Raw genomic sequence first — 41,607 nt, forward strand, 5'->3', positions numbered from 1 at the left:
CGACCTGCCGTTCGTGCCGCTCGCGAAGCGCGTTTGAGGGTGCCTTTTATCGAAGTCGGGCGCGTGAACGCGTAGCCGCGCGAATGCAAGCGTTTCTCCTCCATTGCGTCTTAAGAGCGCGGCGCAATGAAGTTGGGCCTTGGCTCGCTGAAACCCCGGGCCGAGGCCGTTTTTTGCGGCGCATTCACGTGGCCGCGCGCAAACCCGACCAGCACGCCGCCGCAAGCTAAACTACACGTACTGCCTGACTGGCCCGCCAGGGAGACGCGATTAAAAAAGGGGCCGCCGACGTGATCGGCCGCCGCCATCGTCCCCGGATCATTACTGTTTTGTCCCCTACGCCATGAATACTGCAAACCGCAAACGCCTTCCCGGCACCCAGCTCGATTTCTTCGACACGCGCGCCGCGGTCGACGCGATCCAGCCCGGCGCTTACGACAAGCTGCCGTACACGTCGCGCGTGCTGGCCGAAAACCTAGTGCGCCGTTGCGATCCGGTCACGTTGAACGCGTCGCTCAGGCAGATCATCGAACGAAAGCGCGAACTGGATTTTCCGTGGTTCCCGGCGCGCGTGGTGTGTCATGACATTCTCGGCCAGACCGCTCTGGTCGACCTTGCCGGCCTGCGCGACGCGATTGCCGCGCAAGGCGGCGATCCGGCGATGGTCAATCCGGTGGTGCCGACACAACTCGTGGTGGACCATTCGCTCGCCGTCGAGTGCGGTGGTTTCGATCCGGACGCGTTTGCGAAGAACCGCGCGATCGAAGACCGCCGTAACGAAGACCGCTTCGACTTCATCAACTGGACCAAGCGCGCGTTCAAGAACGTCGACGTGATTCCGCCGGGCAACGGCATCCTGCACCAGATCAACCTGGAGCGCATGAGCCCGGTCGTGCAGGTGAAAGACGGCGTCGCGTTTCCCGATACGCTGGTCGGCACCGACTCGCATACGCCGATGGTGGACGCGCTCGGCGTGATCGCGATCGGCGTGGGCGGGCTCGAAGCGGAAAGCGTGATGCTGGGCCGCGCGTCGTATATGCGCCTGCCGGATATCGTCGGCGTGGAACTGACGGGCAAGCCGGCTGAAGGCATCACGGCGACCGACGTCGTGCTCTCGCTGACCGAATTCCTGCGCAAGGAAAAAGTGGTCGGCGCGTACCTCGAGTTTTTCGGCGCGGGCACGGCCAAGCTGACGCTCGGCGACCGCGCGACCATCGCCAACATGGCGCCCGAATTCGGCGCCACGGCCGCGATGTTCTACATCGACGAACAGACCATCAAGTATCTGAAGCTCACCGGCCGCGACGACGAACTCGTCAAGCTGGTGGAAACCTACGCGAAGGAAACCGGCCTGTGGGCCGACAGCCTTGCGCAGGCCGAATACGAACGCGTGCTGAAGTTCGATCTGTCGACAGTGGTGCGCACGCTCGCCGGCCCGTCGAACCCGCATCGCCGGTTGCCGGTGTCGGAACTGGCGGCGCGCGGCATCAGCGGCAAGGTGGAGAACGAGCCGGGCCTGATGCCGGATGGCGCGGTGATCATCGCCGCGATCACGAGCTGCACGAACACCAACAATCCGCGCAATATGATCGCTGCGGGTTTGCTCGCGCGTAATGCGAACCGGCGCGGACTGACTCGCAAGCCGTGGGCGAAGACCTCGCTCGCGCCGGGCTCGAAGGCGGTCACGTTGTATCTGGAAGAAGCCGGGTTGCTGCCCGAGCTGGAGCAACTGGGCTTCGGCGTGGTCGCGTATGCGTGCACGTCGTGTAACGGCATGTCCGGTGCGCTGGATCCGGTGCTCCAGAAAGAGATCGTCGAGCGTGATCTGTATGCGACCGCCGTGCTGTCGGGCAATCGCAACTTCGACGGCCGTATCCATCCGTACGCGAAGCAGGCTTTCCTCGCGTCGCCGCCGCTGGTGGTGGCGTATGCGATTGCGGGCACGATCCGTTTCGACATCGAGAAGGACGTGCTCGGTATCGATGCCGACGGCCATGCGGTCACGCTGAAGGACATCTGGCCATCGGATGCGGAGATCGATGCGATCGTCGCGTCGAGCGTGAAGCCGGAGCAATTCCGCAAGGTGTACGAGCCGATGTTCGCCGTTTCCGTCGACACGGGCGAGAAAGCCAATCCGCTCTACGACTGGCGCCCGATGAGCACGTACATTCGCCGTCCGCCGTATTGGGAAGGTGCGCTCGCGGGCGAGCGCTCGCTCAAGGGCATGCGTCCGCTCGCCGTGCTCGGCGACAACATCACGACCGATCACCTGTCGCCGTCCAACGCGATTCTGGCGGACAGCGCCTCGGGCGAATATCTGGCGAAGATGGGCTTGCCGGAAGAGGACTTCAATTCCTACGCGACGCACCGTGGCGATCACCTGACAGCGCAGCGCGCCACCTTCGCGAACCCGACTCTGAAGAACGAGATGGTGCTCGAAGACGGCAAGGTGAAGGCGGGTTCGCTGGCGCGTATCGAGCCCGAAGGCAAGGTCACGCGCATGTGGGAAGCCATCGAAACCTACATGGAGCGCAAGCAGCCGCTGATCGTGATTGCCGGCGCCGACTATGGGCAGGGTTCGTCGCGTGATTGGGCGGCGAAGGGCGTGCGTCTTGCCGGCGCGGAAGCGATCGTCGCCGAAGGGTTCGAGCGGATTCACCGCACGAATCTGGTGGGCATGGGCGTGCTGCCGCTGGAGTTCAAGCCGGGTGTGAACCGGCTCACGCTGGCAATCGACGGCACGGAAACCTTCGACGTGGTCGGCGAGCGCAAGCCGCGCGCGGACCTCACACTGGTGATCCAGCGCAAGAACGGCGAGCGGGTCGAGGTGCCGGTGACGTGCCGGCTCGATACCGCCGAAGAGGTTTCCATCTACGAAGCCGGCGGTGTGCTGCAACGCTTTGCGCAGGACTTTCTCGAGTCGTCGAAGAAGGCGGCTTGAGGCTGGCTGGTTTTTAGATCGCTTCGCTCGATGCGACGAACGTTTCAACGCGGGACGGGTGATATGGCGCGATAGGCCATGACACCCGCTCTCATCAGGACAGGACTTTCATGGCCCACCAACCCCAGATCAAGATTCCGGCCACCTACATGCGTGGCGGCACCAGTAAAGGCGTGTTCTTCCGCCTGCAAGACTTGCCCGAAGCGGCCCAGGTGCCAGGCGCCGCACGCGACGCGCTGCTGATGCGCGTGATCGGCAGCCCCGATCCGTACGGCAAGCAGATCGACGGTATGGGCGGCGCGACGTCGAGCACCAGCAAGACGGTGATCATCGCCAAAAGCAGCCGGCCCGATCACGATGTGGACTATCTGTTCGGCCAGGTGTCGATCGATAAGGCCTTCGTCGACTGGACCGGCAATTGCGGCAATCTCTCCGCCGCTGTGGGGCCGTTCGCGATCAGCGCGGGTCTCGTCGATCCGAGCCGGATTCCGCGTGACGGCGTGGCGACCGTGCGCATCTGGCAGGCGAACATCGGCAAGACGATCATCGGACACGTGCCGATGACCGATGGCGCCGTGCAGGAAACCGGCGACTTCGAACTCGACGGCGTGACGTTCCCGGCGGCGGAAGTGCAGCTCGAATTCATGGACCCCGCAGCGGAAGAAGAGGGCGCGGGCGGCTCGATGTTCCCGACCGGCAACCTGGTGGACGATCTGGAAGTGCCCGGCGTCGGCACGCTGAAGGCGACGATGATCAACGCGGGCATTCCGACCATCTTCGTCGACGCCGAGTCGATTGGCTACAAGGGCACGGAGTTGCAGGACGCGATCAATAGCGACGACAAGGCGCTCGCGATGTTCGAGACGATCCGCGCGCACGGCGCGCTGCGCATGGGGCTGATCAAGCATCTCGACGAGATCGCGACGCGCCAGCATACGCCGAAGGTCGCGTTCGTCGCGAAGCCGGCTGACTACGTGGCGTCGAGCGGCAAGCGCATCGGCACGGGCGACGTCGATCTGCTGGTGCGGGCGATGTCGATGGGCAAGCTGCATCACGCGATGATGGGCACGGCGGCGGTCGCGATCGGCACGGCGGCGGCGATTTCGGGGACCCTCGTGAATCTCGCGGCGGGCGGCGGCGCGAAGGAGTCGGTGCGCTTCGGACATCCTTCGGGAACGCTGCGGGTCGGCGCCGAGGCGAGCGAAAGCGGCGGCGAGTGGACGGTCATCAAGGCGATCATGAGCCGCAGCGCGCGGGTGCTGATGGAAGGCTGGGTACGGGTACCGCAGGAAAGATGAGGCGGCCGGCGCGAACGCGCCGATTCGCTTGTTAGTTTGTCGAAGGCCCGCTCGCCGCCGGTGGAGGTGACGCTCTCAGCGTATCGATATGCGTCAACTCCGTCCGTCCGCCCTTGCTGGCAAAGGTGAAGACAGGGAAGTTGCGGCCGTGAAATTCCGGTCCCGCTTTTGAGAGCATCTCTTCGAACTTCGGCTTGCTGTTCTGCCACGTCGTCCTGCCTGCCTGCCCCGACATGGGATCGAACATCAAGGCGGCGATACTGCCCGGCGCGATGCCGACCGTCTGAATCTCCGAATTTTCCAGCGAGCCGTGCTGCGCCTGATTGGATTTCAGCGTGCCGAGAAGGCCGCCTATCTGCTTCTTCCTGTCGTCCGGCGTGAGGGGTTTCATCGTATCTGTGATGCCGCCCGAGGAATGGTCTTTGTCATACACGCCGACCACGTGATTGCCGACCAGGTCGGGCATCGCGAGAACCGCACACGGACGGGCCATGGTGGACACGTTAGCGCCCATCTTGTAGTACTGCGGCTCGAGTTCCGCGTGGGCCAATGACCATTTGCGCAGGCCGCCGTGTCCGCCCGTTTTTGCCTGTTCGCGGGCAGCGTCGATCGAGACGTTGCAGTTGTGGAACTCGTGGTGCGCGTTCTTCATTTGCAGCGTACGGATCAACAGGCCGCTTGTCTTGAAGGCGTGCTGTATTTCCGCGGGCGTCCGGTCGTCGTGGTGAGCGGAGGCGACGTTTGCGGCCGCGCCGACGTTGCTCGTGGCCGAGGTCGGTCCAATCGCGTGCGTGGGCGCGACGCTGGAGACCTCGCTAGGCGCTGAGGTGCTCGAACTGGACGTCGAGGCGGATTGCGCGTTTGCAGTAGATGTTTTGGCCAGGCGGAAAGAGGCCGGCGGGTCGTTGCGATTCGACACGGAGCGACCGCTCACCGTCGCGTTCGATTCTTCTTCGTTGCGCGCCGGCGCCTCGCCCTCGTTCTTGCTGGATGTTCGAGCATTGCCGGAGTGGCCGGCCAGACTCGATGTCTTCACGGTCAGTCCCTGCGGCTTCGGTTTGATTGGCGGCGGCCCGGCCTTCGCACCCGTGGTCGTGCTCGCGCTCGTGGCCGTGGATTGTCCCAGCGGCTGTTTGTTGCTCGCGCCGGACGTGAGCGCGAAGCTGGCCGATGGCGTGTGCGGCGTGACGGCTGCCGGCGAGCGCGTCGGCGGCTGCTTCAGTGCTTCGAACGCCGCGATCTTCGACGACACCGAGGGCTGCGCAGCACTCTCTTTTTTTTCCTCTTCGGGGGTGGTGGCCTGATTGCTCGTGCCGGCGAGGTTCGTTGTCGACTGCGTTTCGTGTGTGCGCGTGAACATGTGGTTCTCCCATCTATCCGGGAGCTATCATGCGCGCAACGTCACGGGTGCTTTGTCGCGCTTGCGCAGGCGTGTCCAGTAAGACGAAGCGGGCCGTTCACGTCATGAGCCGGGGTAACGCATCGACCAATGCGTCGACCGCCAGACGCACCTTGCGCGGCAAGTGAGGTGTTTGCAGCCAGAGCGCGTACGCGTCGTAGAGAAACGCCGGCTGATCCGGCAGCACCTGCACGAGCTCGCCCGCCTGAATGCGCTCGCGCACCAGCCAGGAGGGGAGCCACGCCAGACCCATGCCCGTGATCGCGGCGTCGGCGATTGCGTCGAGGTCGTCGAGCCGCAACCGGTTCGGTGGCGTGATCGCTATCGGCGGGTGGCCGGTTTGCGGAAACAGCCACGGGCGAATCCGGCCGGAGCGCCGGTAGATGATCGCCTGATGTCCGCCGAGTTCCTCTATCCCCCGTGGCTCGCCATGCATCTCCAGATACGACGGCGACGCGCACACGATCATGCGTTGACGCGCGATGCGCCGCGCTATCACCCCCGCCTTGTCCTCCAGTTCGCCGGTCCGGATGGCGAGATCGTAGTCGTCCTCGGCGAGGTCCGTGAAGCGGTCGTTGAACGACAGATCCAGTTCCAGCGCCGGATTATGTCGTGCGAACGCCAGCAGGACGGGCGCGACGCAGCGTCTGCCGAAGTGCACCGGCATCGTGACACGCAGCTTGCCGCGTGGCTCGGCAAGCTGGTCGGCGGCGAGCGCATCGGCCGCGTCGGCTTCGGCGAGCACGACGCGGCAGCGCTCATAGTAGGCGCGGCCGAACTCCGTCAGGCTCTGGCGGCGCGTTGTTCGCGTGATGAGCCGCACGCCCAGGCGCTCCTCCAGAAACCGCACGTGCTTGCCGACCATTGGTCCCGACAGGGCCAGCGCGTCCGCCGCGGCCGCGAACGAGCCCAGATCGACGGCTTTGACGAACACGGCCATGCTCATGAGGCGATCCATATTCGGAAGCTCCGGTTTCGACTGTTCTAGTTATTGCGTCATTTATCCCGCTGATGCGGGCTGTCATAGTGTATTCGGTTCAATTGATTCCGAGTGGAGGCTATATGGCGCGCGCGATCCGTTTTGATCGGCATGGTGGGCCCGACGTGCTGCGTATCGAAGACGTGGAGGTTCCACGGCCCGCAGCGGGCGAAGTTCAGATTCGTGTGAAGGCGTTGGGCCTGAACCGCGCCGAGGCGTTGCTGCGCGCGGGCACCTACATCGAGACACCGGCGTTGCCGTCCGGTCTCGGGCTCGAGGCGGCGGGCGTGGTCGCAGCGGTCGGTGCGGGTGTGGGGGATTTCGCGTCCGGCGATGCCGTCAGCATCGTGCCGCCGGTATCGATGGTACGCTGGCCGGCTGATGCCGAGCTGATCAATGTGCCGGCGGGGCGTGTGGTCAAGCACCCGTCGTCGCTCGGTTGGGAGGTAGCCGCGGCCCTTTGGATGCCCTACCTGACTGCCTACGGCGCGTTGATCGACATTGCCGGACTGAGGCGGGGCGAGTGGGTTGCTGTGACTGCGGCATCGAGCAGCGTCGGTCTGGCCGCGATCCAGATCGCCAACATGGTCGGCGCGAACCCGATTGCCGTGACGCGGACGTCTGCCAAGAAGGCGGCTTTGCTCGAGCAGGGCGCGGCTCATGTGATCGCTTCGGCTGAGGAAGATTTGGCTGCCAGATTGAGAGACGTTGCCGGGCCGGACGGCGTGAGGGTGGTGTTGGATCCGATCGGCGGTCCGATATTCGAGCCGCTCACGGCGGCGATGTCTCGCGGCGGCATGCTCATCGAATTCGGCGGCCTGAGCGCCGAGCCGACGCCGTTCCCGTTGTTCACCGTGCTGAGCAAGTCACTCACGCTGCGCGGCTACCTCGTGCACGAGATCCTGAGCGATCCGGCGCGCCTGGCGGCCGCCAAGGCGTTCATTCTCGATGGACTCGCGGCGGGGTCACTGAAGCCGGTCATTGCCGCCACATTTCCGTTCGAGCGCATCGTCGACGCGCATCGCTTTCTGGAGTCGAACGAACAATTGGGCAAGATCGTCGTGACGGTTTGACAACGGCGCGAAGTCAAACGGTCACGCGACCTTGCGGACATCCGGTTTCGTCCGGAAAGGACGAAGCCGGGAAAAATCGGGTTTGATGCAACGGTGAAGCCTAAGACATCAGCCCGAAGCTGGCGAGAACGAACCGAAGACCGAAGAAGCAAACGGACGAAAACAGCGGCAGGCCGAAAGCCAGCGACATACACCGCAAGCCGACGACGCTGGCCTTTGGCCATCGATTGAAAAAGTAGACAGCCGCGCCGGCCAGTACGCGGCCGACCCCGTTCATTGCCGCACCATCACGATCTCGAGATACTCGCTGGGCAGCACGAGTGTCCCGTCGCCGGAACGGTTGCGGCTTTCCATCAGCGTCATGAGATCGCGCTGGAAGGCCGCTTGCCGTTCGTCGTCCATCGCGGCGAATGCCTTGTTGATGGGGCCGTAGTAAGTCTGGAATACCTCGAGCCAATGCGCGGGCGAGCGGTAACGGAACATGAATTCGCGGCTCGTTACGGCGACACTCCGCACATTCCCGTGAAAGAGTTCGTCGAGCCGCGCCCTGGTGCCCCACAATGCCGGCGACTTGAGGCCAGGCGGCGGAGGCAGGTATTTGCCAATCGTCTTGAACACCTGGCCGATGAAGCTATCAGGCGTCCAGTTCGCGAGACCGATCTTGCCGCCGGGTTTGCACACGCGCGCCAGCTCGCTTGCCGCCTTCTCCTGATTGGGCGTGAACATGACGCCGAAGGTCGACATGACGACGTCGAAGGTGGCGTCCTCGTAGGGCAGCGCTTCGGCGTCGGCTTCGCGGAACTGCACCGTTGTCAGACCTTCCGCTCGCGCACGAGCCTGACCCGCGTCGAGCAGCGAGGCCACGTAGTCGGTCGAATCGACATCGCACCAGCGGCGCGCGGCGGCGAGCGTGCCATTGCCGTTGCCGGCCGCGACATCCAGCACGCGGCTGCCGGCGCGTAGATCGAGTGCCTCGCACAAATTTTCTCCGACGATCTGCAACGTCGTGCCGACGACGGCGTAATTGCCCGTTTCCCACGCGGCGTGCTGGCGCGCTTTGACGTCAGCGAATTCGGAGGTGTGTGATGAAGAAGAGTGGACTTCAGACATGGGGATGCTCCAGAGAAAAATTTGTGCGATGCACGCTAGTGTTATGGCGCCAAGACTTATGAATTCATGTGGTGCCTCCTTAATTGACGTTAAGTATTCGATTCATTCAAGATTCCTTAGCATTGTTGTAAGGGATTCGCATGGATGCTAGTATCAGTGCGGCTGTTGAATCGATGAATGACCAGGCGTCCAGATCTTTTGTGCAGGACGCCGAAGTTCCTGGAAACAATGATGGATGCGCTCTCCGACGTCCTCCGCCTGGTTCGCCTTGGTGGTGCGGTGTATCTAAACGGCGACTTCACTGCACCCTGGTGTTTGTACGGCCAGGCGAACGCAGCGTTGTGCGGCAGTTTCCTTCCCCCAGCGGAACGTATCGTCTCCTACCACCTGATCACCGAGGGCGGCTGCTGGGCTGCGCTCCCGGACGACCCTGAATCCGCCATTTACGTCGCTGCCGGCGAACTGCTCGTCGTGCCGCAAGGCGAAGCGCATCTGCTCGGCAGTTCACTCGACATCACGCCCGGACCCACCGGCGAATTGCTCGAGAGTCAGCTGCGGAATTCACCGGGACAGTTGATGGCGCTTCGCTACGGCGGTGGTGGAGAGCGCACGCGTCTGGTGTGCGGCTTTCTCGCGTGCGACGACACGTTGAGCAACCCGGTGCTGTCCGCGCTGCCGCGCATCTTCAAGGTCGACATGCGCAACGACCCGCAGTCCGCGTGGCTCGAATCGTCGTTACGGTTTGCGGCGGCCGAGGCGGCGGAATGGCGTGTAGGCAGCGCGATCGTTCTCGCGCGTCTATCGGAACTGCTTTTCGTGGAGGCGGTGCGGCGTTGCATCGATGCGCTGCCGTCCGACCGGAAAGGCTGGCTGGCGGGCGTGGGGGATCGGTTTGTCGGTCGTGCGCTCGCGCTGATGCATGCGCAGCCGGCGCATGGTTGGACAGTCGACGAACTGGCGCGCAAAGCGGGCTTGTCCCGGTCGGCGCTGGCGCAGCGATTTACGCAGTTGCTCGGTCAGCCGCCTATGCAGTATCTCGCGCATTGGCGTTTGCAGATCGCCGCGCAGGAGTTGCGTGGCGGGACGAAGTCGCTGGCGGCGGTGGCGGATCAGGTAGGGTACGAGTCGGAGGCGGCCTTCAATCGGGCTTTCAAGCGGGAGTTCGGGATGCCGCCGGCGGGGTGGCGGCGGAGCCGGGGTGAGATGGCTGGTGTTTCTGCTGCTGCCGTTGCGGCGGCAGGCGGCGTGGACGGTGCGTTCGATGAAAGAGGTGCTTAGACGCCACGGCCGTGCAAGCGAAGCGGCATGAATCCGAAATTAGCGTCACTCCCGTAGAAATCTGGCTTTGTCGCGGCGTGGAGTGAGCAGCCCTAAAACGAGCGCCGCGAGTAAAAGCGCCGGCACGTCTCCGAGAAGATGGCCGCGGTACGGGGCATTCATCAGGGCCTGGATCGCCATGATCCCGCCATGCACCACGCTCGACCACACCGCGAACCAGATGAGGCTCAGATGAGCGAGTGGATTCAGGGCCGCGAGAATCAGGAACACACCCAGCGTGGCGTACATGCCGACAATCATCAGGGGATATTCCGAATGTCCCGTATGCCAGACCCAACCGTCGGGCCAGACGATCATCAGCGGGTAAAGTCCAATGGACGTGATGCCCGTCAAGACCAGCGCGATGCGTAGGTAATTGAGCCGCTGAGTGTCGGTCATGATCGTCTCCTTCGAATCGCGCCAGGCCCTCACTTCACCCCATGCTTCGCCTGCCAACTCTTCATGAATGCGATCTCGTCATGCTGCGCCTTGATGATGTTTCTGGCCAGCCGCTTCAGCTCCCGGTCCTTGCCATACTTCAACTCGACCTGCGCCATTTCGATCGCCCCTTGATGATGCGGAATCATGTGAGCGACAAAGTCCTTGTCGGCGTTGCCCGTGTAGTCGGCGCTCATGTCCTGCATCATCTTGTCGTCGGCGGCTTTGAACGCTTGCGTCGCATCGCCGGAGCCTGCATCCGCTGACTTGGACATGTCCATGCCGGGCATGGCGGCCGGTTGCTGGGCGTGGACGGGCACGGCCGCGACAGCAAACGCAAAGCCGCTGAAGAGGCAAAGGGCACGAAAGGCGCGAAGTTTTTTCATTGTGATTGTCCGTTGGGAAAAAGGTTGTCCATCAGGCTCTCAGCGACGGATGAAAGCCCGCCGCCTCGATGGCCTCGATGAGTTGTTCGGCTGCCAGCGTCGACGTGACCTTGACGATTTTAACGGGGACATCGACTTCGAGCTTCGCTGCAGGGTCGAGACTCGTGACTGCACGCGTGATGGCGTTGGCGCAACCGCCGCACGACATATCCGGGATGGCAAATTCCATTTCCTACCTCCAATGAAAAGTCATGACTCGAGCGTGGACCTTCCCACGGCGGTAAGGTCAAGCAGGTTTTCGTGATTGGCTGAAAACCGTAGCCGCGCACGCAAAGCCATCACGCGCGGCATCGTCCCAGCCTTACGATTTTGCAAACCTGCGTGCTAGACTTCGTACCCATGTCTTACTGGCGCAAACTCTTCACTGTCGTGCTGCTTGTGCTGAGCCTCCCGGTTCAGTCGTTCGCGGCCGTCTCCATGAAATGCGAGTCCTCGCATTCCGTGGGCGATGCGACGCCCGCGCGCCATGAGGCAGGCGGTGCAATGGCCCATCATCACGACCATGTCGCGATGATGGCCAAGCAAGCCGACAATAGCGGCAGTACCCATCTTCAGCATCATGGTTCCGCGGGCGGCGAGCATCATGCGCACGCGTGCTCCACTTGCGCGTCCTGCTGTTTCGGCGGCGCGCTGCCGATCACGCCCGTTGCGTCCCCGTCCGCCAACGCGGTTCATTTCGCTGTTCCCCTGCCTCCCACTGTCCGCGTCGCGTCGTTTCTGACCGGCGGCGTCGAACGGCCTCCCCGCATTTCTCTCGTCTAGTTCTTTCGCAGCCTCACGCTGCGTTGTTCCATTTCGCCTTGATGGACGGCTGTGCGTCGTCCGTCATGGCCGTACTTGACGAGACGAATCATGCGAACGTTCATTGCGGCGCTGCTCGGCGCGACGGCATGTCTGCCGACGCTCGCGCATGCTACACCCATACTTCCCGAGCCGACGGACCCGGCGGCATCCGTGCCGGCGATCGATGCGCCCTCCGCGCTGGCCGACTATCGCCCATACCGTGAGCAGCAAGCGCCGAGCTGGCAAGCGCTCAATCGCGAGGTCACGAATCCAGCGGGGCACGCTGGAGCGAGCCACGGTTCGATGCAGTCGAGCAGCGCTGACGCTAAAGAAGACGGCCACGGTTCTGACCGCGAAGGGGCGGAAAAATGAGGCCGTGCCTGTTTCCAGCCACCCGCACAATTGGAATTGCCATCGCGGTGACGCTGCTCGCCGGCTGCGCGACGTTCTCGAACGACGGCGGCTTCGGCACGGTGTCGACCGCCGCGTCCGAGCGGCTCGGCAAAGACGCCGTACTGATAAAGACCGACGAGGATCGAAGTGCCGTCGCCAACCGCACGCGAGAACTGCTTTCCGCGCCGCTCAACATGGACGCCGCCGTCCAGATCGCGCTGCTGAACAACCGCGGTTTGCAGGCCTCGTACAGCGAGTTGGGCATCGATGAAGCGGATCTCGTTCAGGTCGGACGCTTGCCGAATCCCGGCTTCTCGTTCAGCCGCACGCATGGTGGCGATGACCTGAGTATCAGCCGCACGTTCACGCTCGGCATGTTGCGCGTATTGACGATGCCGTTGACGACGCGCATCGAAAGCCGCCGTTTCGAACAGACCCGCTTACTGGCCGCCAACGCCATGCTCGAGGTCGCCGCCGATGCGCGGCGCGCCTACCTCCGCGCAGTCGCTGCCACGCAATCGGCCGCCTACGCGGAGCAGGTGAAGGACGCGGCAGAGGCCAGTGCCGAACTCGCATGGCGCATGCAGCAGGCCGGCAACTTCAGCAAGCTCGATTACGCGCGCGAGCAGGCCTTCTACGCGGGAGCCATCGCGCAAGTGGCAAGAGTACAACAGCAGTCGGTGTCCGCGCGAGAAAAGCTCACTCGCGTGATGGGCCTCTGGGGTTCGCAAGCGCACTACGCACTGCCCGAGCGTCTGCCGGATCTGCCTGCCACACGCCCGGAGTTGCGCGATCTGGAAACCTTTGCGATGCAAAACAGGCTCGACATCCAGGCCTCGAAACTGCAAACGCAAAGCGTGGCCAGTTCACTGGGCTTAAGCAAAGCGACGCGTTTCATCAACGTGCTGGACGTCGGCTATCAGAACAATTTCACGACTTCCGACGGACGCGAGCAGGGCTACGAGATCAGCGTCGAGATTCCGGTTTTCGATTGGGGCAGCGCCAAAGTCGCGCGTGCCGAAGCGATCTACATGCAGTCGGCGAATCGCGTCGCACAGACCGCGATCAACGCGCGTTCCGAGGTGCGCGAAGCGTATTCCGCCTACGTGTCCGACTACGACCTCGCGAAGCACTATCGCGACGAAGTCGTGCCGCTGCGCAAGACCATCTCCGACGAGTTGCTGCTTCGCTACAACGGAATGCTCGCAAGCGTGTTCGAACTGCTCGCCGATTCACGTGACCAGATCGGCGCGGTGAATAGCGCTATCGACGCGCTGAAGGACTACTGGCTCGCGCAGGCCGATTTGCAACAGGCACTCGGCGGCCGTTTGCCGGTTGCCACTAACGCGACGCCACTCGCCTCCACGACGCAAACGGCGTCGTCCACTGAATCCGAAGGTCAATAGCATGATGTCACGTCGACATTTTATGAGCGGCTCGGGCGCCGCTTTGCTGGGAGCCGCGCTGGTGAGCAAGGCCGGCGCCGCGTCGCTGCCCGAAGCACCCACGATGGCCACAGCCTCGATGCAGCCGCCGCGCGCGCCGTCGAGTGGCCGGCCGTACATGCCGGTCGCCACGCTCAACGGATGGTCGTTGCCGTGGCGCATGAAGAACGGCTGGAAGGAGTTTCATCTGATCGCCGAACCGGTGGTGCGCGAACTCGCGCCCGGCATGAGCGCGAATCTGTGGGGCTACAACGGCCAGGCGCCGGGGCCGACCATCGAGGCGGTCGAAGGCGACAAGGTGCGCATCTTCGTGACCAACCGGTTGCCGGAGCACACCACGGTCCACTGGCACGGCATGCTGCTGCCGTGCGGCATGGACGGCGTGGGCGGCCTCACGCAGCCGCACATTCCACCGGGCAAGACCTTCGTCTACGAGTTTCAGCTGGAGAAGCACGGCACCTTCATGTATCACCCGCACGCCGACGAGATGGTCCAGATGGCGATGGGCATGATGGGGACGTTCATCGTCCATCCGAAAGATCCCGGCGTGATGCAGGTGGACCGCGACTTCGTGTTCATCATGTCCGCTTATGACATCGACCCCGGCAGCTTCACACCGCGCGTCAACGAGATGACCGACTTCAACATGTGGACGTGGAATGCGCGCGTGTTTCCGGGCATCGATTCATTGCCGGTGCGGGCGGGCGATCGTGTGCGGATTCGCGTCGGCAATCTGACCATGACGAATCACCCGATTCATCTGCACGGCTACCACTTCGAAGTGGTGGGCACCGACGGCGGCTGGATTCCGCCGTCCGCGCGCTGGCCCGAGGTGACCGCCGATGTCGCGGTCGGGCAGATGCGCGCCATCGAGTTCACCGCGAATCGTCCCGGCGATTGGGCATTTCATTGCCACAAGTCTCATCACACGATGAACGCGATGGGGCATCAGGTCCCGAGCATGATCGGCGTGCCGCAGCAAGACCTCGCCAAACGCATCAACCGGCTGGTGCCCGACTACATGGCGATGGGCAGTACCGGCGGGTCGATGGGGGCAATGGAGATGCCACTGCCCGACAACACACTTCCGATGATGACCGGCACCGGCCCATTCGGCGCGCTGGAAATGGGCGGCATGTTTACGGTGGTGAAAGTGCGTGAAGGGCTGGGGCGCAACGACTACCGAGATCCGGGCTGGTTTCGGCATCCCAGGGGCACGGTGGCTTATGAATATACCGGCGAGCTGCCGGACGGTTGACGTCGGCGGCGGCAGCGGCAGCAGCAGGTTGGCCGTGTGGATCGTAATTAACGTGGGAGTGTATGAGATGAAGAATGGGTTGGCTTCGATGGTGATTGGTTGCGTGATCATGGTTTTCACGTCGGCGTACGCGGCGGGTGAAGCCACTGACGCGTCGGCGAGCGCGCACGCCAGTGCGCAAGCCGCGATGTCTCATGGTGAAATCAGGAAGGTGGATAAAACTGCCGGCAAACTGACCATAAAACATGGTCCTCTGGAAAACCTCGGCATGGATGCGATGACGATGGTGTTCAAGGTGAAGGACGCGGCAATGCTCTCGCAGGTCAAGTCCGGCGACAGGATCGACTTCGTCGCGGACGAGGTGGACGGGGCGCTGACGGTGGTGAAACTGGAGAAGCGAGAGTAGTCACCACACGCGGGTTGTCTGCCTATCGCATTCTTGCTGAACGTGTCATACGGATAAACCATTACTGTTCGCGCGTTGCCGTTTGGATGCCTCCCGCACACCGTCTTATCGTCCGACGTTGCATGGCTTCGCCCACGTCATGCAACCGCCGCAACTCACGGGGAAGTCTTACCGATTCCTTTGTGCGCTAGCTCACTAAGACACGCGGAACTTACTCGCCCCAGGCGTTTGAGATGTTATGCTCGGACGTCATGAACTTCTTCATGCATAGACGCGTGCGAATTTAAAAATACCTAGATTTCATTAGGAGCCGGGCATGCTAAGAAAAGTAGTCGATCGGGCGAAACAGATCCGACGCAGCGAGGGGTTCAAGCATTCGGTCGCCACACCACGTCGCATTTCACTTCATGCCACGCAGCGATTAAACAGGGGAATCTTCGCCATCGAAATTCAGGAGAACTCTGGTTTTTTCTCCGTGATGCAGATGGTCCTGTTTATTCTGATGTATTGCGACGAGAAGTGTCTGACGCCGTGCATCAGCGCGCGCGGCGGCCTCTACGGAGACGCTGCAGGAGCGATCGACTGGTTCTCGTCCTTCTTCGAGTCCGTGAATGGCAAGGCGGCGGCGCCGTTCACGCACAAGGTGAGAAAGTCGACGGTTCGCGATCTGGTCCAGCTTGGGTTTCGTCAACGCTACGAGACTCAGCTTCAACTCAACAGCGCCAGCGAACTATTCTTCGCACATTACCGGCCAGCCGGCCATATCGGCGATGAAGTCGAAGCGATCTGCCAGAAGCTCGAGATCGGCGCGTCCACGCTCGGTGCGCATTTCAGAGGCACGGATAAATCGCTTGAGGCCATCCCGGTTTCATGGGGCGATTTCTGCCGCCACGTAGAAACGACGCTGGCGGAGAATCCGCACCTCGACAACGTCTTCGTTTCAAGCGACGAACAGGCGTTTCTGGACTTTTTCGTCGCCTGGCCGTTTAGCAAGCCGGTCAAAGTCGCCCCCGCTAAATTGCTCGCGTATGGCAATACGCCGGTTCATTTCAGCGGCTATCCGGGACTCGAAATCGGCCGTGAAGCGCTCCTATCCAGTCTGCTGTTGTCCCGTTGCGGTTATCTGGTGAAGACGCCGTCGTATCTGTCGGCATGGTCCAGAATATTCAACCCGTCGCTGCCGGTAAAACTCGTGTCGCCGCCGCGGCCGGACGCATTCTGGTTTCCCGACAGCCGTCTCTGGCTCGAACAGGTGGCGCAGGACAAAGCGGCCTGAACGCGGATGCGATCGGATCGCCTGGGTGGCTCGCAGTCGTGACATCGGTAGGAAGAATGGCGCGCATATAATGAAAGGCCGCCTGACGGGTTTGCGGGAACGGGTCGTTCGAGTCCGGCAAGCCGTCAGATACATCGTGACTGCAAAGAGGCCTTCAGCATGTACATTGCCATGAACCGTTTCAAAGTGACGCCCGGATCCGAAGCCGCCTTCGAACATCTGTGGACCACGCGCGATACGCACCTGAAAGAAGTGCCGGGTTTCGTGGAATTTCATCTGCTAAAGGGTCCACAGAAGGACGATCACGTTCTCTATTCCAGCCATACGATCTGGAAGGACTACGCGTCGTTCGAGGCGTGGACGAAATCCGACGCCTTTCGCGCCGCGCATCGCAGCGCAGGTGGCGACAACCGGGTGCTCTATCTCGGGCATCCGGAATTCGAAGGCTTCGAAGTCATTCAGACCGTCAAATGAATGCATGATCCTCGCGAGCGCCCCGTGTCATTCACGGGCGCCGTGAAGGGACTTCCCCACTCATGATGAGCTTTCAGCGCGCGTTTCGCCCGCGCTAGCCTGTGCGCGTCCGACGACGCGCTGAGCAAGCTTGCGGTATTCTTTTGCGAGCATTTCGCCGCGACGCCTCACGCGCCGGCGCAACTCACAGAGGAACTGAAACATGAAAGCCGTCAAAATCGGTTCGCCCGCCACTGTCGCCAATCTCCAGGTCGTCGACATCGCCGATCCCGGTCAGCCCGCGGCGGGCCAGATTCGCGTGCGCATTCACGCGAACTCCTTGAATTTTCACGACTACGGCGTGGTGAGCGGCAATCTGCCGGCGGACGCAGGGCGGATTCCGATGGCGGACGGCGCGGGCGTCGTCGAGGCAGTCGGCGCGGGCGTGTCGGAATTCAAAGCGGGCGATCACGTGGTGTCGTGCTTCTTCCCGTTCTGGGAAAACGGGCCGCCCGCCATTGCCGATTTCAAGACCACACCCGGCGACGGCGTCGACGGCTACGCACGCGAAGCCGTCGTGCTGCCGAGCCACTACTTCACGCACGCTCCGCGCGGCTATAGCCACGCCGAGTCCGCAACGTTGACCACAGCCGGGCTCACCGCATGGCGCGCGCTCGTCGTGGACGGCCAGTTGAAGGCCGGCAATACGGTGCTCGTGCTAGGCACCGGCGGCGTGTCCATTTTCGCCTTGCAGATGGCCAAAGCGATGGGCGCTTCGGTGATTGCCACGTCTTCATCGGACGCAAAGCTCGCCAGACTTCGCGAACTCGAAGCCGATCACACGATCAACTATCGCGACACTCCCGAATGGGGCAAGCAGGTCCGCTCGCTGACTGATGGCCGCGGTGTCGATCATGTGATCGAAGTGGGCGGTCCGGGGACTTTGCCGCAGTCAATCACCGCCTGCCGGATCGGCGGGCATATCGCGCTGATCGGCGTGTTGACCGGACGGGCAGGGCCGGTGCCGACCGCGGCGCTGATGGCGCGGCAGCAGCGTTTGCAGGGTTTGATCGTCGGTAGCCGTCAGGATCAGCGCGATATGATCCGGGCGCTCGAAGTGATGGGCATCAAGCCGGTGATCGACAGCACGTTCGAACTGGAGAAACTCGGCGAGGCGTTTTCGCACGAGGAATCCGGCGCTCACTTCGGGAAGATTTGCGTGGCGGTATAAGCGCTTCGTATGCGTGAGTGAAAGCCGGGTTGCCCGTTTCGCTCGCGCTGTTTATGGCGCTGCTAAGTGGCATGCAAGGGCGCGTTAGTCGTGCCTACCCAAGTCGGCGAAGTTGATGCTGCGCGCCTCGCACGCATCCGTAAAGACCTCGTCGTAGCTCGAGAAAAACACCGTGCGCGTTTGCGCCAGTGTCTTGAACAGATCGACCAGCACGGCGCGTGCGGCGGCGTCGAGTCCGCCGACGGGTTCATCCGCGATCAGCACCTGGGTTTCGCCAAGCACGGCAGCCGTCAGGAAAAACTTCTTGCGCGTACCGAACGACATCTGTTCAAAGCGTTTGTCGAGATGCGGCGTGAGGCCGAAGCGGTCCGCGAGCGACAGCGTGTCAGCGGTTACAGTGGTGTTTCTCGCCGATGCCACATTGCTCAGATACTCGCGTCCGGTCTGATCCGAATAAGGCATGCAGTCTTCGGGCACATAGGTAAGCGCGGATTGCGCGGCCAGCGACGCGCTGCGCAGCGAGTGGCCGCCGAGCCACACTTCGCCCGTATCGGGCTCGATCGTGCCCGCGAGGATGCCGAGCAACGTCGACTTGCCGCTGCCGGACTCATCGTTTAACGCGACGCATCCTGATACCGTGTCGTAATGCAATCCCTGAAAGATGAGGCGTTCGCCGTAGCGCTTGCTGAGGTTTTCGAATCGAAGCATGGATTGGAGCGTGATTCAGGAGAAGACCCGCCGCATCGGGTCGCGCGGCAGATGTCTTCTACAGGTTGGCATTGCGCAAGTGTAGCAGCGCAAGCCGCAGCCGCTGTCGCGTCCGAATCTTCATTCACCGATCCGCATCCAGCAAAAACTCGACCATCCGGTCGCACACACGGCCGAACATTTGCGTGCCCGTCACAGTCGGGCATCCGCGCGCGCGGGCGGCTTCGATCAACGGCGTGAGCGGCGGCTTCGTCACCACGTCGCCGACGAACGTCGTGGCCGGCAAACGCGATACGTCGATAGGCAGCGGGTCGTCCGCTCGCATGCCGAGCGGCGACGCGTTGACGACCACGTCGTACGCATTCGCATCCACGGAAGCGGCCACACTATGCACCTCGCCTTGTCCGAGCGCATTCAACCGGCCGATCAGCGACGCCGTGCGTTCGGCATCGTTATCGCGCACGTCGAGCGACGCCACGCCGACTTGAACCAGCGCATGTCCGATCGCGGAACCCGCGCCGCCCGCGCCGACCAGCAGCGCGCGTTTACCGCGCAGATCGCAACCGGTATCGATGAGCGCGGCGACGAAGCCGGTGCCGTCGAACATGCCGCCATGCCAACTGCCGTCCGCCGTGCGGCGCAACGTGTTCACCGCGCCGAGAAAGCTCGCCTGTTCGGTGAGCGAGCCGCAATACCCGGTGGCGCTGAACTTGTGCGGCACGGTAATGATCACGCCGTCGACATTGCGCATGGGTGTCACGCCCGCAAAAAACGCGGGCAGGTCGGCGGGCGCGACGTGCGCTGGGACCACCAGCGCATCGCGTCCGGCGGCGCGCAGAGCGGCGGTCACGCCGGACGGCGAGCGTACCTGCGCGATCGGATCGCCGACGATGAAAATCACCCGCGTGGCGCCGCTGAGGCCTTCATCCAGCGAGGCGGAAAAAGAAGGGGCGTCGGGTTGCGTCATGTTGTATGTCTCCAGAGTGTTGCCCGGTTTTCATCTTGCGCGATGCCGGGCGATTTTGCTTGAGTGGGTTCGGCCCGAACGGATCCTTGACCGGTGGGTCGGTTCCTGCGAACTCTAACGCTTTGTGGAATAGTATTCAAGAATAAAATCATTTCGTATGGATGTGAAATGAAGCAGGTTGTCGATAGAAATCCACGGTCTGACGCAGTCCTTCGTCAAGCGACGTGTGCGGCAGATCGGGCAGCAACTCCTCAAGAGTTGGATCTACGGGGAACGACGTGGCGATCGGTAACGGCGCGCCGGTTGTATCGATACATGCGCCCGGCACGATCACGCCGATACGTTCGATGACCTGATCCACCGAAACGATGTCGCCCGCCAGGGTGAACACATGCGCGCCGCGCGGCGCTCGTACGAGAGCGGCTTCATAGGCGGCGGCGACATCGTCCGCGAAAACGAGGCCTGTCGAGCCGGTGAACGGAATCGTGTACGGCTCGCCGCGCGCCGCTGCGCGGCACGCGAGGCTCGGTCCAGCGCTCGAACCCGTTTCGCGTCCGGCGCCATACACGACGAGAGGCCGGAAGCCGACGCTGGCAATGCCGTGGTCGTGCCAGTACGCGCGCGCCGCGCCTTCGCAGGCGAGCTTGAACGCGCCGTAAAAGGTCTGCGGAAAAGGCACGGTGCCGTCATCGGGTCCGAAGACGCCCGCGCTGCTCGCGTACAGCACATTCTTCAAGCCGGCCGCGCGCGCGGCTTCGAAAACATTGAGCGTGCCGATCAGATTGATTTGCGCGCCGCGCACCGGATCGAGCGCGCAAGCCGGCGTGAGCATGCCCGCGAGATGAATCACCGCATCGCAGCCGTCCAGTGCGCGCGACACATCGGCTGGATTCGCAATGTCGCCGCTCGCCCATTGCGCCGTTGCGGTCTGCTCAGGCGCGAGCGCTTCCAGCAGGCGCGTGTCGGCGCGCAGATCGAACGCCCGCACGCTGATGCCTTTGCTGAGCAGGCGCCGCATGATCCACGCCCCCAGAAACCCGCTTCCTCCCGTCACCAATACGCGCATCGTCTTTCCTCCGTGAGTGCAGAAGTATTTTGCATTTTTGCATTTGTGGAATAGTATTCCGAAATCAAAGCAAATTCTACGGATGTCGACGAACTGCGACGAACTACTCGTCGCGGCCTAGACAAGGAGCAAAGGAGCAGGACATGGTGGAGACACTCAGCGGATTGCAGCAGAACGAAACGTTCGACGTCGTGGTGATCGGCGCCGGCGGGGCAGGGATGTCGGCGGCGCTGTTCGCTGCCATCGAAGGCGCACGCGTTTTGCTGGTGGAAAGCACCGAATACGTGGGCGGCACGACAGCCTATTCGGCCGGCACAACGTGGATTCCCGACTCGATGCACGGCCCTTCCGTCAATCCGGACGACAGCAGCGCCAACGCCGAGGCTTTTCTGCGCCGCGCGGTGGGAGAGCGCAGCAGCGAGGCGTTGCGTCGCGCGTTTCTGGCCGCCGGCCCGCAGGCCGTCGCGCATATCGAGGCGAATTCGGATGTGAAATACAGGGCGCGCCCGTTTCATCCGGATTATCTGTCCGAGCTCGAAGGCTCGACTTTACGAGGCCGCGCGCTGGAGCCGCTCGCTTTCGACGGCCGCAAGCTCGGCAAGCACTTCGCGCTGATCCGTCCGCCGATTCCCGAGTTCACGGTGCTCGGCGGCATGATGGTGGATCGCGACGACGTCGGTCATTTGCTCGGCATGACGAAGTCGCTCAAGTCCCTGCGCCACGCCGTGAAGCTGCTCGCGCGCCACGCTTGCGACCGCATGAGTTGGCCGCGTGGCACGCGTCTCGTAATGGGCAATGCGCTGATCGGCCGTCTGCTTTATTCGCTGCTGGCTCGCAACGTCACCGTGCTGGTGAGCACGAAACTCGAAGCGTTGCGCACCGGCGCAAACGGCAGTGTCGACGGAATCACGTTGAGCCAGAACGGCCAGCGGCGTCAAATCGCGGTGACAGGCGGCGTGATTCTCGCAAGCGGCGGCTTCAACCGGCATCCGCAACGGCGCAGCGCGATGCTGCCGGGCGTCGATCCGAGCTGGTGTCCCGGCGCGCCGGGACACACCGGCAGCGCGCACGATCTCGCGCTCGCCATCGGCGCACGTTATGGCGAAGGCGCGTTGAGCAACGCGTTCTGGGCGCCGGTCTCCGTACGCAAGCGCAAGGATGGCACGACCGCGGTGTTCCCTCACTTTCTGATGGATCGCGGCAAGCCCGGCATGGTGGTCGTCAATCAGGCGGGCAAGCGCTTCCTCAACGAAAACACTTCGTATCACCTGTTCGGTATCGCGATGCAGGAGGCGCATCGCCAGTCGCCGTGCGTGCCTGCGTATCTCGTCACGGATGCCGAAAGCTTGCGCAAATACGGTCTCGGCATGGTGCGTCCCGGTGGCAAAGGCATCGCCCCATTTCTCGCCGACGGCTATCTGACACGCGCCGATACGCTCGACGAACTCGCGGGCAAGCTGGACATCGACCCACGTGGATTGACCGATAGCGTCGCGCGCATCGACGAATACGCGCAGACCGGCGTGGATGCGGATTTTCAGCGCGGCACGACCGACTATCAGCGCGCCAACGGCGACGCAAACTGGCCGGGACCGAATCCTTGCCTCGGGCCGATCGGCCGCGCGCCGTTCTACGCGGTGCGGCTCTATCCGGGCGACATCGGCGCGGCGACCGGGCTGGTCAGCGATCAGGACGCCCGCGTGCTGGGTCGCGACGATCAACCTATCGGCGGCTTGTACGCATGCGGCAACGACATGCAATCGGTGATGGGCGGCGTGTATCCCGGACCCGGCATCACGTTGGGACCTGGACTCGCGTTTGCCTATCTCGCCGGCCGCGACGCGGCTGCGCGCGCCAAAACCGCTTCGGCCGCGCGGACCTCGTCGGCGGCGTGGTCGGAACCCGCTGACGTAAGCCCAAAGCGGGCCAAAGAGAAAATCTTCTGATGAACCAGGGCTGAGCCTGGTTTGAATGAAGTTACAAAATGGAATAGTATTCAATAAATGGGTCGAAGACGATCTCTTCCCAACCGACGAAACGAACTGGTAATGAAGCGCGATCCGATACTCGAATGTGATGTGCTGGTGCTGGGTTCCGGCGCGGGCGGCCTCTCCACCGCGGTCACCGCCGCGACGCGCGGGCTGCGCGTGATGGTGGCGGAAAAAGCCGCGGTGTTCGGCGGTACGACCGCATGGTCGGGCGGCTGGATGTGGCTTCCCGGCAACCCGCTCGCAACGCGCGCAGGCATTGTCGAGGAACCCGAAGCATCGCGCACGTATCTGCGCAACGAACTCGGCGCGCACTTCGATGCGGACAAGGTCGACGCGTTGCTCGACTACGGTCCCGAAATGATCGAGTTCTTCGAACGCAATACGTCCATGCGTTTCGTCGACGGCAACCGCATTCCCGATTTTCATACCACGCCCGGTGCCGTGAGCGGCGGCCGCTCGGTGTGCGCAATGCCATTTGACGGCCGCGAACTCGGGCCGCTGATCGAGCGGTTGCGCGAGCCGCTCGGCGTGGTGACGCTCAAAGGCATGGCGATCGGTTCAGGGCAGGACCTCGCGCATTTCTTTAACGCCACGCGTTCAGTGCGCGCCGCATGGCACGTGCTGCGCAGGCTCGCGGTGTTCGCGGGCCACAAGCTGCGTTACGGCCGCTCGATGCATCTGGTGAACGGGAATGCGCTGGTCGCGCGACTGCTCAAATCCGCAGCCGATCTCGGCGTCGATCTGCGCACCAACGCCGAGGCCGTCGCGTTGCTGCGCGAGGCGGGCCGCGTGATGGGCGCACGTGTCGAGATCGACGGCGTGCCGCATGAGGTGCGCGCCGCGCGTGGCGTGGTGCTGGCTTGCGGCGGTTATCCGCACGACCTCGCGCGCCGTGCGCAAACTTTTGCTTATACGCCGTCGGGGCGAGAACACTGGTCCGCCGCGCCGCTCACCAATACCGGCGACGGCATTCGCCTCGGCGAATCGATCGGTGCGCGCTTCGATGCTTCGCTCGAAACGCCCGCAGCCTGGGCGCCGGTCTCGCTCGTGCCGCAAGGCAAGGGGCGCGCGGACGTCGCGTTTCCGCATTTGATCGAGCGCGCGAAGCCGGGCGTGATCGCGGTGACGCGCGCGGGCCGGCGCTTCGTCAATGAAGCCTCGTCGTATCACGATTTCGTCAGCGCGCTGATCGGCACTACGCCTGCCGGTGAGGAGGTCTGCGCGTGGCTGGTTTGCGACCATCGTTTCCAGCGGCGGTACGGGCTGGGCTTCTCGAAGCCGTTTCCGTTTCCCACCGCGCCGTATCGACGCTCAGGCTATCTGAAACGCGCGAACAGTCTTGCCGAACTGGCGGCGCAATGCGGCATCGATCGACATGGATTGGAGAGCACCGTGGCGGCCTATAACAGCTACGCGAAGGATGGCTTCGACCCGCAGTTCCACAAGGGCTCGACGCCGTACAACCGCGTGCAGGGCGACGCGCGGCACGCGCCGAGTCCGTGTCTCGCGCCGCTCGAAGACGGGCCGTTCTATGCGGTCAAGCTGCTGCCCGGCAGCCTCGGCACGTTTGCGGGCCTCGCCACCGATGCCACCGCTCGCGTGCTCGATCACGCGGGCCAGGCCGTGGCGGGCCTCTACGCGGTCGGCAACGACAGCGCCAGCATGATGGGTGGCTGCTACCCGAGCGGCGGCATCACGCTCGGCCCGGCGATGACCTTCGGTTATCTCGCGGGCCTTTCCATCGCCGGAGAAGCTCGGGCGGCGCACGTAGCGCAAGACGCATCAACACAGGCCGCCTTGAACACCACGAACACCACGAACACCACCATTCAGCCACAAGGACACATGTAATGACGCTCTACGACGTAGTGACACTGACGGTGAAGATCGGCGCGAACGCGCAGGTCTTCGAAAGCATTCAGGCAAGCGGCGATCAACCGGGCTTGAAGCTGCTCGGCTGCTGGCATTCCGATATCGGCGCGCTTGGCCAGGTGCTGGTGCTGCGCGGCTTCGATTCGGAAGCCGCGTTGATCACGGAGCGCAAACGCATGCTGCTCGATGGCAACCCGTTCGGCTGCGGTGAATTCGTCACGGACGTGAAGATCGACAGCTATTCGCTCTTTCCGTTTCTGCCGCCGATCGAACCGGCCGTATACGGCGGCATCTACGAGATGCGTGTTTATGGCACGAAGCTCGCGAGCCTGCAGCACACCATCGACGCGTGGGAGAAAGCGGTGCCCGAGCGGACGCAGCGTTCGCCGCTGGTCGGCGCGATGTATTCGCTCGACGGCAACGTGCCGCGTTTTCTGAACATCTGGCCGTATGCGAGCGTCGACGAACGTTCGCGGATTCGCGCCGAAGCGGTGAAGGACGGCATCTGGCCACCCAAGGGCGGCCCCGCGCACCTGACCACGATGGAGTCGACGATCTGCGTGCCGGCGCCGTTCTCGCCGTTGCGCTGAGCGCGGACCCGCGGAGATGAAATCGAACTCAGGAAATGACATGACCCAGCACAACTCACGGGCGCTCTCGCTATCGGCGTTGACCGTGCTCGAACTGAGCCCGTCGCAAATGGTGGAGTGCGCGGCCGAGGCAGGCTACGGCTTCGTCGGGCTGCGCCTGTTGCCTGCCACGGATCACGAAGTACGCCACGACATCATCGGCACGACGCCGTTGAAGCGCGAGACGCTTGCGTGTTTGCGCGACACCGGCGTCAAGGTGCTCGACGTCGAGATTCTGCGGCTCAAGCCCGATACCGATGTGGCCGCATACAAGCCGATGCTCGATACTGCCGCCGAACTCGGCGCGCGCTACGTGCTCGTTGCGGGCAACGATCCTGACGAAGCGCGCACCGCGGAGCATCTCGCGCAACTCTGCGATCTGGCTGCGCCGCTCGGCCTGTCGCCTTCGCTCGAACCGATGCCGTGGACCGAAGTGAAGGACATCACGCAGGGCGCGCGCATCGTCAAGGCGGCGGCACGGCGCAATACCGGCCTGATCGTCGACCCGATTCACTTCGACCGCGCGGGTTCATCGACTGACGCATTGCGCGCGTTGCCACGCGAGTACTTCGGCTACGTGCAGTTTTGCGACGCACCGGCCGAGCGTCCTGCCGACCTCGACACGCTGCTGTACCAGGCGCGTTGCGAGCGTCTGATTCCGGGCGAGGGCGGCCTCGACCTTGGCGGCATTCTGCGCGCGCTGCCGGATCATTTGCCGATCAGTATCGAGGTGCCGACCCAACGGTGGGCTCAAACCACGCCCGCGGTGGAGCGCGCCCGCAAGCTGCGCGAGGCGATGCTCGCCGTACTCGAACGGACCTATGCGATGACGTAGTCGGTTTCATCTTCCTTCGAGCCGGTCCGCCGAAGCGCACGCCAAAGATGTCGCGCGGTATGAGACCGGCAACCTCAATCGATAGCGATAACGATAACAACAGTCCGGAGACACCTGATGGAACCTTCACTCAAGGCGCCGCGGAAACCCGCGTCCGCTTCGCGCGTCATCGACGTGCAGCAGTTGCTCGACGAACAACCCGTCGGGCGCTTTCAGATTCTCGTGTTGCTGATGTGCATGTTCATCGTCACGCTCGACGGACTCGATACCGTGATGGTCGGTTTCATCGCGCCGGCTTTGTCGAGCGCGTGGGCGATTCCGCGTGACGCGCTCGGTCCGGTGATGAGCGGCGGCCTGCTCGGCCTCGCGTTCGGCGCGCTGTGCGCGGGACCGCTCGCGGACCGCTTCGGCCGCAAGACAGTGATGACGGGCGCGGTGCTGTTCTTCGGCGTCTGGAGTCTCGGCTCCGCCTTCGCGAGCAACATCAGCGAACTCACGGTGCTGCGCTTTCTCACAGGCCTCGGTCTCGGCGCATCCATGCCCAACGCCGCCACGCTGATGGCCGAATACGCGCCACAACGCTGCCGCGCGCTGATGGTGACGACGGTGTTTTGCGGCTTCACGCTCGGCGCGGCTGGCGGCGGGTTCGTGAGCGCATGGCTGATCGCGTCGCACGGCTGGCATTCGGTGCTGATTCTCGGTGGCGTCCTGCCGATTCTCTACGTGCCGCTGATGATCAAATGGCTGCCCGAATCCGCGCGCTTCCTGGCGCTCAAGGAAACGCGCCGCGCGCGGCTCGTGACGGTGATGAACCGCCTCGAACCCGGCAGCGCCGATCAGTCCACGCGCTTCGTCGCGCATGACACGCCGCAGCGCGAACGCAGCCCGGTCCGTTTGATTCTGTCGCGCGACTACGCATTCGGCACGGTGATGCTGTGGGTCTGCTACTTCGCCGGCTTGCTGACCGTGTATCTGCTCGGCAGCTGGCTGCCGACGCTGATTCACGGCGCGGGCTTCACGCTCGCCGAAGCGGCGGTGGTCGGCGCGCTGTTTCAGGCGGGCGGCACGATCGGCTCGCTGGCGATCGGCTGGCAGATGGACCGTTTCAATCCGCATCGAGCGCTGGGCGCAACCGTGTTCATGGGCGGTGTGCTGGCTTGGTACATGGGCTTGCCCGGCCACGGCATCACCGCGATCAGCGTGCTGGCGTTCGCCATGGGCTACTGCATGAACGGCTCCAACACGGGATTCTGCGCGTTGGCGGCGGGCTCCTATCCGACCCGCATGCGCGCCACCGGCACGAGCTGGATGCTCGGCATCGGCCGCTTCGGCGGGATTGCGGGGGCGATGCTGGGCGCCGGCATGCTGCACGCGAACTGGGGCTTCGGCCAGGTGTTCACGTCACTCGCGCTGCCGGCCGCGGTCGGCGCGGCGGCGGTGCTGCTCAAGGGCGCACGTCATCGCGGGCCGGTGCTGCAGGTCAGCGCGGGCATCGGACACTGAGATCAGCGAAATTCATTGGCGCATCGTGCGGGCGCTCTTGAGTTCCGATATGGAATCGTGTTCTCATTCGGTATCGAAATCGAATTGAGAGTGCAACATGGCGGGGAATCTGGAGCGGGCGCTGGCCATCATCGAATTGCTGGCGAAGCAGGGCGGCAGCATGCAGTTGGCCGCGATCGCCGACACGCTGAATATTCCGCGCAGCGGCACCCATCGCCTGCTGGCCGAATTGAGCGAGGAGGGCTACGTGCGGCAGGACGAGCACGGCGAATACGTGCTGGCGCTCAAACTGGTGTCGCTCGCGCTGATGTGGCTGTCCACCGGCGGCGTGCTGGATATTTCGCAGCCGGTGCTCGACCGGCTGGCGGCCGCGTCGGGCGAACTGGCGCGGCTGGGGGTGGTGGAGGATGATCACATCACGTTCGTCGGCAAGGCGCAGGGCGCCAAATCCGGCTTGCGCTACGACCCGGACATGGGCAGCCAGCCGCCGCTGCATTGCACGGCGAGCGGCCAGGCGTGGCTCGCCACCATGAGCGACGAGGAAGCGCTCGAACTCGTGTCGCGTCAGGGCGGCATCGGCAAGGCGGGCCCGCGCGGCCCCAAGGCGCCGAAAACGATCCAGCAGTTCCTGCAGGACCTGGCGGGCGCGCGCAAGCGCGGCTACGGCGTCGCCAGCGAAACCTACGAGGCGGGCATGACTTCGATGGCGGCGGCGATCCGTCATCCGTTGACGGGGCTGGTGGTGGGGATCGTCAGTCTCGCGGGCCCGACCAGCCGTTTGCCGGAAGCGCGCCTGAAAGAGCTGGCGCCGGCCTTGCTCGAAGCCGCGTCGGATATGGGCGCGGCCACCATGAGTTCGCCGTATTTCAAGCGCAGTCTGCGCGTGGCGCCGGTGGCGGCCGTGGTGCAGCCGGTCGAGCCGAAGCGCAAAGGACGGCCGCGTGCCGCTTGAGTGTCGAGCGGCCTGCCACTTGCCCGCGCCGCGTCAAATTGCATCGTGCCGGGCCGTTGAGCTGAATAACCCGCTCGCGTTTCTTCCGTTTCTTTCCTGAAAATCGCCACGAATTCGTCGACGGCCACTCATGCACACTGCTGCCGGCAAAGCGGCCCCGCTGTCCCGCGCCGAACTCAGGCGTATCGTCGCCGCCATTGTGATCGGCAATGGTTTTGTCGCTTACGACTTCACCGTCTACAGCTTTTCCGCTGTCGTGATCGGCAATCTGTTCTTTCCGTCGCACAATCCGGCATCGTCGCTGTTGCTCTCGCTTGCCACCTTCGGCGCGGGCTTCGTGATGCGTCCGCTCGGCGCGATCATGATCGGCCACATTGCCGACAGCCGCGGCCGCAAAGCCGGACTCACCGTATCGCTCACATTGATGACGCTCGGCACGTGGCTGATCGCAAGTCTGCCGAGCTACGCATCGATCGGTCCGGCGGCGACCGTGCTGATGGTGCTCGCGCGCCTGATGCAGGGGCTCGCGGCGGGCGGCGAGATCGGCCCGGCGTCGGCGTCGCTGATGGAGTCGGCCGGCTACCGGCACCGCTGTTTCATGGTGAGCTGGCGCGGCGCCAGCCAGGGCGCGGCCGCTTTCGCCGCCGCACTGGTCGGGGCGGGCACCACGGCATTTCTGTCGCCCGCCGCCATGCACGACTGGGGCTGGCGCATTCCGTTCGTGCTGGGCGGATTGATCGGCCCGGTCGGCTGGTACCTGCGCCGCCGCATGCCGGCGGCCGCGCCGCAAGAGCGCACGCGGCTCAGCCCGCGACGGCTGTTTGCGGAGCACACGCGCCCGCTCGTCTGCGGCATTCTGATGATGGCGGCGCCTTCCGTGAGCATCTACGTCACCGTGTTCTACATGCCGGCCTATCTGGTGCGTACATTGCACCGGCCGCCGGCGATCAGCCTTTTGACGGCGTGCCTCTCAGGCGTGGTGATTCTCGTGGTGACGCCGCTGATCGCGCGCGCGGCCGACCGGCTCGCGAGCCGCAAAACGCTGCAATACGCGTCGCTCGTGGCGTCGCTGGCGGCGGCATGGCCCGCTTTCTGGGCGCTGACCCACGGCGCGGGCGATCTCGCGGCGCTCGTCATCATCACGTCTTACGTGGCGCTCGCGGTGAACAACGCCGGCGCCGCTTCGGTGCTGATGATGGAAGCGTTTCCGGCGCACCGGCGCGCGGCCGGACTATCGGTGATTTACAGCTTGGGCGTGGTCCTGTTCGGTGGATTTTCGCCGTTTCTGGTGACGTGGCTCATCAACCGGACGGACGATCCGATGATCCCGGCGTGGTACCTGATGGGCGCCACCGCGCTCACGCTGATCGCGCTAAAGGCGTTCCCGGAAGCGGAACCGGAGGCGGGCGCTCGCGCTACAAGCGCGTCGCAGCCGGCTGCCTGAAACGTTAGGCTGCGTTGCGCAAGTGCTGCAGGTCGAAGGCGCGGGCGCGCATGTCCTGCGGGCTCATGTCGAAGGCGCGGCGAAACGCGCGGGTGAAGTCGGATGCGCTCTGAAAGCCGAGTCCAAAAGCGATTTCCGCCACCTGCACGTGCGGATAACGGACTAGTTCGTCCGCCGCCTCGCGCAGCCGGCGGTTGCGAATATAGGCGCCAAGACCGCCCTCGTGCTCGAACCAGCGATAGATTGTCGCGCGCTTCAGTTGCAGCGCCTGAACGACGCTGGTCGGCGTGAGGTCGCCCTGGTGCAGATTGGCTTCGATATAACGGCGTACCCGGCCCATCACCGCGGCCTGCAGCGCGGCGCGGCCCGCGCCGCTTAGGCGCGCCTCCTTGCGAAACGTGGCCACCAGCAACTGCGTCCCTGCCTGCAGGGCATCGATGGCGCTGGCCGGATCGAGGCGCGCAATGTCGCGGGCGAGCGCTGTCATGTGATCCAGTACGACGCCGGTCAGCGGCGAGCCTTGCTGGACGATGCGGCCGTGAATCGCCGCGCCGTCGCGTAACGCTTCATCCACCACCGCGGCCGGCACGAACAGGCTCAGAAGGCGGCATTCGGGGCGTTCGGCGCGGAACGGCTGGTTCAGATCGAATGCGACGATGCCTGGCACCGAACCCGGCGCGCTGCGTTTCTTGTGCATGCCGGTGACGTGGCCGACTTCCCCTTCCACGAAGAGCTGAAACACGTAATCGCGCCGCGAGTCGGTGGATACGCGAGCCACCGAGCGTTCCAGCAGCATCGAATCGGTGCGGCAGTCCGTAAAAATCATGCCGCCGACCGCGTATAAATCGATTTCACCGCGAAATCCTCCGGCAACCTGCGCTTTCGATGGCGGCGCGTCGACCACATGGCCCACGCGCTGGCGCCAGGCGAGGAATTGTTCGGCGGGTGCCAGTCCGTGCGTACTGAAACGGCTCGTCGAAATGGCGGAGCGCGAATCGGCCGCGGCGGCCGCGGCCAGATGTTGCGGCAGGGTGCGCTGGTTCATTGAATCGGTTGTTACAAGCGAGAAAGGCGTGCCGACGGGGCCGCGGCGTGTCTACGCGGCTATTTCACGCGCCGTCGTCCAATTTTGAGACGTACGGTCAAGCCTAACAAAAAAGCGGCATTAATGTTGCGTGATTAGATGCAGATCGTTTTCGCTGACGGCGCGGCAGGCAGTCGACCGCCGCGCGTTATCGGAATCGCAACTGCGCGCAGAAACAGCGCCGAGCCATTTCGCGCGGTGCAAGGGTGCGAGGTTCACGCTTTGCCGACAGGCAATTCACGGGGTATCAAAGATGAGCGGCACGAACATGCAACCGACCGTGCAACGCGGCGCTCGGCGTCCGACTAGTCTGGTAGACAGCCAGTTGCAACATTTCGAGAACGTGGTGGAGTACCTGACGCGTGGGGACGCGTCAGGCGGGCTGTATCCGCTCGACCACGAGTATTGGGAAAAACGGATCCGGGCGCTGGAAGAAACTTACGAGTTGATTGCCAGCCAGCGGCACCGCCTGACGAGACTTCTCGACAGACTCGCGAGCGAAGCTCAGATGGCGCAGATGGCGCGGAATGCGCTGAAGCCGCGCACGGCCGCTTGAGTCGGTCGAAGCATAGGAACGCGAGAACCGGATTTCAGTCGGGGAGAACCAGATCGATGCATGCCGGCATCGCTAATAAAAGCAGCAGAACCTGAGAGCAAATGGCGATGGTGCGAACGGGCCCGAAGAGGCCCGTCGCACATCCCCAGTGCTTGAGTGTCAATGAACACCTGCGGCGTGAATCCGTGCCGCTGCGTCCACCGCCTCGCTCATGAGCCGGTCGATGACTTCCGCCACCGGCGCGCATCGCTCGACCAGCGCCGACGATTCCCCCGCGAACAACGCCATTTTCTCAAGATCGCCCACCGTATCGCGGAGCGGCGAAATCGTGCTGAACTTGTAGATCGGCCCTTGATCATCGTGGGCGATTTCTTCCCGCGGCAACACATGCGGATGATTGCCGAACAGACGGTCGCCGGCCTCGCGCGTCACGCTGTTCGACAGCACGCGCACCGGCGAGCCGGGTGGCCAGTTGATCGCGAAAAGGTCGGTGTGCACGGTGTCGCCCGCTCGGGCATCGACGATCCGCTGCTTGTGATAGTCGTGCGCGAAAGACTCATGCGTCGCGACGAATAGCGTGCCGCACTGAATGCCCGCTGCGCCGAGCGCTAGCGCGGCAATCAGCCCGGCGCCGGTCGCGAAGCCGCCGGAGGCCACCGCCGGCACGTGCAGACGCTGCGCGACTTCCGGCAGCAGCGCCATGATGCCGATGCGTCCACGCACGTGGCCGCCCGCTTCGACGCCTTGCGCGATGACCGCGTCCACGCCGGCCTGTTGCGCGGCAAGCGCCTCTTCGAGCGAGCCGACCTGCCAGAGGACGAGCGCGCCGGCATCTTTGGCCCGTTTCACCACGTCGGGCATGACATCCCAGAAGAAGCACATGGCCGGCACCTGCGCCGCGCGGCACACGGCGAGTTGCGCATCGAGCAGCGCGGGCTCCGTTCGGAAAGGAATGAGATTGACGCCGAACGGCCGGTTCGTCGTTGCGCGCACCGCGGCGATCTCACACTCGATCACTTCCGGCGCTTCCCCAACCATGCCGAGCAGGCCGAATCCGCCGGCGTCAGAAACGGCGACCGCCAACTCGGCGCGCGCCGGGCCGCCCATTCCGGCCGAAATCACGGGGTGCCGGCAACCGAGCAAACGCGTCAGCGCAGTATCGAACAGCGGGGTGTCGTCGTGCATGGCGGTCCTCTCATCGTGTCGCGCGGCGGTCATGCACAGGATTGTGCGGCTCGCCGCATCGAACCTGCATCCACGGCAGTCTCTTTAGAGTAGATGCAGACGAGCGCGGCGGCAGCGGGTATTTTTCGTCAGAAGATAGGCGAGCGCGGCAAGGCGATATTCAGTAATTCTGACCGCTTTTAAATAGGGAGCGGTTAATAGTAGATATGCAGAATACGCAATGAATTTAGCGCTGATAAACTGTGCGCCGGAGCAGGCTGTTACCGCAATGCACGCAGCGCTCGCTCCCCAAAATCCGGCGGCTCGAAAGCGCTGGATAGACGGTAGAACTAGGCCTTTTCTGCGATTTGGAAGAAGCGGCGGCACGGCATACTGGCCGTGTGCACGTTGTTAAAAGGGACGTATGGTTGGGTGTCCTTTCTTCCGGTCATGCATGGTGTCGCATCAGTCGATCCCCCTCCGCCAACCTCTGCCCATCTGAACTTTGACAAGTATCGGGGCTCGCTTTGGGCCCGTTTTTGGAACTGACTCATGAAGCCGGGAAATAACTCGCTTGGTAAAAGACGCTCACGCAAGATCGCCATGTCGGTGACGGCGGCGCTTATCGCAGTGTTGCTCGCCTTTGGCGTGTGGCATTACCAGCAGCGCGCAGCGCAGGTCGCGCCGGCGCTGACCGGCGTCGCGAGCCAGATGCGCCACGATTCCTCGGCATGGACGCATGAAGAGAAAGACGCCTCGCAAATGTTGCGCGATATTCACGACGCCAAGGTTGCCGCGATCGGCGTGAGCCCCAACGCGATTCTGATTTCGAAGCGCGACGGCACGAAATACTTCGTCACCGACCACAACGCGACGTTCTCGCATGCGCTGCTGCTCGGCGAACCGAAGGCCGACGAGGCCGCGGCGTATCAACTCGTCTGGCTTCCCGATGCGGATATTCAAACCGGCGGCTCGCGCTGGGTGCAGGTCTTCGACCAGACGCGCGACGCCATCAGCCTGCTGTTGCCGCTGTTGTTGATCGGCGGCATGGTGTGGTTCATGCGCCGCGAAATGCGCGGCGGCGCCACGCTGCTCGCCAGGGCGCCCGCCCTACGTTTCGACGATGTGATCGGCGCGGGCGAAGCGAAGGCGGCGCTCGCGGACATTCGCGGCTATCTGTCCGACCCGAAGCAATTCACGTCGATGGGCGTGCGCGCGCCGTGCGGCATTCTGATGGTGGGCGGCCCCGGCGTCGGCAAGACGCGGCTTGCCCAGGCGCTAGCCGGCGAGTGCGGCGCGAACTTCATCTCGATCACGGGCAGCTATTTCAGCGCGAAGTATTACGGCGTCGGCATTCAGAAGGTCAAGCATCTGTTCGAACTGGCGCGCAAGAATGCGCCCACGGTGATCTTCATCGACGAAGCCGACGGGCTCGCCAAGCGCACGGATACGGGCAGCGGCCCGGTCGAAGCGGAGAGCAACCGCATCATCAATCAGTTGCTGGCGGAAATGGATGGCTTCGCTTCGAACGAAGGCGTCATCATCGTCGCGGCCACCAATCACCCCGACAATCTGGACGAGGCATTGCGCCGGCCGGGCCGCTTCGATCGCACCGTGCAGGTCCGTTTGCCCGATCGCGAAGACCGCGCGAAGATTTTCCGTTTCTACGCGGAGAAGCTGAAGTCGAAAGCGGCCGACATCGACTACGATCAGTTGGCGCGCCTGACCACGGGCCTGTCGCCGGCAACGGTCGCGATGGTGGTGAATCAGGCGGGGCTCGTCGCGCGCAAATCCGGCGACACCGAAATCACCTCGAAGCATTTCATGGAAGCGATCAAGATTGCGCGCATCGGCGACGTGAGCGGCGCCGAGCGCGCGCTCAGCGAGGATGAACGCACGCGCATCGCCGTGCACGAAGCGGGGCACGGTCTCGTCGCCGCGCTGCTGGGCACGGGCGTGCTGGAAGAGGTCACGATCCTGCCGCGCGGCGGTGCGTTGGGTGTTGCGCTCATCACGAAAGCGCAGGACAAGCATTTGTATCGCGAGACCGAGATTCGCAACGAAATCCAGGTTTTGCTCGGCGGCCGCAACGCGGAAATTCTCACGTTCTCCGAAGCATCGAGCGGTGCGGCTTCGGATTTGCAGGAAGCGTCGCGCATCAGCCTCGACATGGTGTCGAAATTCGGCTTCAACAGCGACGGCGATCTGTTCAGCCTCGCGGCGCTGCCGTCGCAGTACGCGGGTTTGCAAATGAAGAGCGCCATCGAGCATGCGAATGTGCTGCTCAAGGAGCTGAATGAACTGTGCTACGGCTTGCTGCACGCGTACGAGCCGGTGCTGCGCGCAATCGCGGACGAATTGCTCGAGCAGGAGACCGTGCCCGGAGAAACCGTGTACCGGTTGATCAGGGAACACAAGAGCACGCTGAAGATCGTTCACGAGCCGGAAGCGGCGTGAACCGATGATCGACTGACTGCCTCGACGGCAAACGACGGGCGGCGCCAGTAAATGGCGCCGCTTTTTTATTGCCCGGCGCTAGCTAGTTACGCGAAATCGGACGGACCGGGCTCAGGAACTCCGGGAGGCGTTTCGGTGTCGCCCAGCGCCTCGCCATCAGCGTTGGCGTCGTCAGCGGGCGGCGGTGTTTCGCCTTTTTTTGGCAGCGGTTGATCGAGACCCGGTTCGACCGGCGTGGGAATTGCGTCGCCGATCGGCTTGGACACCTTGGTAGGCGGGCCGCCCGGGTCTTCTTCGGGCTGGCGCTCGGGCTCGTGCTCTTGCTCATTCGGGGAATTGGCCATGGTTGCCACGACGGGCTCTCCGGTTGATTAGGGATACACCGTTGTGCAGCAATGCGCGTACCACGGCCCGTTTTGCGTAAGCGCTAACGGCGCAAACCCTATAAAACGCCGGATTTCCAGATCATCTGCGCTGCGGCGGCCGCAACGAATACCAGCACGAGAACCCGGAACGCGGCGGGCGGCAAGCGGTCTCGCAAGGGCCGCACCAGCAGCATTCCCGCGATCACCGGCACGCTCGCGCAGGCCGAGATGGCGAGATCCGTCCAACTGGCATGCGCGCCGCCGCTGAATGTCGCGACGAGCGTGATGATCGACACCACCAGAATAATGGCGATCTGCTTCGTGAACGCTTTGCCCGTCGCGCCGGTGGCGATCAGATACATCGCGAGCAAGGGCCCTGGCACTGAAGCAATGCTCTCCATGAGGGCCGCGCCGAATCCTAGTACGAACCCGGCCGGCTTGGCCCACGTCGGCGACAGCGTCAGCCGTGGCGACGCCAGCAACAGCAACGCCGCGACCATCAGCAAGAGGCCGGCAGCCGCTTGCGCGCGATGCGGCGCGAGCGAAATCAATACGGTCACGCCGACGATATTGCCGATCACCGTGCCGATCAGCGGCGCGGCGATGCGCCGGACGGTCGGCAGCAGTTCACCGCCTTCGAGTGCCTGCGGGATATTGCCGAGGATGATCGGCATCGACAGCAGAAGAACCGCTTCCTTGATCGGCAGGAAATGGCTCAGGATCGGCATCGCCACGAGCGGTACGCCGATGCTGACCACGCCCTTGACCATTCCGCCCAGCAGAAGTGCGGCAACGATGCCGAGCAACGCGTAGAGGTTTAGCGCCTGCAGGCCTGCGCCCAGAACGCCGCCGGCGAAAGTGAGATGAGACATGATTGGAAAGCGCGTGTCGGAATCCGCGAGCCGGCCGCGCGGATCGGATCGACCGGACAGCGCGCGGGCGGTGGCTTGTTGTTATCGTTCGGCCAGTTCGGTGCCCGCGTGTCACGCAAGATCGGAAGCAGCCGGCTAAGTGAGGCCGCATGATACCGTGCCCTCACTTGCGCCGCTTGCCAGTGAAACGTAAGTCGCGCGTGGGTTAGACCGCGTCCGACGCGGCGCTCTCATTCCTCGACGAATGCTCCGCTCGCTCACGACGCGAGCGCAACGCAGCCGGCGTGTACGCCGAAGCGGACGTCGCGGCCGTTGCCGGCGCACGCCGTGTCTTCAAACGAAGGATCGGCTCTTCGATCAGCCGCCAGGATAGCATCGCCATCACGAGCGAAATCACAAACGACCCGGCGATGCCCGCAACGTGCGCCCACACGGGCACCGTGCCGCCGAAGAGCGCCGCCGCGTGATGGTTGCGGGTCAGGTCGGGGATCAGGTTGTGATAGAGATAGAAGCCATAGCTGATTCGCCCGAAGCTCACCAGCCATTTCGTTTCGAGCAGGCCGATCACGACGGCGTTGCGGCAGCAGGCAATCGAACACACCAGCGCAGCGATGCACACGCCATACGAGGCGCTCACCACGGTGAACAGCAATGGATTGTCCACCTGGCTCCAGATCGGCTCAGTCGCGCAAAAGCCCACGAGCCCGAGACTCAGCACGAAGAGCGTCACGCCGTGTCCTAGCCGCGCCCGCAAGCGGCCCGCTTTGCCCGCAATCATCAAGCCGCCCATGCCGCCCAACGCGAGCAGCCAGAAGTTCGTCAGCGGGTGCGTGTAGATGGTGATGTCCGGCCAATGCGCCGCGCGCATGGCCAGCAGCGACGCGAGCCCGACCGCGACGATCGCGAGACACACCGCGCGATGCCGGCGCGCGGCAAGCAGCAAGAGGAGTGGCGCGAACACGAGATAAAACTGTTCCTCGATCGCGAGGCTCCACAAATGCGAGTAGCGCCCCGGCCAGTAGTGCAGCACAGAGCCGATCCAGATGTTCGACAAATAGGCAAAATGAAACGGCATGCCGCTCGCCAGTTCGGGACTTGCCATGCCGAACGCCATCAGTACGCACATCACCACCAGCATCAGGTAGTAAATCGGAAAGATGCGCAGGGTTCGGCGAAACAGAAAGCGCTTCAATTCAGCGCCGAATCGACTGGCGCCGCTTTCAATGCGCGTGCGTTGCGCGGACAGAATGCCGATGATCAGAAAACCGCTCAGCGCGAAGAAGATCCATACGCCGAGATGGCCGATCTCGCCGATGTCGCCGAACAGGCGATGCTGAAAAAATACCATCAGGACTGCGATCGCGCGCAATCCGTCGAAGCCGGCAATTCTGTTGTTCATGTGGTCGTCTTCCAGTGCGAAGGTGGCGCGCGCAGCGCAGCCGTTCGGGGCGGTAATGGAAGGACCGGCGCGCATCGGTGACGCTCAGGTCGGCCGTGGCGGTTGGAAAGGCGTCGCAATGACGCTCGGCGTGCCGGCCGATCGCGGATCGGCCGGCCGCGTGTCCGGTCCACATGAGTGGACGCCGTCGAAAGGTGGCATCGCGCGAAACGCGCGAGGTCCGACGGGCGTGCATGAAACCATCCTACGATGAAAAAAAGCAAAAAAAATCGCGCATCGCTCTCTGCGATTTATTTTTTGCGCTGATTACCGATTGCATTCGCGCCCGGCGAATTAAAGCCGCAAATCTTGCCGCGAACCGAATGCGTGACGACTCAGTATTACCGCATGCCGACAACGGAATTTCAAATCGCCGCCACGTAATTTGAAATTAGAGGCAGGTTGTCAGCGCGCGCCGATGGACCGCGCAGCCTCGCTGGGAACGTTTTATTGTCATGGTGTTCCTACGAAAAACGACGCGCGGCAGACGCGCGCCTATCCTGCGAGAACCTGAATGGAAACCCGTCGCGGCCGCCCCGGAGGAAGTCCCCTTGGAGGGCGCTCGATCGAAGTGGACTTCTTCCGCGGCGTCGTGCTGATCGTCATCGTGCTGGATCACATTCCCGGCAGCACGCTGTCGCATCTGATGCTGCACGCGTATGCGTTGTGCGATTCGGCGGAAGTGTTCGTGTTTCTGGGCGGATATGCGTCGGCGGCGGCGTACACGGCGGTGCTCGCGGGCCGCGGTGAGAACGCGGCGAAAATGCGCTTTGTCAGGCGCTGCTGGGAAATCTACCGCGCCTATCTGTTGACGGCGGTATTGACGCTGCTGTCCGGCGCGATCCTCGCGTCGCTCAATCTGAACCGTCCCATGGTCGATCTCACCGGCTGGCCGCCTTTCGCGGTTCAGCCGCTGCGCGAAGCCTTCGATATCATGCTGCTGCGGCGCCAGCCTTATCTGTCGAGCGTGTTGCCCATGTACGTGATCTTCGCGCTGTGCGTGCCGTTCGCGGTGCCGCTGGCGCGGCGGTCGTCGCTCATGGCGCTCGGCTTGAGCTTGCTGATCTGGGCGTTGGCCCGGCCGCTGGCCGCATTATTCAGCATTGACGACGTGGCCAACTGGGCTTTTAATCCGTTTGCATGGCAACTGATGTTCGTGCTCGGGATTCTCTGCCGGGTGCAGCCCATCAGCGAGCGCTTTCACGCAACCCGTACCGCGCGCTGGCTCACGCGGATCGCGGTGGTCGCGGTGTTGGCGTTCGCTATCGTCAAACTTTTCGTGCTGACGCAACCGTTGCCCGGCACGTTTAAACAGAATCTGTCTCCCGACCGCGTGATCAACTTTATTGTCATTGCCTGGCTCGCCGCGCAGTTCGTGCGCATGGGCAGTATCGCGTGGCTCGCGCGGCGCTTGCCTGCCGTGGTCACGGTCGGCCGCACGGGGCTTGTGTGTTTCGTTGCGGGCACACTGGTTTCGCTGATCGTCGATACGGCGACGCCGCATATGTTTCATGGCTTTCGCGGCGTGCTGATCGGACTCGGCGGCGATCTCGTCGCCATCGGCGCCGTGCTGATGATCGCGCGCGGCTGGCGCGGCTGGAGAGGGCAGCAGTCGGCGGCGGCTGCCAATGGCGCGGGTTACGGATGAGGTCGCGCCGGCGCCGTGCGCGTGTCGCGCGAGACTCGCGCGCGGTCATCCACGTTGTCGGCGCGATGTTGTGGCTCGCCGCTCACCCGGCGCTCGCCGCTCTCAAGGAAGCGCCGCTCGCCATGCGCTGTGCGGAATTAGCGGGCGCCGTTCTGCAGCCCGAACTCATTGCGTTGCCGACCGCCGGCGTACAGATCGAAAGCGCGGCGATGGTGAGCGCCACCGCGCCCGGCAATCAGCAAGGCGGCGAATATTGCCGCATCACCGGCCGCATTAAAGGGTTCAACGCCACCACACCCGATATCCGTTTCGATCTGAACTTGCCGCGTCGCTGGAACGGCCGCGCGCTGCAGATCGGCGGGGGCGGTTACAACGGCGTGGTGGTGAGCGGCACCGGCGTGATGCCGTTTTCGCCGAACCGCGCGCCGCTCGCGCAAGGCTATGCGACCTTCGGCGACGACTCGGGGCACGTCGGCGATTCATCGGTCGCGGTGTTCGGCCTCGTCGACGAGGCGGTCACGAACTTCGGCTTTGCGCACCTGAAGAAAACGCACGATGCCGCGCTTGCCCTGATTGCGCGCGCGTATGGACGGCCGCCGCAACGGATGTATTTCGCCGGCGGCTCGACCGGCGGCCGCGAAGGCTACACCGTGATGCAGCGCTTTCCCGACGACTACGACGGCGTGATCGCCAATTCGCCCGCGCTCAATTTTTCCGGGGTGCGCCTGCTCGGCGTGAAACTCGGCCAGGCGGAATACACCACGCCCGGCGGCTTCATTCCGCCGTTGCTGCTCGAACACGTCTATCAACGAACCCTCGCCACCTGCGACCGGCTCGACGGCGCGGCGGACGGTATCGTCAGCGACGTCGCCGCGTGCCACGACCACGAAACGGAGATCATCGACTCGTTGCGCTGCAGCGGACGCACGCCGTCGCACGATGAATGCCTCACGAACACGCAGCTCTCCACTTTGCTCGTGATGCGCGACGGGCTTTCCTTGCCTTACCGTCTGGCGTGGGACGTCAACGGCTATGGCGGCTACAACATTTTTCAGGGCACGCGTCTGACCGGCCTGCTCGGCCTCGCGCATCAGCCGGAGCGCCTGCCGTTGCCGACGTTCTTCGCCAACGGCTACCTGTTCGCGCAAGGCGACGGCTATATCCGTTACTTCGTCACACGGGACGCCAGCTTCGACTCGCTCAGGTTCGACCCGCAACACCCCGGCAAATATCGCGCGCAACTGGTCGCGCTGTCGCAGACGATCGGCGCGATGAACCCCGACCTCACGCGCTACATTGCGCGCGGCGGCAAGCTCATCACGCTGCAAGGCCTCGCCGACGAAGTCATCAGCCCGAACCAGACAATCGCGTATTACGACACGCTGGTCGACCGGTTCGGTGTCGACCAGGTCAATAGTTTCATGCGCTTGTACATGGTGCCGGGATTCCAGCACGGCAGCGGCGCGTTCATTCCATCGGTCGATCTGCTAGGCGCGCTCGATAATTGGGTGACGCGCGGGGCATCGCCCGAGACATTGACGGCAACGGATATCGCTGCGGCGACTAATGGACGCTCACGTCCGCTGTGCCGCTATCCGCTGTTTCCTCGCTATGTCGGCAAGGGCAATGTGAATCTCGCCAGCAGTTTTGTTTGCGCGGAGCCGTGACCGGCAGTTCTTGAAAAAAATGCCTCGCAGGTAGCAAGACCCACATGCGCGTCAGTGGCCTTTTGAACACGTGATTTCCGTCCCAGAAACAGTAGGGCGGGGGGGGGGGGGGGGGCGGCGGCCCCCCCCCCGGGGGGCCCCCG

Annotated in this window: 38 protein-coding genes; 23 read left to right on the forward strand and 15 right to left on the reverse strand. The window is 63.6% G+C overall.

Annotated features, from left to right (window positions below):
* Nucleotides 1-343 precede the first annotated feature (343 nt).
* Both acnD and prpF read left to right on the forward strand, forming a co-directional pair.
* Nucleotides 344-2,941, forward strand: coding sequence for a Fe/S-dependent 2-methylisocitrate dehydratase AcnD (gene acnD / locus P0D96_RS41845; RefSeq protein WP_408177862.1), 2,598 nt, complete (start codon nucleotides 344-346; stop codon nucleotides 2,939-2,941).
* A 110-nt stretch (nucleotides 2,942-3,051) separates the two neighbouring features.
* Nucleotides 3,052-4,239: a 2-methylaconitate cis-trans isomerase PrpF gene (gene prpF / locus P0D96_RS41850; protein ID WP_408319714.1), complete on the forward strand. Its 1,188-nt coding sequence runs from the start codon at nucleotides 3,052-3,054 to the stop codon at nucleotides 4,237-4,239.
* Nucleotides 4,240-4,270: 31 nt separating this feature from the next.
* On the opposite strand, the gene P0D96_RS41855 is transcribed toward prpF, so the two are convergent.
* Together P0D96_RS41855 and P0D96_RS41860 are read right to left on the reverse strand one after the other, a co-directional pair.
* Nucleotides 4,271-5,599 (reverse strand): hypothetical protein, encoded by a 1,329-nt coding sequence (locus P0D96_RS41855; RefSeq protein WP_408319716.1) that lies wholly within the window; start codon nucleotides 5,597-5,599, stop codon nucleotides 4,271-4,273.
* A 97-nt stretch (nucleotides 5,600-5,696) separates the two neighbouring features.
* Entirely contained in the window at nucleotides 5,697-6,596 is a 900-nt protein-coding gene (locus P0D96_RS41860) for a LysR family transcriptional regulator (RefSeq protein WP_408319718.1), read from the reverse strand.
* 104 nt (nucleotides 6,597-6,700) lie between these two features.
* On the opposite strand from P0D96_RS41860, the gene P0D96_RS41865 reads away from it, so the two are divergent.
* Nucleotides 6,701-7,690, forward strand: coding sequence for a zinc-dependent alcohol dehydrogenase family protein (locus tag P0D96_RS41865; RefSeq protein WP_408319720.1), 990 nt, complete (start codon nucleotides 6,701-6,703; stop codon nucleotides 7,688-7,690).
* A gap of 273 nt (nucleotides 7,691-7,963) precedes the next feature.
* On the opposite strand, the gene P0D96_RS41870 is transcribed toward P0D96_RS41865, so the two are convergent.
* On the reverse strand, nucleotides 7,964-8,800 hold the full coding sequence (locus P0D96_RS41870; protein ID WP_408319722.1) for a class I SAM-dependent methyltransferase: 837 nt from the start codon (nucleotides 8,798-8,800) through the stop codon (nucleotides 7,964-7,966).
* Nucleotides 8,801-9,031: 231 nt separating this feature from the next.
* Between P0D96_RS41870 and P0D96_RS41875 the strand changes: the two genes are divergently transcribed.
* Nucleotides 9,032-10,078, forward strand: a complete 1,047-nt coding sequence (locus tag P0D96_RS41875; RefSeq protein WP_132381938.1) for an AraC family transcriptional regulator — start codon at nucleotides 9,032-9,034, stop codon at nucleotides 10,076-10,078.
* A gap of 45 nt (nucleotides 10,079-10,123) precedes the next feature.
* Here the strand turns inward: P0D96_RS41875 and P0D96_RS41880 are convergent, their stop codons facing one another.
* The 4 genes from P0D96_RS41880 to P0D96_RS41895 form a co-directional block, all read right to left on the reverse strand.
* Complete coding sequence (locus P0D96_RS41880) at nucleotides 10,124-10,516, reverse strand: DUF6632 domain-containing protein (protein ID WP_408319724.1); 393 nt, start codon at nucleotides 10,514-10,516, stop codon at nucleotides 10,124-10,126.
* Between the two features lie 29 nt (nucleotides 10,517-10,545).
* Nucleotides 10,546-10,941 carry a CopM family metallochaperone gene (copM, locus tag P0D96_RS41885; protein ID WP_408319726.1) on the reverse strand — a complete coding sequence of 132 codons (396 nt, stop codon included), beginning with the start codon at nucleotides 10,939-10,941 and terminating at the stop codon, nucleotides 10,546-10,548.
* 31 nt (nucleotides 10,942-10,972) lie between these two features.
* Nucleotides 10,973-11,170, reverse strand: coding sequence for a heavy-metal-associated domain-containing protein (locus P0D96_RS41890; protein WP_132381944.1), 198 nt, complete (start codon nucleotides 11,168-11,170; stop codon nucleotides 10,973-10,975).
* Between the two features lie 155 nt (nucleotides 11,171-11,325).
* Nucleotides 11,326-11,586 (reverse strand): hypothetical protein, encoded by a 261-nt coding sequence (locus tag P0D96_RS41895; RefSeq protein WP_408319728.1) that lies wholly within the window; start codon nucleotides 11,584-11,586, stop codon nucleotides 11,326-11,328.
* Between the two features lie 267 nt (nucleotides 11,587-11,853).
* On the opposite strand from P0D96_RS41895, the gene P0D96_RS41900 reads away from it, so the two are divergent.
* The 7 genes from P0D96_RS41900 (at nucleotide 11,854) to P0D96_RS41930 (ending at nucleotide 18,246) form a co-directional block, all read left to right on the forward strand.
* Entirely contained in the window at nucleotides 11,854-12,156 is a 303-nt protein-coding gene (locus P0D96_RS41900) for a hypothetical protein (protein ID WP_408177871.1), read from the forward strand.
* Nucleotides 12,153-13,583 carry a TolC family protein gene (locus P0D96_RS41905; protein ID WP_408319730.1) on the forward strand — a complete coding sequence of 477 codons (1,431 nt, stop codon included), beginning with the start codon at nucleotides 12,153-12,155 and terminating at the stop codon, nucleotides 13,581-13,583. The genes P0D96_RS41900 and P0D96_RS41905 overlap by 4 nt, the downstream gene beginning before the upstream one ends.
* Nucleotide 13,584: 1 nt before the next feature.
* Nucleotides 13,585-14,880, forward strand: coding sequence for a multicopper oxidase family protein (locus P0D96_RS41910; protein ID WP_408177873.1), 1,296 nt, complete (start codon nucleotides 13,585-13,587; stop codon nucleotides 14,878-14,880).
* A 67-nt stretch (nucleotides 14,881-14,947) separates the two neighbouring features.
* Nucleotides 14,948-15,286 (forward strand): copper-binding protein, encoded by a 339-nt coding sequence (locus P0D96_RS41915; RefSeq protein WP_408319760.1) that lies wholly within the window; start codon nucleotides 14,948-14,950, stop codon nucleotides 15,284-15,286.
* 316 nt (nucleotides 15,287-15,602) lie between these two features.
* Entirely contained in the window at nucleotides 15,603-16,562 is a 960-nt protein-coding gene (locus P0D96_RS41920) for a hypothetical protein (protein ID WP_408286421.1), read from the forward strand.
* Nucleotides 16,563-16,721: 159 nt separating this feature from the next.
* Entirely contained in the window at nucleotides 16,722-17,036 is a 315-nt protein-coding gene (hmuQ, locus tag P0D96_RS41925) for a heme-degrading protein HmuQ (protein WP_310816162.1), read from the forward strand.
* 202 nt (nucleotides 17,037-17,238) lie between these two features.
* A complete protein-coding gene (locus tag P0D96_RS41930) occupies nucleotides 17,239-18,246 on the forward strand; it encodes a zinc-dependent alcohol dehydrogenase family protein (protein WP_408319732.1) in 1,008 nt (335 codons plus the stop codon).
* An 84-nt stretch (nucleotides 18,247-18,330) separates the two neighbouring features.
* Here P0D96_RS41930 and P0D96_RS41935 read toward each other — a convergent pair whose 3' ends face one another.
* From P0D96_RS41935 to P0D96_RS41945, 3 genes are all read right to left on the reverse strand, one after another.
* The gene (locus P0D96_RS41935; RefSeq protein ID WP_408319734.1) at nucleotides 18,331-18,954 is read right to left on the reverse strand and encodes an ABC transporter ATP-binding protein; all 624 of its coding nucleotides are present in this window, start codon (nucleotides 18,952-18,954) and stop codon (nucleotides 18,331-18,333) included.
* 124 nt (nucleotides 18,955-19,078) lie between these two features.
* Entirely contained in the window at nucleotides 19,079-19,921 is an 843-nt protein-coding gene (locus P0D96_RS41940; protein ID WP_408319736.1) for a shikimate dehydrogenase family protein, read from the reverse strand.
* A 148-nt stretch (nucleotides 19,922-20,069) separates the two neighbouring features.
* Nucleotides 20,070-20,987 carry an NAD-dependent epimerase/dehydratase family protein gene (locus tag P0D96_RS41945; protein ID WP_408319738.1) on the reverse strand — a complete coding sequence of 306 codons (918 nt, stop codon included), beginning with the start codon at nucleotides 20,985-20,987 and terminating at the stop codon, nucleotides 20,070-20,072.
* Nucleotides 20,988-21,130: 143 nt separating this feature from the next.
* On the opposite strand from P0D96_RS41945, the gene P0D96_RS41950 reads away from it, so the two are divergent.
* The 7 genes from P0D96_RS41950 to P0D96_RS41980 all read left to right on the forward strand — a co-directional run bounded on the left by P0D96_RS41950 (nucleotide 21,131) and on the right by P0D96_RS41980 (nucleotide 30,213).
* Complete coding sequence (locus tag P0D96_RS41950; protein WP_408319740.1) at nucleotides 21,131-22,933, forward strand: FAD-dependent oxidoreductase; 1,803 nt, start codon at nucleotides 21,131-21,133, stop codon at nucleotides 22,931-22,933.
* Between the two features lie 102 nt (nucleotides 22,934-23,035).
* A complete protein-coding gene (locus P0D96_RS41955; protein ID WP_408319742.1) occupies nucleotides 23,036-24,829 on the forward strand; it encodes an FAD-dependent oxidoreductase in 1,794 nt (597 codons plus the stop codon).
* On the forward strand, nucleotides 24,829-25,440 hold the full coding sequence (locus tag P0D96_RS41960) for an NIPSNAP family protein (RefSeq protein ID WP_408286406.1): 612 nt from the start codon (nucleotides 24,829-24,831) through the stop codon (nucleotides 25,438-25,440). The genes P0D96_RS41955 and P0D96_RS41960 overlap by 1 nt, the downstream gene beginning before the upstream one ends.
* A 40-nt stretch (nucleotides 25,441-25,480) precedes the next feature.
* The gene (locus tag P0D96_RS41965; protein ID WP_408319744.1) at nucleotides 25,481-26,314 is read left to right on the forward strand and encodes a sugar phosphate isomerase/epimerase family protein; all 834 of its coding nucleotides are present in this window, start codon (nucleotides 25,481-25,483) and stop codon (nucleotides 26,312-26,314) included.
* A 117-nt stretch (nucleotides 26,315-26,431) separates the two neighbouring features.
* Nucleotides 26,432-27,817, forward strand: a complete 1,386-nt coding sequence (locus P0D96_RS41970; RefSeq protein ID WP_408319746.1) for an MFS transporter — start codon at nucleotides 26,432-26,434, stop codon at nucleotides 27,815-27,817.
* A gap of 97 nt (nucleotides 27,818-27,914) precedes the next feature.
* Nucleotides 27,915-28,769 (forward strand): IclR family transcriptional regulator, encoded by an 855-nt coding sequence (locus P0D96_RS41975; RefSeq protein ID WP_132381976.1) that lies wholly within the window; start codon nucleotides 27,915-27,917, stop codon nucleotides 28,767-28,769.
* Nucleotides 28,770-28,899: 130 nt separating this feature from the next.
* Nucleotides 28,900-30,213 carry an MFS transporter gene (locus P0D96_RS41980; protein WP_408286400.1) on the forward strand — a complete coding sequence of 438 codons (1,314 nt, stop codon included), beginning with the start codon at nucleotides 28,900-28,902 and terminating at the stop codon, nucleotides 30,211-30,213.
* Nucleotides 30,214-30,217: 4 nt separating this feature from the next.
* Here P0D96_RS41980 and P0D96_RS41985 read toward each other — a convergent pair whose 3' ends face one another.
* Complete coding sequence (locus tag P0D96_RS41985; RefSeq protein WP_408319748.1) at nucleotides 30,218-31,258, reverse strand: AraC family transcriptional regulator; 1,041 nt, start codon at nucleotides 31,256-31,258, stop codon at nucleotides 30,218-30,220.
* A gap of 292 nt (nucleotides 31,259-31,550) precedes the next feature.
* Between P0D96_RS41985 and P0D96_RS41990 the strand changes: the two genes are divergently transcribed.
* Nucleotides 31,551-31,853 carry a hypothetical protein gene (locus P0D96_RS41990; protein ID WP_408319750.1) on the forward strand — a complete coding sequence of 101 codons (303 nt, stop codon included), beginning with the start codon at nucleotides 31,551-31,553 and terminating at the stop codon, nucleotides 31,851-31,853.
* A gap of 159 nt (nucleotides 31,854-32,012) precedes the next feature.
* Here the strand turns inward: P0D96_RS41990 and P0D96_RS41995 are convergent, their stop codons facing one another.
* Nucleotides 32,013-33,038 carry an NAD(P)H-dependent flavin oxidoreductase gene (locus P0D96_RS41995; RefSeq protein ID WP_408319752.1) on the reverse strand — a complete coding sequence of 342 codons (1,026 nt, stop codon included), beginning with the start codon at nucleotides 33,036-33,038 and terminating at the stop codon, nucleotides 32,013-32,015.
* Nucleotides 33,039-33,569: 531 nt separating this feature from the next.
* Between P0D96_RS41995 and P0D96_RS42000 the strand changes: the two genes are divergently transcribed.
* Nucleotides 33,570-35,474, forward strand: a complete 1,905-nt coding sequence (locus P0D96_RS42000) for an AAA family ATPase (RefSeq protein WP_408177886.1) — start codon at nucleotides 33,570-33,572, stop codon at nucleotides 35,472-35,474.
* Between the two features lie 86 nt (nucleotides 35,475-35,560).
* On the opposite strand, the gene P0D96_RS42005 is transcribed toward P0D96_RS42000, so the two are convergent.
* The 3 genes from P0D96_RS42005 to P0D96_RS42015 all read right to left on the reverse strand — a co-directional run bounded on the left by P0D96_RS42005 (nucleotide 35,561) and on the right by P0D96_RS42015 (nucleotide 38,110).
* Nucleotides 35,561-35,827, reverse strand: a complete 267-nt coding sequence (locus P0D96_RS42005; protein ID WP_408286392.1) for a hypothetical protein — start codon at nucleotides 35,825-35,827, stop codon at nucleotides 35,561-35,563.
* A gap of 89 nt (nucleotides 35,828-35,916) precedes the next feature.
* Nucleotides 35,917-36,711: a TSUP family transporter gene (locus tag P0D96_RS42010; RefSeq protein ID WP_408177888.1), complete on the reverse strand. Its 795-nt coding sequence runs from the start codon at nucleotides 36,709-36,711 to the stop codon at nucleotides 35,917-35,919.
* Between the two features lie 205 nt (nucleotides 36,712-36,916).
* Nucleotides 36,917-38,110 carry an acyltransferase family protein gene (locus tag P0D96_RS42015; RefSeq protein ID WP_408319754.1) on the reverse strand — a complete coding sequence of 398 codons (1,194 nt, stop codon included), beginning with the start codon at nucleotides 38,108-38,110 and terminating at the stop codon, nucleotides 36,917-36,919.
* Between the two features lie 233 nt (nucleotides 38,111-38,343).
* On the opposite strand from P0D96_RS42015, the gene P0D96_RS42020 reads away from it, so the two are divergent.
* The 3 genes from P0D96_RS42020 to P0D96_RS42030 all read left to right on the forward strand — a co-directional run bounded on the left by P0D96_RS42020 (nucleotide 38,344) and on the right by P0D96_RS42030 (nucleotide 41,464).
* A complete protein-coding gene (locus tag P0D96_RS42020) occupies nucleotides 38,344-38,538 on the forward strand; it encodes a hypothetical protein (protein ID WP_408319756.1) in 195 nt (64 codons plus the stop codon).
* Between the two features lie 125 nt (nucleotides 38,539-38,663).
* On the forward strand, nucleotides 38,664-39,797 hold the full coding sequence (locus P0D96_RS42025; protein ID WP_408286387.1) for an OpgC domain-containing protein: 1,134 nt from the start codon (nucleotides 38,664-38,666) through the stop codon (nucleotides 39,795-39,797).
* A complete protein-coding gene (locus P0D96_RS42030) occupies nucleotides 39,794-41,464 on the forward strand; it encodes a tannase/feruloyl esterase family alpha/beta hydrolase (RefSeq protein WP_408319758.1) in 1,671 nt (556 codons plus the stop codon). The genes P0D96_RS42025 and P0D96_RS42030 overlap by 4 nt, the downstream gene beginning before the upstream one ends.
* Nucleotides 41,465-41,607: the final 143 nt, after the last annotated feature.

The organism is Paraburkholderia sp. RL17-347-BIC-D, from assembly GCF_046027915.1.
Lineage (GTDB): Bacteria > Pseudomonadota > Gammaproteobacteria > Burkholderiales > Burkholderiaceae > Paraburkholderia.

What these genes read in the sequence shown, in the direction of transcription:
- acnD (WP_408177862.1), top strand. Translation starts at nt 344, where the DNA reads ATGAATACTGCAAACCGCAAACGCCTTCCCGGCACCCAGCTCGATTTC.
- prpF (WP_408319714.1), top strand. Translation starts at nt 3,052, where the DNA reads ATGGCCCACCAACCCCAGATCAAGATTCCGGCCACCTACATGCGTGGC.
- P0D96_RS41855 (WP_408319716.1), bottom strand. Translation starts at nt 5,599, where the DNA reads ATGTTCACGCGCACACACGAAACGCAGTCGACAACGAACCTCGCCGGC.
- P0D96_RS41860 (WP_408319718.1), bottom strand. Translation starts at nt 6,596, where the DNA reads ATGGATCGCCTCATGAGCATGGCCGTGTTCGTCAAAGCCGTCGATCTG.
- P0D96_RS41865 (WP_408319720.1), top strand. Translation starts at nt 6,701, where the DNA reads ATGGCGCGCGCGATCCGTTTTGATCGGCATGGTGGGCCCGACGTGCTG.
- P0D96_RS41870 (WP_408319722.1), bottom strand. Translation starts at nt 8,800, where the DNA reads ATGTCTGAAGTCCACTCTTCTTCATCACACACCTCCGAATTCGCTGAC.
- P0D96_RS41875 (WP_132381938.1), top strand. Translation starts at nt 9,032, where the DNA reads ATGGATGCGCTCTCCGACGTCCTCCGCCTGGTTCGCCTTGGTGGTGCG.
- P0D96_RS41880 (WP_408319724.1), bottom strand. Translation starts at nt 10,516, where the DNA reads ATGACCGACACTCAGCGGCTCAATTACCTACGCATCGCGCTGGTCTTG.
- copM (WP_408319726.1), bottom strand. Translation starts at nt 10,941, where the DNA reads ATGAAAAAACTTCGCGCCTTTCGTGCCCTTTGCCTCTTCAGCGGCTTT.
- P0D96_RS41890 (WP_132381944.1), bottom strand. Translation starts at nt 11,170, where the DNA reads ATGGAATTTGCCATCCCGGATATGTCGTGCGGCGGTTGCGCCAACGCC.
- P0D96_RS41895 (WP_408319728.1), bottom strand. Translation starts at nt 11,586, where the DNA reads ATGATGCTCGCCGCCCGCGGAACCATGATGCTGAAGATGGGTACTGCC.
- P0D96_RS41900 (WP_408177871.1), top strand. Translation starts at nt 11,854, where the DNA reads ATGCGAACGTTCATTGCGGCGCTGCTCGGCGCGACGGCATGTCTGCCG.
- P0D96_RS41905 (WP_408319730.1), top strand. Translation starts at nt 12,153, where the DNA reads ATGAGGCCGTGCCTGTTTCCAGCCACCCGCACAATTGGAATTGCCATC.
- P0D96_RS41910 (WP_408177873.1), top strand. Translation starts at nt 13,585, where the DNA reads ATGATGTCACGTCGACATTTTATGAGCGGCTCGGGCGCCGCTTTGCTG.
- P0D96_RS41915 (WP_408319760.1), top strand. Translation starts at nt 14,948, where the DNA reads ATGAAGAATGGGTTGGCTTCGATGGTGATTGGTTGCGTGATCATGGTT.
- P0D96_RS41920 (WP_408286421.1), top strand. Translation starts at nt 15,603, where the DNA reads ATGCTAAGAAAAGTAGTCGATCGGGCGAAACAGATCCGACGCAGCGAG.
- hmuQ (WP_310816162.1), top strand. Translation starts at nt 16,722, where the DNA reads ATGTACATTGCCATGAACCGTTTCAAAGTGACGCCCGGATCCGAAGCC.
- P0D96_RS41930 (WP_408319732.1), top strand. Translation starts at nt 17,239, where the DNA reads ATGAAAGCCGTCAAAATCGGTTCGCCCGCCACTGTCGCCAATCTCCAG.
- P0D96_RS41935 (WP_408319734.1), bottom strand. Translation starts at nt 18,954, where the DNA reads ATGCTTCGATTCGAAAACCTCAGCAAGCGCTACGGCGAACGCCTCATC.
- P0D96_RS41940 (WP_408319736.1), bottom strand. Translation starts at nt 19,921, where the DNA reads ATGACGCAACCCGACGCCCCTTCTTTTTCCGCCTCGCTGGATGAAGGC.
- P0D96_RS41945 (WP_408319738.1), bottom strand. Translation starts at nt 20,987, where the DNA reads ATGCGCGTATTGGTGACGGGAGGAAGCGGGTTTCTGGGGGCGTGGATC.
- P0D96_RS41950 (WP_408319740.1), top strand. Translation starts at nt 21,131, where the DNA reads ATGGTGGAGACACTCAGCGGATTGCAGCAGAACGAAACGTTCGACGTC.
- P0D96_RS41955 (WP_408319742.1), top strand. Translation starts at nt 23,036, where the DNA reads ATGAAGCGCGATCCGATACTCGAATGTGATGTGCTGGTGCTGGGTTCC.
- P0D96_RS41960 (WP_408286406.1), top strand. Translation starts at nt 24,829, where the DNA reads ATGACGCTCTACGACGTAGTGACACTGACGGTGAAGATCGGCGCGAAC.
- P0D96_RS41965 (WP_408319744.1), top strand. Translation starts at nt 25,481, where the DNA reads ATGACCCAGCACAACTCACGGGCGCTCTCGCTATCGGCGTTGACCGTG.
- P0D96_RS41970 (WP_408319746.1), top strand. Translation starts at nt 26,432, where the DNA reads ATGGAACCTTCACTCAAGGCGCCGCGGAAACCCGCGTCCGCTTCGCGC.
- P0D96_RS41975 (WP_132381976.1), top strand. Translation starts at nt 27,915, where the DNA reads ATGGCGGGGAATCTGGAGCGGGCGCTGGCCATCATCGAATTGCTGGCG.
- P0D96_RS41980 (WP_408286400.1), top strand. Translation starts at nt 28,900, where the DNA reads ATGCACACTGCTGCCGGCAAAGCGGCCCCGCTGTCCCGCGCCGAACTC.
- P0D96_RS41985 (WP_408319748.1), bottom strand. Translation starts at nt 31,258, where the DNA reads ATGAACCAGCGCACCCTGCCGCAACATCTGGCCGCGGCCGCCGCGGCC.
- P0D96_RS41990 (WP_408319750.1), top strand. Translation starts at nt 31,551, where the DNA reads ATGAGCGGCACGAACATGCAACCGACCGTGCAACGCGGCGCTCGGCGT.
- P0D96_RS41995 (WP_408319752.1), bottom strand. Translation starts at nt 33,038, where the DNA reads ATGCACGACGACACCCCGCTGTTCGATACTGCGCTGACGCGTTTGCTC.
- P0D96_RS42000 (WP_408177886.1), top strand. Translation starts at nt 33,570, where the DNA reads ATGAAGCCGGGAAATAACTCGCTTGGTAAAAGACGCTCACGCAAGATC.
- P0D96_RS42010 (WP_408177888.1), bottom strand. Translation starts at nt 36,711, where the DNA reads ATGTCTCATCTCACTTTCGCCGGCGGCGTTCTGGGCGCAGGCCTGCAG.
- P0D96_RS42015 (WP_408319754.1), bottom strand. Translation starts at nt 38,110, where the DNA reads ATGAACAACAGAATTGCCGGCTTCGACGGATTGCGCGCGATCGCAGTC.
- P0D96_RS42020 (WP_408319756.1), top strand. Translation starts at nt 38,344, where the DNA reads ATGAAACCATCCTACGATGAAAAAAAGCAAAAAAAATCGCGCATCGCT.
- P0D96_RS42025 (WP_408286387.1), top strand. Translation starts at nt 38,664, where the DNA reads ATGGAAACCCGTCGCGGCCGCCCCGGAGGAAGTCCCCTTGGAGGGCGC.
- P0D96_RS42030 (WP_408319758.1), top strand. Translation starts at nt 39,794, where the DNA reads ATGAGGTCGCGCCGGCGCCGTGCGCGTGTCGCGCGAGACTCGCGCGCG.